Here is a 57,671-nt window from a genome sequence, read left to right on the forward strand (position 1 = left end):
GCGCGAGCGCATGCGCCGCGCGCCGCCGCACATCCTGGTGACCACGCCGGAGTCGCTGTACATCCTGCTGAGTTCCGACTCGGGCCGCGCGATGCTGAAGTCGGTCAAAAGCGTGATCGTCGACGAGCTGCACGCGGTGGCCGGCGTCAAGCGCGGCTCGCACCTGATGCTGTCGCTGGAACGGCTGGAGGCGCTGTGCGAAACACCCCCGGTGCGCATAGGCCTGTCGGCCACCGTGAAGCCGCTTGACGAGATGGCGCGCTTCCTGATCGGCCAGCGCAGTGAGCCCGTGGAAATCATTGATGCCGGCCACGTGCGCGAGCGTGACCTCGCGATCGAGATGCCACGCTCGCCGCTGACCGCGGTGATGCCGATTGAAGTCTGGGATGAGCTATACGACCGGCTCACCGAGCTGGTGGCCCAGCACCGCACGACGCTGATCTTCGTCAACCAGCGCCGCATCGCCGAACGCGTGGCGCGCCACCTGGCCGAGCGGCTGGGTGAGGAGCATGTGACCGCCCACCACGGCAGCCTGGCGCGCGAACACCGCCTGAACGCGGAGCAGCGGCTCAAGCAGGGCGAGCTCAAGGCGCTGGTGGCCACCAGCTCGCTGGAGCTGGGCATCGACATCGGCGACATCGACCTGGTGTGCCAGATCGGCTCGCCGCGCGCGATCAATGCCTTGCTGCAGCGCGTGGGCCGCGCCGGGCACGCCATAGGCGCGATTCCCAAGGGGCGGCTGTTTCCGCTGGCGCTCGACGACCTGCTGGAATGCACCGCCCTGCTGGCCGCGGTGGACCGCGGCGAGCTGGACCGCATCCGCGTGCCGGCCAAGCCGCTGGACGCGCTGGCGCAGCACGTCATCGCCGAGACCGCCTGCCGCGAATGGCCGCTGGACGCGCTCTACGACTGCCTGCGGCGCGCGCAGCCCTACCGCGAGCTCACGCTGCATGAGTTTGAGCAGGTGGTGCAGATGCTGGCCGACGGCTACAGCACGCGCCGGGGCCGGCGCGGCGCCTACCTGCACTACGACGCCGTCAACCGCATGCTGCGCGCGCGCCGCGGCGCGCGCATGGCGGCCGTCACCAATGCGGGCGTGATCCCGGACCAGTTCGACTACGAGGTGGTGCTGCTGCCGGACGGGCACCGCGTGGGCACGCTCAACGAGGACTTCGCCTTCGAGAGCCTGCCGGGCGACATCTTCCAGCTCGGCAACGCGTCTTACCGCATCGCCAAGGTGGAGACCGGCAAGGTGTTGGTGGAGGACGCCCGGGGGCAGCCGCCGTCCATGCCCTTCTGGCTCGGCGAGAGCCTGGGCCGCACCGACGAACTCAGCGAGGCGGTGTCGCGCGTCTGCGAGACCGCCGACAGGCTGCTCGACGACGGCGTGCAGGCCTGCGAGCGCTGGCTGCGCGAAGACCTGCGCCTGCCCGCCGCCGCGGCGCAGCAGCTCGCGCTCTACCTGGCGGCCTCGAAGGCCGCGCTCGGCGTGTTGCCCAGCCGGCGCCACATCGTGTTCGAGCGCTTCTTCGACGAGGTGGGCGACACCCACCTGGTGATCCATTCGCCTTACGGTTCACGCATCAACAAGGCCTGGGGCCTGGCGCTGCGCAAACGCATGTGCCGCAAGTTCAACTTCGAGCTGCAGGCCAGCGCGCTGGAGGACAGCATCGTGCTGTCGCTGGGGCCCACGCACAGCTTCGCGCTGGAAGAACTGCGGCACTACCTGAAGACGGCCAGCGCGCGCGAGGTGCTGGTGCAGGCGCTGCTGGACGCGCCCATGTTCGGCACGCGCTGGCGCTGGAATGCCACCGCCTCGCTCGCGGTGCGCCGCATGAACGGCGGCCGCAAGGTGCCGCCGCAGTTCCAGCGCTCCGACGCGGAAGACCTGCTGACGGTGGTGTTCCCGGACCAGCTCGCCTGCGCCGAGAACCTGGTCGGTGAACGCGAGATTCCCGAGCACCCGCTGGTGGCGCAGACGCTGCACGACTGCCTGAACGAGACCATGGACGCCGACGGTTTTGTGCGGCTGCTGGCCGGCATCGAGGCCGGCGAGGTGCACATCAGCACGCGCGACCTGGCCACGCCCTCCCCGCTGGCGCATGCCATCCTGAACGCCCGGCCCTATGCCTTCCTGGACGGCGGCGCGGCGGAGGAGCGGCGCACCAAGGCGGTCAGCACCCGGCCGCTGATGGACCCGCAGACGGCCGAAGACATGGGCAAGCTCGACCCGCAGGTGATCGCGCAGGTCCGCGAGGACGCCAAGCCCGACATCCGCAGCGCCGACGAGCTGCACGATGCGCTGGTGGTGCATGGCTTCCTCACCATCGATGAAGCGCCGTTTCCCGAGTTCATTGCATCACTTGCACAGCAGCAGCGCATCGGCCGGCTCGGCCTTCCGGCGGGTGGACAAATCTACGTCGCGGCGGAACGCCTGCACGAGTTCCGCGCCGTCTTCCCGGACGCGGCGCTGTCGCCAGCCATCACACCGACCTCAAGCGCGCAGCCCGAAGCCGATGCGGCGCTGCGCGAGATCCTGCGTGGACGCCTGGACCTGCTGGGCCCCGTGACGGCGCAGGCACTGGGCGCGCCGCTCGAGATGAGCGCCGACGCCGTTCTGCCGGCCTTGCTACAGCTCGAAGCCGAAGGCGCGGTGATGCGCGGCGCCTTCACCGCCGCCGGCGCGCAGGAGTGGTGCGACCGGCGCCTGCTGGCGCGCATACACCGCGGCACACGCGAGAAACTGCGCGCCGAGTTCCAGCCGGTGCCGCCGGCGCAGTTCATGCGTTTCCTGTTCCGCTGGCATCAACTGGGCAGCAGCGAGGGTGGCGGAGAAGGTGGCGAAAGCGACGAGCGCCGCGAAGGCGAAGGCGGGCTGGCCGAGGTGCTGCGCCAGCTTGAAGGTTATGCGGCGCCGGCCGCGGCCTGGGAAGAGGAACTGCTGGCGGCGCGCGTCAGCCACTACCAGCCCGCCATGCTGGACAAGCTTTGCGCCGTGGGCCGCGTGGCCTGGTGGCGGCCGGTGGACGCCGGCGATGCGGCGGGCCGCAAGACGGGGCCTGTGCGCGGCACGCCGGTGCTGCTGTGCGAGCGCGACGCCCTGCCCCACTGGCAGCAGGCGGCCGGCGCGGCGGCGGCAAGCGATGGCACGGCGGGCGCTGAGCCGGTGCTGTCCAGCGCCGCGCGCCAGGTGCTCGAAGTGTTGCGCACACACGGGGCCAGCTTTTTTGCGGACTTGCGGCATGACGCGCGATTGCTGGGCACCCAGGCCGAACAGGCACTGGCCGAGCTGGTCGCGCACGGCCTGGCCACGTCTGATTCATTCGCCGGGCTGCGCGCGCTGGTGATGCCGGAAGACAAACGCAACAAGCTGCGGCGCAGGCCCGGCGCACTGGACCCGATGGAAGATGCGGGTCGCTGGTCGCTGACGCGGCGGCCCCGGCCGGTGGAAGCCGCGCCGGGCGCGCTGGCCGAACCGCATGTGGAGCACATCGCGCGCGTGCTGCTGCGCCGCTACGGTGTGGTGTTCCGCAAGCTGCTGGAACGCGAGGACGGGCTGCCGCCGTGGCGCGAACTGTTCTACGTGCTGCGCCGGCTGGAGGCGCGCGGCGAGGTGCGCGGGGGCCGATTTGTCAGCGGCTTTTCGGGCGAGCAGTTCGCGCTGCCGGAAGCCGCCACGGCCCTGCGCAGGATTGCGAAGGAGCCGGGAGGCGAGCGCGTCGCCATCTCGGCCGTCGACCCCTTGAACCTCGCCGGCATCCTGACGCCGGGCGACAAAGTGCCACGCCTGCCCGGCAACCGCCTGCTCTTCGAAGCCGGCGTGCCGGTGGCCGTGCAGTGCGGCGGCGAGGTCCGCTACCTGCGGGAACTCGATGCGGGCGCGCAGTGGGAGATAAAGAAGCTGCTGGTTCGCCGCTAGCGCGCCACAGCTGTTGGCCCAGCGCTCAGGGCAGCTCCGCCTCAAAGCGCTCCAGCTCTTCCTCAAGCGTGCCGCGGCGGCTGAAATCCCGCCCACCCTGGCCGTACCAGTATTCGGCGTTCCCAAGGTCGCCCTCCTGGACATGCAGGATGCCGTGCAGCCAGGCGGCCGTCTGAGATTCATCACTTTGCACGAGGGTGTGCGCCTCATCCCAGCGCCCCGAGCGAATATGCAGCAGGGCTTGGCGAAGAATGTCCATCGAAAGCTCCTTGAATGAATGATTTGATTTAACGAGGTGCCCGTGTCTTGCCAACCGGCGGGCCGGCGACGGGCGCATGCCGCGCCATCAGTTCGGCCACCCACTCGATGAACACCCGCAGCTTGGCGCTGACATGCCGGTTTGGCGGGAAGGCCACATACAGGGGCATGGGATCCAGGCGCCAGTCCCCGAACAAGGGCCGCAGCTCGCCGCGAAGCACATGCTCCCTGGCCATATAGTCCGGCAGCCACAGGATGCCCAGGCCCGCCAGGCCGGCCGCGAGGTAGGCGTTGCCGTCGTCGAAGGCGAACAGGTGGCGGCCCTGCACCTTGAGGCTCTCGCCGCCCTTGTGCATGGCGTAGGGAAAGGCCTTGCCGGTGCGCGCCCACAGAAAGCCGACGATGCGGTGCTCCGTGTCCTCAAGCTCCCGCGGGTGCGCGGGCGTGCCGGCGCGCGCCAGGTAGTCCGGTGCGGCGTAAACCCCGAGCTGCAGGTCGCCCACTTTGCGGGCCACCAGCGACTGGTCACTCAGTTCGCCGCCGCGCACCACGCAGTCGACGTTGTCGGCGATCACGTCCACCATGCGGTCGCTGACGCCCATGTCGAGCTGGATCTCGGGGTAGCGCGCGTGGAAGGCCGGCAGGGCCGGCACCAGGATCAGGCGGGCCAGGGGGCTGGGCACGTCGACCCGCAGCCGGCCCCGAGGCGAGGCTGAGGCGCCGGACAGGCTGGTCTCGGCATCGTCCACGTCGGCCAGCACGCGCAACACGCGTTCATAGTAGGCCGCGCCATCGGCAGTGACCTTGACCTGGCGTGTGGTGCGGTTGAGCAGTTTCACACGCAGCCGTGCCTCCAGCTGCTGCACCAGCTGCGTCACGCTGGTCTTGCTCATGTGCAGCGTCTCGGCCGCCCGGGTGAAGCTGCCCGCTTCCACGACGCGGGCGAAGGCCTGCATGGCATCGAAACGGTCCATCTCTATCCCATAGTTGTCGATTGTTTGGATTCTACGAACAGTGATGGACAGGCTTGCCTGTTTATCTGAAAGACCCGGCGGCCTACAGTCTCTTCATCGTCAACCCCGGGCCGGCTTGGCCTGATTTTTTGCATGAAGGAGATTGAGATGGCACAACGTGACGTGGTGTTTCCGCCCGGGCGCCGGGCACTTTATGAACGCAACCGTTATTCACCGGCGCTGAAGTCCAACGGCTTCCTGTTCGTGTCGGGCCAGGTCGGTAGCCGCGAGGACGGCTCGCCCGAGCCCGACCTGCAGGCGCAGGTGCGGCTGGCGTTCGACAACTTGAACGCCATCCTGAAAGCCGCGGGATCCAGCTTCGACGACGTCGTGGATGTCACCGTGTTCATGGTGGACCCGCAATCGACCTTCGAGACTATCTGGAAGGTGGTGCCGGACTACTGGGGCCAGGCGCCGCATCCCACGCTGACCGCCGTTGGCGTGACCTGGCTTTATGGTTTCCAGTTCGAGATCAAGGTGATTGCGAAGCTGCCGGAAGGCCGGTGACGCTGCGCCGCTCAATCCCCCTTGATTCCCTGGGAGCGGATCAATTCGGCCCAGCGTTTGTACTCCACCTCGATGTGCCGGCCCAGCAGTTCGGGCGTTCCGCCGGCGGGTGTGATGCCCATGCCGCGCAGCTGCCGCACCACCTCGGCCTGTTCCAGCGCCCGGTTGAAAGCGGTGTTCAGCCGGCGTATCACCGGCTCGGGCGTTCCGGCCGGCGCGGCGAAGGCATACCAGGGCTCGATGACGAAGCCGGCGTAGCCGAGTTCTTCCATGGTGGGCACGTCCGGCAGGTTCGGGGAGCGGGCCTTGCCCGTCACGGCCAGCGCGCGCACCTTGCCCTGCTTGATGAAGGGCAGGATGGAGGGCTCGTTGTCGAAGAACATCTGCACATGGCCGCCGATCAGGTCGGTGATGGCCGGCCCGGAGCCTTTGTAGGGCACATGCGTCAAGCTGACCGCGGCCATCTTCTTGAGCAGTTCGCCGCTCAGGTGGTTGGAGGCGCCAACCCCGGATGAGGCATAGGACATCGGCTTGCGCCTGGCCTGCTCCAGAAGTTCCTTGACGGACTTGATGCCGGTGTCGTTGCCGACGGTCAGCACGTTGATGGATGCGCCGACCAGGATGACGGGCGCCATGTCCTTGAACAGGTCGTAGCCAACATTCTTGTACAGGCTGGGGTTGATGGCGCAGCTGCCGATGCTGCACTGGACCAGCGTGTAGCCGTCCGCCGGCGATTTCAGGGCCGATGCCGTGCCCACGCTGCCCGCCGCGCCGGCACGGTTGTCCACCACCACGGGCTGGCCGAGGTCCTGGGAGGCCGCGTTCGCCAGCATGCGGCCCACAAGGTCGCTGGCGCCGCCCGGCGGCACGGGCACCACGAGTTTTACCGGGTGCGACGGGAAGGCCTGCGCCGACGCCGGCGTGGCGAGAAAGGCGCCCATGCAGGCAAGAGGGAGCGCGATGAGGATGCTGCGGACGGTCATGGAAACTCCAGGAGCGGGATGCGGGTCAGGGCAGCGGCGTTCCCTCGAAAATGCGCCGCTTTGCGTTCAGGATGTGCAGGCGCGTCGTTTCGGCCGCGTCAACGGGCGAACGGCGCCTGATGGCGTCGATGATGGCTTCGTGTTCGGCCTGGAGGATGCGAACCCGTTCGATGCTTTTTTTCACCGACACGTTGCGGGCCAGTTCCATGAATTGCCGGATGGGCGCGACGCCGTTGCGGACCGCGTTCACAAAAAACGGGTTGTGCGAAGCCCGGGCGATGGCCATGTGAAAGATGACGTCTTCCTCTATCCCGGGCAGGCCCTGCTCCATGGCGGCGTTCTGGGCATCGAAGCCCGCCGCTATGGCCTGCAGGTCGTCCGCATCGCGGAACTCCRCGGCCGCCGCCGCCGCGCCGGCTTCCACACAGGTTCGGAACTCGTAGTAGCGCTCGATGTCGGCCAGGTTCCGGATGGGCGGCAGGGTCGACACCGGGGACCCGGGGGCGCGCAGCACCTGGCTGCCCGAGCCGCGCCTGGATTCGATGATGCCGTCCGCACGCAACCGCGACAGCGCCACGCGCACGGTCGGCCGGGACACGCCGAACTGCGTGGCCAGCTCGCTTTCGGCCGGCAAGCGGCGCGAATCGGCAAAGTCGCCGCGCAGGATCGCCTCCACCATGCGGGCGTAGATCTGGTCGGGCAGCGACGCGGAACTTCCGTCGTCGAGCAAGGAAGCCGCCATGAGCCTGGGCGCTGCGACGGCGCCTGGCGCCAGGGGCGCTTTTTTTTCGGTGGTGGAGGTGACCATTTAGGGCATTCCCTGGGTAAGCATGAGAGGGGCAGGAAGGGGTGCTTGCATGGTAACGCCCAGTCGGCCGGCGCTGCGGAAAATGCCGTCAGAGGACACTGCTGCGGACCGTCACGTCGGGGCGTTGCAGCAATGCCGGGGACAGCCGTGTTCCCAGGCCGGGCCTTGCGGGCAATGTGGCGAACCCGTCGCGGACAAGGGGCAGCTCGGTCACGAGGTCGCGGTACCAGCCGGACAAATAGGCGCGCACCACCTCCTGCAGGACGAYGTTGGGCGTACTCATCGCGACGTGCAGGGACGCGGCCAGCACGACGGGGCCGGTGCAGTCGTGCGGCGCCACCGGCTTGTGGAAAGCCTGGGCCAGCGCCGCGATCTTCTTGGCCTCCGAAATGCCGCCGACCCAGCTGAGGTCCAGCATCACGTAGTCCACCGCGTTGTTCTTCAGCAGCTGGATGAAAGGCTGGCGCGTGGCCAGGGTCTCGCTCGCGCAGACCGGGATGCGGGTGCGCGAACGGTACTCGGCGATGGTGTCCAGGTTGCTCATCTGGATCGGGTCTTCAGCCCAGTAGGGCTTGAACTCCTCCAGGGCATGCGCGATGCGGACCGCCATGGGCAGGTTCCACATCGAGTGGAACTCGACCATGATGTCCATTTCATCACCCACTGCGCGCCGGATCTCCCGGAACGGATGGAGCGCGGTTTCCAGGTCTTTCGCTGAAATCGCCTGCCCCCGGCTGGCCAGCGCAAAGGGGTCGAAAGGCCAGATCTTCATGGCCTTGTAGCCTTCCGAGAGCAGGCTTTCGGCCAGCTGCGCGGGGCGCTTGACGAAGGCCTCCTGGTCTTCGTAGGGCCCTTCCGCGGGAAGCTCGGCCGTCCCCCCCGTGACCACGCGGCGCTGGCTGGCCTTGTTGTAGGTGTAGCCGGCGCAGGTGTTGTAGACGGGCACCTGCTCGCGGACCACGCCGCCGAGCAATTGGTACAGGGGCTGCCCGGTTTCCTGCCCCAGYAGGTCCCAGAGGGCGATGTCGACGGCGGAGGCGGCCCGGGTTTCGACACCGCTGCCGGAAAACCCGATGTAGCCGTGCAGGAGGTGGTGGTTGTGGGCCTCGATCGCCAGCGGGTCCTTCCCCAGCAGGTAGGGCGCCGTCAGTTCGTGGATCTGCGCCTGCACCGCCTGCGCGCCGCGGAAAGTTTCTCCCAGGCCGACAAGGCCGGTGTCCGTATGGATCTGGACCCAGACGATGTTCGGGTAGCCGGCCGCCAGGATCGTGTCGACTTGTGTGATCTTCATGGGATGTGCGGGTGTTTATGTGAAGCGGATCCGGGATTGTGTTCCGATACGGGCTCAGTAGACCGGCGCGCCCTTGATGAGCGAGGGAATCCAGGTGGAGAACCACGGGACATAGGTCACAACGGCCATGACCGCGAACAGCGCTCCATAGAAAGGCAGGATGGTCTTCATGACCTGCTCGATGGAGACCCCGCCGATGGCGCAGCCGACAAACTGTGTCCCGCCCACGGGCGGCGTGTTCAGGCCCAGCGCGCAATTGAGCAGCATGACCACGCCGAACTGCACCGGCCCCATTCCCATCTGCAGCGCGATCGGCAGGAACAGGGGCGTGCAGATCAGGATGGTCGCCGCCATGTCCATGAAGGTGCCCAGCAGGAACAGCAGCAGGTTGATCAGGAAAAACATCACGTAAGGATTGGTCGTGGTGCTCAGCAGCATCTGCGCCGTCTTGTCCGGGATCTCCAGGATGACCATGATGTACTGCAGCATCGTGCTCACGCCGATCAGCAGCAGGATCACGCCGGTGGTCTTGGCCGCCTTTGCCGCCGCCTTCATCAGGGTGTGCCAGGACATCGAGCGGTAAACGAGCAGCGTCAGCAGCAGTGAATAGGTCACGGCGATTCCCGCGGCTTCCGTGGCGGTCGTGATGCCGAGCAGGATGCAGCCGAGGATGATGGCGATCACGAACATGCCGGGCATGGCGGCGACAAACGAGGTCCACACCGCCCTCCATCCGGGAAACTTGTCGAGCGCCGACGACCCATCCGCGCGAATCGGGAAACCTTTTCTGCGCGCCACCCAGTAGGCCGCCAGCAGCATGCAGGCCATGAGCACGATGACCGGCAGCAGGCCGGCGAACATCAGGTCGCCGATGGACACGCCCTTGCTCATGACATTCGGGCCGGCCAGCATGCCGGTGGTGCTGGAAGCGGCGAAGGCATAAATGATCATGTTGTGCGAGGTCGGCATCAGGGCGCCCGCCAGCGATGCGTGGGTGGTCACATTGACCGCATAGTCGGCGCTGTAGCCCTCCTTCTTCATCATGGGGATCATCACGCCGCCCATGGCGGAGACGTCGGCCGTGGGAGACCCCGAGACGCCGCCGAAGATGGTGCATGCCACGACGTTCGACATGCCGAGCCCGCCGCGCCAGTGGCCGACCATGTTGCGCGCGAAGGTCACGATCTTCTCGGCGATGCCGCCGTGGAGCATCAGTTCACCGGAGAAGATGAAGAACGGGATCGCCAGGAAGGAGAACACGTTCATGCCGGAGATCATGTTCTGGATCGCCAGTTCCAGGGGGAAGCCTTCGACCCAGAACGCCGACAGGCAGCTCAGGGCAATGGCGACCGCGACGGGCATGCCCAGCACGAGGAAGAGCACGAAGGTCACGCAAAGTACGGTCAGTGCCATGACGGGATCACCTCCTGGTGGGTCGCCGATGCCATCAGGTGCTCTATCGAGAACAGGATCACGAGCACGCCGGCGAAGACGCAGGGAATGTAGCGCCACGACTCCGTGATCCCGATCGCGGTGATCTTGTTGGGAAAGACCGATACCGCCATCTGGAAGCCTCCCCAGATCAGCGCGGTGCCGAAGGCGATGGTCAGCGCGCCGTTGAAATGGCCGACCCAGTACTGCACCGGTTTGGGCAGCAGGCCGACCAGGGACTCCATGCCGATGTGGCCCTCGTCCCGGATGCCGGCGGCGGCGCCGAACAAGGCGACGTTGATGACCAGCAGCAGGGCGATCTGCTCGGACCAGGCGGGTGCGTCGTTCAGGCCGTAACGCCAGATAACCGATCCGAGGACCGTCGCGACGATGCCGAACAGGCACGCGATCGCGAAGTACAAAGCCCAGCGTGAGAGCCTCGCGTTGACAATGGAAAGCCACTTCATAGGGAAACTTTTTGGAGATGCGCGACGGGTCGCGGGAAAGGTGCGAGGCCGGCTGCGATGCCGGGTTGCCGACCGGGCTTTACTTCGTGTTGACGATTTTCTCGAGCAGCGCCTTGAGCTCAGGGGTGTTGGCGTATTTGTCCCAGACGGCCCGCTGCGTGGCGACGAAGGCCTTGTGGTCGATGTCCGCGGGCTCCACGAAGGTGACGCCGCTCTTCTTCAGCGACTTCTTCGATTCGTCCATCTTGGCCGTCCACAGCTGCACATAAAAGGGCACCGAATCCTTGGCCGCCTTGCGGACGACGGCCTGGTCCTCTTTGGACAGCGTGTCCCAGATCTTTTTGGAGAAGATCAGCATCTCGGGAACCATGACGTGTTGCGTCTCGCTGAAAACAGGCGCGGCCTCGAAGTGCTTGGCCGTCTCATAGGACGGATAGTTGTTTTCCGCCGCGTCGACCAGCCCGGTTTTCAGTCCCGTGTAGAGCTCCGCGTAAGGCAGCGGCATGGGGCTGGCCCCCATAGCCTGCATCATCGTGAGCCACATGTCGGCCGGCTGCACGCGCACCTTCATGCCTTTCAGGTCGGCGGGCGTGCGTATCGGCTTTTTGGCGTAGAACGAGCGGGATCCCGCTTCGTAAGTGGACAGCGCGACAAATCCGACCTTTTCGAACGATGCCAGCAGCTCATCGCCCACCGGGCCGTACATCACCTTGCGGAAATGCTGGATGTCGCGAAAGACAAAGGGCAGGTTGGGGATCACGGTCTCGGGCAGCATCTGGTTCATGTCGGACGCGCTGATCCATGTCATGTCGATGGCGCCGATCTTGACCTGCTCGATCGCATCCTTCGCGGAGCCCAGCGTGCTGCTGCCGTACACCTTGACGCCGTACTTGCCCTTGGTCGCGGCGGAGATCTGCTCCCCCATGTGTTTCATGGCCAGGGAGGCCGGATAGTCGACGGGGTGGACGATCGCCCCGCGAAAATCGCGGGCCTGCACACCGGCCACCGCCAGCGCGCTTGCCACAACCAGAACTGCCTTGCCAGCCACTCTTTGCCACATGTCATGTCTCCTGTTCATTAGAAAAGCCGCGCCGGAGCCCCATCTTTTTGACGCGCAAACGACGTGGCGGGCCGGCCATGGAAGCGGATTCTGTCATACAGCATTTAAGTTGTATATCAAATTTGATCAGCGTAAACCCGAGTTTCTGGATGTTTTCAGCGAAAAACTGGCGATTCACTCGAATACATGTCATACAATTTTATATTTGCATAACAACTTTTAGCGCCATGAACATTTCGCCCATCACCTGGCATGAGTTCGCCGACTCGGTCCTCGCCGTCCCTCCCCTGGCCCGGAAAGCGGACTTGTCGCTAGACGTGGAACAGAACCGTGCGCTGATCCGGCATATTGAACATGGCGGCTTGCGCACGCTGCTGTATGGCGGCAATGCCAACCTGTACCACGTGTCCCTGCACGAATACGAAGCCTTGCTGGCGATGCTGGYCGAGTGCACATCCGATGCCACCCGGGTGATCCCGGCGATAGGGCCCGACTTCGGAAAGATGACGGACCAGGCGCGCATTCTTCGCCGCACGAACTACAGGACGGCCATGGTGCTGCCGACGGAAAACGTGGTGACGCCGGAAGGCTTCGCGGACGGCATCTCCAGGGTGGTCGACCTCCTCGGCATGCCGGTCACGCTCTATCTCAAGAACGAACGAAGCATAGGCATCGAGGCGCTGGGAAAACTCGTGGACGGCGGGCAGGTGCTGGTGGTGAAGTACGCGGTAGTCCGCCGACAGCGTTGCGGCCGGACGGATTTACGAACGCTTCATGCCGCTGGAGACACTGCGCGACGAGATTTCGCTGATCCGCGTCCTGCACGATGCCGTCAGCCTCTCGGGAATCTCGGACATGGGCCCGCATCTTCCGCTGCTGAGCGCGTCGCCGGCTTCGCGCATGGCGGAGATCGCAAGGGCCGCCAGGGATTTGCGGGCCTTTGACCGGCAGTTCAGCGCGTAGGCCAGCCCATGACGGTTGGCGCCGAGCGCTGTGAAATCCGGTCCGGGCAGTTGAGCGCGAGCTTCGACGCGGCGGCCGGCGGGCGCTTGTCGCGCCTGCAATGGCGCCGACCCTCAGGCGAGCTGTTCGACGTGGTGGTGCCCATGACCACGGGCCTGCAGGGCGTTCACTGGCCCAAGGCGGGCGCCTACCCGCTCGTCCCCTACAGCAACCGGATTGCGAATGGGCGCCTGCAGTTTCGCGGCGCCGACTACACGCTGGAGCCGCACCCCGACGCGCTGCCCCATACCTTGCACGGCGGCGCGCACCTGCTGCCGTGGCGGCAGCGCAGCGCGACCGGCTCTGAAGTTGTCCTGGAAACACTCTCCCAAGCCGGGCCCGCGTGGCCATGGACCTTCCACGCCAGGCAATGCTTTAGCGTGTCGGCCAACGAACTGAAACTTGAAATGGCCGTGCGGAACATGGGCGGCACGGCAATGCCGGCCGGCCTGGGATGGCACCCCTACTTCGGTTGCGAGGAAGCGGTTTCCCTGCACCACACGGCGCGTGAACGATGGCCGCATGACGGGCAATTCGTGACGGCCGGCCGCGCCCAGGCCCTCCCGTCCGACTGGGAGTCGCCCGTGCGGCTGGATGCGCAAGCCCGGGATGCCTACCTCGGCCGCTGGGGCCAGGCCCTCGAGCTTCGCTATCGCACGGGCGTGTGTATCCGCCTGAGTGCGGAGCCCCTCTTCGAGCACCTGGTGGTTCACCGCCCTGCCACGGGGCGCTATGTCTGTGTCGAACCCACCAGCCACGTCGCGAACGGCTTCAACCTTGCCGCGGCCGGCATCCCGGGCACCGGCCTGCGGATACTGGAGCCGGGCGAAGAACTCTGCGGCTCGCTCCGGATAACGCTTTCGGAAACCTGAAATCCGGAGACCGCCCTGAGATGGCTCAACCGGCCTTATCGGCCTCAGCCATCGCCCGGTGAACCAGCAGCGTGTCCGTGAACTGCTCGAAGGCCACGACCTTGCCGTCCCGCAGCTGCCAGACGTGGGCCACGCGGGCCTGCATGTTCTTTCCCGTGGCGCGGTAAGTGCCGTGGTAGCTGCCCACACCGATGATGTGCTCACCGGCGTCGATGAGGTTTTGCAGTTCGAAACGATAGCCGATCCAGTCCCGGCCCAGCACGGCAAAGACGTTGTCGGCCACCGCTTGCGGCCCGACCCAGGTGCCCGCGCAGGGAAAGCCCGCCATCTCGGTCCAGCGCACCTGGGGCGAGACATGGGCCATCATCTTGTCGATGTTGCCCTCAGCCGAGGCCGCGTAGTGGACGCTGACGATGTCGAGATTCGACATCATGGCTTCAGCCCCATTTCATCTCGCCCTTGGCGACCTTGGCGCCGATCTGCAACGCCACGCCCATGCCGGCGTTCGGGTAGCGCCGGGTCATGGCCGCGATGAGGGCGCCGCTGTCGGCGGACTTGGCCAGCACTTCCTCGAAAGCCACGAGGTAGTCGCGGGTGTATTGGATCGCGCTGGCATCCACCGCCGCCGTGACCGCCATGTGGCCGGGAACCACCACGGCGGGTTTGCGCGCGGCCATGGCGTCAAGCGTCTTCACCCATGCGGCGCGGGCCTCGGCGCCCTGTGTGTCGGCGGTCCACACATGGACGCCGGAGAACAGCAGCACGCCGCCGAAGATGGCGTTCAGCGAAGGCACCCAGATGTAGCGGCGGTTGGCCAGGCCGTCGGCATCGACGATCTCGATGGCCTGGCCTTCCAGGGTGAGGCTGCGGCCGTCAAAGGCTTCAGGCATCACGATGTCCGCCAGCGCCTGTGGGCCGTTCTCCTTGAGCTGCGGGCCCCAGGTCGCCAGCTTCTTTTCCACGTTGCCCTTGATGGCCGCGATCGTGGCCGGTGCCGCGATCACCTTGGCGTCGGGAAACGCCGCCTTGATGGGCGCGAGGCTGAAGTAGTAGTCAGGATCGCTCTGGCTGATGTAAATCGTCGTCAGCTTTTTGCCGGTGGCCTTGATGGCCTCGGCCAGGGCCTTGCCGTCGGGAAGCGTGAAGCCTCCGTCGATCAGGACGGCCTCGCGGTCGCCGGAGATCAGTACCGGGGCACGGAAAAATCCGTGTTCGCCGGCGGAGAAATGTTTCCAGGTCAGTTGGGTATTGGCAGCCATAGCGTCTTTCACTCCTAGGATGGCCGTCGCGACAGCCGCGCCGGCTACAGTTTTGATTGCTTCTCTTCGTGTTGTCATGGTTTTTTCCTTCTTTCTTCTCTAACAGTTAACTCAAAAGGGACTGCGGGGATGGGGCTGCCCCGGGCTCAGGCCGCCTCGAGCTCGCCGGCCAGCGCGCTCGGGTTGGAATAAAAATCGCCGTGGTTCACAACCCAGCGCTTCGCGCCGGATTCGGCCACCAGGGTGGGCACGCCACGCGCGCCGAACTCCCACATCAAGGCCTGCCCACGATCCATGCGGGACTGGTTGGCCGAGAGAAGATCCTCATCGGGTCGCGCCACCAGTACGGCGGCCTGTTCAAGGCCGAGCCCGCGCAGAACGCCGGCCAGCGTTTCCAGCGAGGTCGTGTCCTGGCCATCCACGTAGCGCGCAGTCTGGATCGCCTTGAGGGCTTCCAGCTCCCGGGCCGGTGCCGTCAAAAACACGGCCGTCAGCGCCAGCGTGGCGGGGCCGCTGTCAAACAGCCGCTGGCGGTCACCGAGAACCCGCTCGCGATACTGCTCGCTGAAGCGTTGGCCCGTCAGGCGCTCGATGCGCTGGTCGTTGGACCAGGCATAGGCGGCGAAGTCGGCATTCATAGGCCTTGCGCCCTCGCCGGCGAAAAGCCCGGTGGGCAGCAGTTCGATATTGACAGAGGGAACTTCGCTCAAGGCCGAGAGCGCCGGTATGGCGCCGTAGCACCAGCCGCACAGCGGATCGAACAGGTAATAGAGGGTTTTGGTCATGGGTTCTTTGGAGTTTTTTGCCGGGTGTTCTTTGCGTTCTTTGCTCACTGGCTGTGATCGTAGGCACTATGCATTGACTGTTAAAGACATCTCTGATAAACACAATGTATGTTTAAAGCAAACAATCAAGACGAAGGCGGCCTTGGCGGGCTGGGCAACCTGAGGCGCCTGGCCTACTTCGCGGCGGTGGTGGAAACCGGCTCCTTCACGGCGGCGGCGGACCGCCTGGGGATTACCAAGGCGGTGGTCAGCCAGCAGGTGGCCCGGCTGGAGCGTGAGTTCCGGACGTCGCTGCTGGTGCGGACCACACGCAAGGTGCAGACCACCGAACTGGGCCAGGCTTTTTACCTGCGCTGCGCGCTGATCCTGCGCGAGGCCGGCGATGCCTTCGACGACCTGGCCGAAACCTCGGCGGAGCCGTCCGGCATGCTGCGGCTCACCGCCCCCTTTGACTATGGCGTCGGCATCGTGGTGCCCGCCATCGCCGCCTTTACCCAGCGCTATCCCGCGTGCAAGGTCGATGCCGTCCTGAGCGACCAGACGCTGGACCTGATGTCGGGCAACTTCGAACTGGCGATCCGTGTCGGCTGGCTGGCCGAGACCAGCCTGCAGGCGCGAAAAATCGGCTCCTTCCGGCAATTGCTTGTCGCGTCACCAGCCATGAAGCCGCAAGTGGCGCGGCTCACCGCTCCGCAAGACATCGCCGGCCTGCCCTTCATCGCCAACACCGCCTTGCGCGACCACCTGACCTGGAATTTTTCGCGCAACGAGACCGAGCGCCAGGCCGTGCACGTGCAGGCCTCGATTTTTCTGGACGCCACACTCGCCGTGCGCGAAGCCGTGTGCCAGGGTGCGGGGCTTTCAGTGCTGCCGGACTATGCGGTGGCAAACGACCTGGCGGCCGGCCGCCTCATCCAGGTGCTGCCGCAGTGGCTTCTGCCTTCGGGCGGCATCCATGCGGTGTTTCCGGCCGCGCGCTTTCGCCCCGCGAAGGTCCGTGCTTTTGTCGACCTGCTGGCGGAGAGGGAGCAGCAGCGGCAAGGCGGTTGACGTGTGAATGCGGGCGCCCTTCAAGGCATCAAGCCTGCGGACCGGTAAGCGTCGATGGTTCTGTCGTAGACGCGCACATCACCGCAACCACGGGCGACCAGTTGGGCACCCTCCACCGCGGACAAGATGGCAAACGCCCGACGCTCAATCGCGTCGGGGCTCTGTAGCGAATCGTGGGCCGCCAGTACCTCGGAAAGCCAGGCGACATTGGCCGCGTTGAACTTCTCGACCTCCGCTTGTACTTCAGGCGAGAGGTCATCACGCTCGGCGGCCAGCATCCCGCACAAACACATCCGGTTGCTTTTAAGCAGGGCGCCCCGAAAAACTTCGGCGTATCCCGTCATCCGCTCGTGGGTGTCCTTGCTCTTGCTCACCAGGCTCTGCAGGTGCAGGACGAGGTCTTCGGTGTAACGCCGAGCGAGGGCCACGGCCAGGTCGTCCTTGGTCGGAAAGTGGTAGTGAATGCTGGCGCTCTTGATGCCGACCTCTTTGGCCAGTTCACGGAAGCTCAGGGCGTTGTATCCCCTGGCTTGCACCATCAGGCGGGCGGCCRCCATGATGCCTTCCTTGGTATCGATCGCTGAAGAAGCCATGTCCCGTTCCTTTTAAAAAAAGCTTGACGCCAAAGACGGCGAGATCCTAAAATTCTACCTATCGATAGGTAGATAACACCTCGTTCAAGATTATCCCTATCGGTAAATCCGTCATTTTAACCTATCTACCACTTGGTAGTTATTGAAAGCTCACATGAAATTATTCGACAACCCTGGCACCCCAAATCCCGCGCGCATCCGCATCGTTCTGGCCGAAAAGCATCTGGACGGCCAGCTTGAATTTGAAAAAGTCAGCCTCATCAGCGCCGAACACAAGCAGGAAAGTTTTCTGGCCAAAAATCCGCTCGGCGTTCTCCCGGTACTCCAGCTCGATGACGGCCTGTACCTGTCCGAAAGCACCGCGATCACGGAGTACCTCGACAACCTGGATGGCGCCCCGACGCTCACGGGCAGGACGCCCCGGGAAAAGGGCGTGATCCACATGATGCAACGGCGCGCGGAGGCCATGGTGCTCGATCCGATCGGCATCTACTTCCACCATGGGACGCCCGGCCTTGGCGCCGGCCTCCTTCCGTTCAAGAGCCCGGACTGGGCGCATCGCGGCGAATGGGCCGGGCGCGAGCGCGCCAAAGCGGAGTCGGGCCTGGCGTATTTCGACCAGGTGCTCGCGGCCACACCCTATGTCGCCGGCGAGGACTTTTCGATGGCCGACATCACGCTGTTCGCGGGCCTGCTTTTTGCCGATGTCGCCGGGATTCCCGTTTCCAGGGACCACACAGCACTCCAGGCATGGCGCGCCAGGGTGGCGGACCGCCCCAGCGTCAGGAACCGCAGCGGCCAGTCGCTTGACGCGGACGACCTTCGCCGCCTTGGCTTTTAAGCGCCACGCCTTTTCCCTTCCATCCCAATCTCACAGAACGAAAAAATGACCCGCAACTTTCCTCATCAAAACCAGGCCGCGGAGCCCACACGTGTTGCGCGCCGCAGTCTCATGCTCGGTGCAGCCGGCGTAGCCGCCGCCGGCCTGGCCGCTGTGCCGACCCTGGCTGAAGCCAAGGCCAAAGCTCAAGCTCAAGCTCAAGCTCAAGCTCAAGCTCAAGCTCAAGCTCGCACCGCCGGAGCAAAGCTCGGCTCCAACACCTTCACCACCCAGGACGGCACGATCCTCTATTACAAGGACTGGGGCAGCGGCCCACCCGTGGTTTTCAGCCACGGCTATCCGCTGTCCTCGGATGCCTGGGAAAACCAGATGATGTTCCTGCTGCACAAGGGATTTCGCGTCATCGCGCTGGACCGGCGGGGTTTCGGCCGTTCGGGCCAGCCCGGCACGGGCTACGACTTCAACACATTTGCCGACGACCTGGCGACCCTGGTTGAACTGCTGGACCTCCGGCAGGCGACCTTCGTCGGACATTCCATGGGCGGCGGCGAAGTCGCCCGCTACATCGGCCGCCATGGCGAGAAGCGTGTCGCGAAAGCGGCGCTGATCGCCGCGGTCACGCCCTTCCTGCTGAGAACGCAGACCAATCCCCACGGCGCACCGGTGGAGGTCTTCGACGGCTTCCGCGCCGCTGTCCAGGCAGACCGCTCCCAGTGGAACAAGGACGTGTCCATGCCCTACTACAGCTACAACCGCCCGGGCGCAAAGGTATCGGAGGGCGTGAGGGAAGAGTACTGGCGCCAGGGACAGGCCACGGGAATGCTCGCCGCCTATCATGCGATCGGTGCATTTTCCGAGACCGACTTCCGGGAGGACCTGAAGAAGATCAGCGTTCCGACGCTGATCGTGCACGGCAGCGACGACCAGATCGTGCCGCTCGAAATTTCAGGCGCGCTGTCGAAGGCCCTGGTCAAAAATTCCGAGCTGATCGTCTACGAAGGCGGCTCGCACGGCCTGATCGTCACGCAAAAAGACAGGCTCAACGCGGACCTGCTGGCCTTCCTGAAAGCGTAGCGCCGGCGTGGCGACCCCATCGCACCGGTTGCAGTGCAAGGCGCTTTTTTTCTGAGTATCGGACACGCAGTCCGGGCATCGCACAGGCGTGCTGATGCCCGGATTGCCCGACGGCTATACCCTTTCAAGCGGGCCGGATATATCGGTGCGGCAAGCCGCCGGCGATCGGCGCCTGCTCAGGCCGCAAAGCTCCTCTATTTGGCAAGGTGTTGATCCAAGACAAGCTTTGTGTGGAATACCGCCCGCATAGTCAGAACTGCCGAACCGGCACAAAAGACCAAGGAAAGCCACATGAGACGGACCCTCCCCCCAGGCGCCATCGCCGCCGCCATCTGCATCCTCGCCACGGCTTTGTCCGCGCAGGCGCAGCCCGCCGCGCACCCGGCGCATGCCGCTGCCGCAGCCGGCGCCATTTCAAGCGCGGCGACACCCGCCGCGACCAGGCGCTACGAACTGCACACCAACATCGTCGACGGCAAGATGGTGTTCGTCGGCGACAAGGGACAGGTGAACCCGACCCTCACGGCCAACGCGGGCGACACGATCGAGATCGTGCTGGAAAGCGGGGAAGGCGCGGAGCACGACCTGGTGATCCCCGAACTGAACGTCGCCTCGCCGAAGTTCAACGGCAGTAGCGGCAAGGCCACGCTGCGCTTCAAGGTTCCGCGCTCCGRCACTTTCACCTACTACTGCTCCATCCCCGGCCACCGGCAGATCGGCATGGAAGGCCGGCTGCAGGTCAGCGGTCCCGCCGTCGCCCAAGGCGCCGCGCTGGCCGGCAGCGACTCCAGCCAGGCCGCGCTTGCGCTCTACACCCCGGCCCCCGTGCCGCAGCGCGCGGCCGATCCGTCCGCGGTCAGCGTGGCCGCCAACCCGGCCGCGGTGCCTCCCGCCGTAGGGTCCCGGGCGCCCAGGACCCTGAAGTACCGCATGGAAACGCGACAGCAAGATGATCCATTCGATCGACCTGCATGCGGTGACGGGCGGCCACGGCGGCGGCGAGCACACGCAGGTCGCTCCGGGCCAGGAGAAGGCCTTCACCTTCAAGGCGCTCAACCCAGGCCTGTACGTGTACCACTGCGCCACGCCTTTGGTGCCGCAGCACATCGCGGCCGGCATGTACGGAATGATCCTGGTCGAGCCCGTGGACGGCTTGCCCAAAGTGGACCGCGAGTACTACGTGATGCAGGGCGAGATGTACACGGGCCGCCCGCACGGCGCCAAGGGGCACCAGGAGGCCGACCTCGAGAAGATGGCCAATGAGCTGCCCGACTACTACGTCTTCAACGGCGAAGTCGGCGCGCTGAACAAGACCCACAAGCTGCAGGCCAGGGTGGGTGAAACCGTGCGCATCTACTTCGGCGTCGGCGGCCCCAACAAGATCTCGTCTTTCCACGTCATCGGCGAGATCTTCGACACCGTGTACAGCGAAGGATCTTTCACGGGCCTCAAGCACGACGTGCAGACCACGCTGGTGGCGCCCGGCGGCGCGACCATCGTGGAGATCAAGGTCCAGCACCCTGGAAGCTATTTGCTGGTGGACCACGCCTTGTCGCGCGCCGGCAAGGGCGCGGTGGGCGTGCTCGAAGTCACCGGCGAGCCGGTTCCCGGCGTCTACAAGGCCGGCGTGCTGTAAGCACGTCCCCTCACTTTTGACCTAGGAGAACCCCATGGGCTCATACAAAAAACTCTGGTTCACGCTGATCGGCGTGCTGATCGTCACCTTCTCGCTGCTGGGCTATTACGGCACCGAGGTCTACCGCCAGGCGCCGCCCATCCCCGCGCAGGTGACCGCCCCGGACGGCAAGGTCCTGTTCGACCGTGAGGGCATCCTCGACGGCCAGACGGCCTGGCAGTCGGTGGGCGGCATGCAGCTGGGCTCCATCTGGGGCCACGGTGCCTACCAGGCGCCGGACTGGACCGCCGACTGGCTGCACCGCGAACTGACCTCATGGCTGGAGCTGGCCGCGCAGCAGCTGCACGGCAAGGCCTACGCCGCGCTCGACGGGCCGGCGCAAGCCGCGCTGCGCGAGCAGCTCAAGGCCGAGTACCGCGGCAACCGTGTCGACCAGGCGGAGGTGCTGAAGCTGTCGGAGCGCCGCGTCCAGGCCATCGCCCAGACCGCCGGCTACTACGACAAGTTGTTCTCCGACGCGCCCTCGCTGCAGAAAAGCCGCGAGCACTTCGCGATGAAGGAGAACACGCTGCCGAGCGCCGAGCGGCGCCGGCAGATGACGCAATTTTTCTTCTGGACCGCCTGGGCCGCCGCGACCGAGCGTCCCGGCCAGAAAGTCACCTACACCAACAACTGGCCTCACGAGCCCTTGATCGGCAACCGGCCGAGCAGCGAGAACATTGTCTGGTCGGTCGCCAGCATCGTGGTGCTGCTGGCCGGCGTGGGATTTCTGGTCTGGGCCTGGGCCTTCCTGCGCGACCATGACGAGCCGCTGCCGGCACCGGCCGCGCGCGATCCCCTGACCACCTTTGCGCTCACGCCCTCGCAGCGAGGCCTGGGCAAGTACCTGTTCCTGGTCGTGGCATTGTTCATCTTCCAGGTGTTCGTCGGCGGGTTCACCGCGCACTACACCGTCGAAGGGCAACAGTTCTACGGCATCGACGTCTCGCAGTGGTTTCCGTATTCGCTGACCCGCACCTGGCACATCCAGGCCGCCTTGTTCTGGATCGCCACCGGCTTCCTGGCCGCGGGCCTGTTCCTCGCGCCGCTGATCAACGGCGGCAAGGATCCGAAGTTCCAGAAGGCCGGCGTGGATGTGCTGTTCTGGGCACTGGTCGTCGTCGTGGTGGGCTCCTTCACCGGCAATTACCTGGCGATCGCGCAGGTGATGCCGCCCGAATGGAATTTCTGGCTCGGGCACCAGGGCTACGAGTACGTGGACCTGGGACGCCTGTGGCAGATCGGCAAGTTCACCGGCATCCTGCTGTGGCTGGTGCTGATGCTGCGCGGCGTCATCCCGGCGCTTCTGAAGAAGGGCGGCGACAAGAACCTGCTCGCGCTGCTCACCGCCTCGGTGGGCGCCATCGGCCTGTTCTACGGTGCCGGCCTTTTCTACGGCGAGCGCACCCACCTGTCGGTCATGGAATACTGGCGCTGGTGGGTGGTCCATCTCTGGGTGGAAGGCTTCTTCGAGGTCTTCGCCACCACGGCGCTGGCTTTCATCTTCTCCACGCTCGGCCTGGTCTCGATACGCATGGCCACGGCCGCGAGCCTGGCATCGGCGTCCCTGTTCATGCTGGGCGGCATTCCCGGAACCTTCCACCACATGTACTTCGCCGGCACCACCACGCCGGTGATGGCGGTCGGCGCGAGCTTCAGCGCTCTCGAAGTGGTGCCGCTGATCGTGCTGGGCCACGAAGCCTGGGAGAACTGGCGGCTCAAGGCGCGCGCCGCCTGGATGGAAAACCTCAAGTGGCCGATGATGTGCTTCGTCGCCGTCGCCTTCTGGAACATGCTGGGCGCCGGTGTCTTCGGCTTCATGATCAACCCGCCGATGTCGCTGTACTACATCCAGGGGCTGAACACCACGCCGGTGCACGCGCATGCCGCGCTGTTCGGGGTCTACGGATTCCTGGCGCTCGGCTTCACGCTGCTGGTGCTGCGCTACCTGCGTCCGGACTACCGGTTCAGCGCGCCATTGATGAAAACCGCGTTCTGGGGCCTCAACGCCGGCCTGGTGCTGATGATCTTCACGAGCCTGCTGCCCATCGGGATCATCCAGTTCCACGCCAGCGTCAGCGAAGGCCTGTGGTATGCGCGCAGCGAGGAATTCATGCAGCAGCCCCTGCTGCAGAACCTGCGCTGGGCGCGCACCTTCGGCGACGTCGTGTTCATCGTCGGCGCGATGGCGATGGCGCTGCAAGTGGTGCTGGGCTTGCTGGACAAGGCGCCCAAGCTGCCGCTGCCCGAGCGGCACCTGGGCGAGGTGCGCGGTTGAGCATGCGCATCCGGTGGCCACGCGCTTGCAGGATTAAGGAAGGCCGGCAGCCGCGAGGGCGGCTCGCACGAGCCACGCGTCACTTCACCGCGGCGCGGGCGGCTTCGGCCTTGCGTTTGGCTTCGTCGGCCTTGTGTTGCAGCTCCTGGGCTTCTTTCTCCGCGTCCCTGGCCTTGGCTTCCTTGTCGGAGGCGGGGCTGCCGGCCAGCGCATTGCCGGCGAGGGTGCCGGCAGCCGCGCCCACGGCGACCGCGCCCATGGTGCCCATCAAGCCAGGCCCGCGGGCTGCGGGGGCGGCCGCTGCGGCCGGCGCTGCGGTGGCGGCGGGAGCGGCGACGGGTGCCGGGGCCTTGGCCGCTACTGGAGCAGATGGGGCGGTTGGGGCATTGCCGGCCCGGGCGGCCGGCATCGATCGGCCCCCGCTGCCGATGCGCTTGGCGAATGCCAGCGAGGGAACGGTCATTGAAGCGATGGTCACGGCGATCACGGTCGCGGCGGTGCTACGAAAAGAAGTGTTCATGGTGTTCCTGAAATAAAAATGGATGAGAAAGCGCGGGCTGCCTGCCTCAGTCGAATATTTCGCTGAGCCATGACTTGGGCTTGCGCCTGCCATAGCCGCTGTGGTGGCGGTAGTCGGAATCCTCGAAGTCGGGACGGCGGGCCGCTTGTTGATAGGCCGGCTGCGGCGCCGGTGCGGCGGCCGTGTCGCGCGCGATGAGCTTGTCGAGCTCACCACGGTCCAGCCATACGCCGCGGCATTGAGGGCAGTAGTCGATCTCGACGCCTCGGCGCTCCGTCATGACCAGGGTGACGTCATTGCAATGAGGGCATTTCATAAGTTTCTCCATGACCTTGAATTAGTCGTTGCTGCCGCCGAAGCCGAAGAGGCTCAGCAGGCTGGTGAAAAGGTTGAACAGCGAAACGAAGAGGCTGACGGTGGCCAGCACGTAGTTGGTCTCGCCGCCGTTCACGATGCGGCTGGTTTCAAACAGGATCATTCCCGCCGAAAGCAAGGCCACCACGGCCGACACGGCCAGCGCCAGCRCGGGCAGTTGCAGGAACATCGCGGCCAGGCCGGCCAGGATCGCGATCACCATGCCGGCGAACAGGAAGCCGCCCATAAAGCTGAAGTCGCGCCGTGTGGCCAGCACCCAGCCGGACAAGGCCAGGAAGGTCACGCCCGTCGTGCCAAGCGCCAGCGTCATCGCCTGCGCGCCACCCGGCAGGGCCAGGTGCATGGCCAGCACAGGGCCCAGCGTATAGCCCATGAAGCCGGTGAGGGCGAACACCGCCGGGATGGCCCAGCCGCTGTTCTGCACCTTGTGGATGAGGAACAGCAAGCCGAAATACCCGGCCAGCGTGATGATCAGCCCCGGGGCCGGCAACTTGAAGACGACGCCCAGCGCGGCCATGGCGGCGCTGAACAGCAGCGTCATGGACAACAAGGCATAGGTGTTGCGCAGCACCTTGTGCTTCGCGATGCCGGCGACCCAGCCGGGGCTTGCGGTTTGAGTTGGGAAAGCTAATGGTCGGTTCATGGTTTTCCTTTCGTGGAGGTGGAAGATCTGCAGTGACAAGACCGGAGACCTGCAGTGGTGAATACAGAATAGGACCGCCATGCAGAAAGAAAAAGCAGAGAATGCTTGAATAACAATCCCGTAAAACCTGAAGATGAGCCTCGCATTCAACTACCGGCACCTGTATTACTTCTGGGTGGTTGCCAAGGAAGGCGGCATGTCGCACGCCGCGGCGCGGCTGAACATGGCGGTCCAGACCATCAGCGCGCAGGTGCGCGAACTGGAACGCGACCTGGGATGCCAGTTGCTCAAACCCGCGGGGCGGGGCCTGGCGCTGACCGAAGCCGGAGACCTTGCGCTGCGCCAGGCTGAGCAGATTTTTCAGCTGGGCGAAGCGCTACCCGAACTGGTCCGCAGCGCCGCCCAGGCCAAATCGGTCCGGCTGACGGTGGGCATTGCGGACGGCCTGCCCAAACTGGTGGTCCAGCGCCTGCTCCAGCCGGTGCTGGGCACACCCGACCTGCGGCTCGTGTGCCACGAAGGTGAAATGGCCGACCTCCTGGCCGACCTCGCCATGCACCGGCTGGACGTGGTGCTGTCCGACCATCCCGCACCGTCCAATCCCCACCTGAAGGTGCACAACCACTCTCTGGGCATTTCAGGGATGGGCTGGTATGCGTCGCAGCATTGGTGGAAGCTGGCCCGGAAAGATYTCCCCGCGTCGCTGGGCAAGGTGCCCGTCCTGCTGCCCACTTCGCATTCCATCGTTCGCGGGCCGCTGGACCAGTGGCTGCTACAGCACGGGCTGCGGCCGCGCGTGGTCGGTGAGTTTGAGGACAGCGCCCTGCTGGAGACCTTCGGCGGCAGCGGCCTGGGCGTTTTCCCCGCGGCGCTGTCGGTAGAGGATGACCTCATGAAGCGTCACCAGGTCCGCTTGCTGGGTGCTTGCGAAGGGGTGCATGAGCACTACTACGCCATCAGCACCGAGCGCAAGGTGAAGCACATCCTGGTCCAGCACCTGTTCACCCGCGCCTGATCTGCAATGCGCGCTGCGCCTCGTTTTCAAGCGCGATGGCATCGTCGAAACGGCGAAGGCCGATGTCGTTGAGAACCCGTTTGAAGCTGGCCGCAACCGCGGGTTGAAGCGACGCCAGCCTGGCGCCGATTTGTCGGGATGCCGATTCGAGTTCCGCGTCGGGGACCACTTTCCAGACCAGCCCCCAGGCCAGCGCCTGCGCGGGCGAAAACTCCTCGCCCAGCAGCATCAGCGCCTTGGCGCGTGCAAGGCCTGCATAGGCGGGCAGTGTCGCGCTTAATCCGCCCGTCACGAATACCCCGATGGAAGCCTCCGGCAGCTTGAAGCGGCTGCTTTCCCCCGCGACCACGATGTCCGCATTGAGCATCCACTCGAAGCCGGCGCCGACAGTCCAGCCATGGACCGAAGCAAGCACCGGCTTGGGCAGAGACACCAGCGCCTTGGAAACGGCCTGCACCAGGACCAGGTCCTCTTCCGTGGGTGGCGCACCGACGTCCCTCCCCGCACAAAAAGCCCGGCCCTTGCCGCGCAACACCAGCACCCGGACGCTATCGTCGCGCGAGGCCTGGTCAATGGCGGCAAGAAGCGCGCGGGCCAGCTCGTTGTCAATCGCATTGAGTTTGTCGGGGCGGTTCAGGGACACGGTCATGATGCCGTCCACGGACTCGACCAGCAGCTTGGGAGTTGTTGTCATGGGTGTGATTCTGAACCGGGAAGCCATTAGTGAACCGATAAATTTCCGGCTCAATGGTTTTCTCCCAGGCCGTACACACACCGGCCGAGGGAGCGGCGGCTTTACCGTGTCGGCTTCAGGTCCGCAGGCCGGGTTCGGTCAGGGGGTCGGTCGATGGCCGCGGTTTGGCCTGCGTATAGCGCTCTACCGACAGGTCGTCGGCGCGGATCTCGGGTGCGCGGCCGCTCATGACGTCGGCCAGCACACGCGCCGAGCCGCAGGCCATGGTCCAGCCCAGCGTGCCGTGGCCGGTGTTCAGGTAGAGATTGGGCAACGGCGTGCGGCCCACCAGCGGCGTGCCGTCCGGGGTCATGGGCCGCAGGCCGGTCCAGAAGGTCGCGGCCTCGGCGTGGCCGGCACCGGGGAACAGCTCGTTCAGGCACAGCTCCAGCGTTTCGCGGCGCCGCGGGTTCAGGCGCAGGTCAAAGCCGCGCAGCTCCGCCATGCCGCCCACGCGGATGCGGCGGTCAAAGCGCGTAATGGCGATCTTGTAGCTCTCGTCCAGCACGGTCGACACCGGCGCGCGGCCCGCGTCGGCAATGGGTACGGTGATCGAATAGCCCTTGACCGGATAGACGGGGATCTTCACCGCTTCGGGCAGCATGGCCGTGGAATACGAACCCAGCGCCATCACGTAGGCGTCGGCCGTGCGCAGGCGGCCGCCCTGCCGCACGCCGGCCACGCGGCCGGCGCAGACTTCCACGCCGTCGATGGTCTCGCCGAAGCAAAAGCGCACGCCCAGGGACTGGGCCAGGTGGCCGATCCCGGTGGTGAACAGGTGGCAGTCGCCGGTCTCGTCGCCGGGCAGGCGCAGGCCGCCGACCAGCGGTCCCGTGGCGATGGCTGGTTCGGCGCGCGCCAGATCCTCGGGGCCCAGCAGTTCGTAAGGCACGTCCGCGGCGCGCAACACGGCCACATCCTTGCCGACGGCGTCGAGCTGCGCCTGCGTGCGGAACACCTGCAGCGTGCCGCCCTCGCGGCCTTCGTAGCGCAGGCCGGTGTCTTGGCGCAGCCGCGCCAGGCAGTCGCGGCTGTATTCAGCCAGCCGCAGCATGCGCTCTTTGTTGACCGCATAGCGCCGCGGGCTGCAGTTGCGCAGCATCTGCCACATCCAGCGCAGCTGGTCCACGCTGCCGTCCAGGCCGATGGCCAGCGGCGCATGCTTCTGGAACATCCAGCGCAGCGCCTTGAGCGGCACGCCGGGTGCGGCCCACGGCGCCGCGTAGCCCGRCGACACCTGGCCGGCGTTGGCGTAGCTGGTCTCCAACGCCGGGCCGGGCTGGCGGTCGACCACCGTCACTTCGTGGCCCGCCTTGGCCAGGTAGTAGGCCGTGGTGGTGCCGATGACGCCGGCACCCAGGACCAGCACCTTCATGTCAAATTGCCTTGGCAAACGTATTTTGTGTGCAGGTATTCGTCCAGGCCCCAGTGCGAACCTTCGCGGCCGTAACCCGATTCCTTGACGCCGCCGAAGGGCGCGGCCTGCGCCGCGATGGCGCCTTCGTTGATGCCGACCAGGCCGGTCTCCAGCGCGGAGGCGACGCGCCAAACGCGCTTGATGTTGTTGGAGAAGAAGTAGCCGGCCAGGCCGAAAGGCGTGTCGTTCGCCTGCGCGATCACCTCGTCTTCAGTGCTGAAGCGGAATATGGGCACCACCGGGCCGAAAGTCTCCTCGCAGGACAACTCCATGTCGGTTGTCGCGCCGGTCAGCACCGTGGGCGCATAGTAGTTCGGGCCGTTGGCGACTTCCGTGCGCACACGGCTTCCGCCCACGACCGCCTTCGCGCCTTTGGCCACGGCGTCGTTCACGTGGCGTTCGATCTTGTCGACCGCCCGCCCGTTGATCATCGGACCGATCTCGGCCTCCGCCCAGCTGGCCGGGCCGACCCGCAAGGCGCCCACGCGGGCCGCCAGCTTGTCGACGAAGCGGTCATGCACGGCCTCGTGGGCGAAGACGCGATTCGGGCTCACGCAGGTCTGGCCGCCGTTGCGGAACTTGGCGGCCATCAGGCCCTCGACAGCGGCGTCCAGGTCGGCATCCTCGAACACGATGAAGGGCGCGTTGCCGCCGAGCTCAAGCGACAGCTTCTTGACCGTGCCGGCCGACTCGCGCGCCAGCACCTTGCCCACCGCCGTGCTGCCGGTGAAGCTGACCTTGCGCACGCGGCCGTCGCGCAGCCACTCGCCCACCACCTCCGGCGTGCGCTCGCGCGAGGCGGGCACGATGTTCAGCACACCGGCAGGCACGCCCGCTTCCTCGGCCAGCTTCACGAGGGCCAGGGACGTGAGGGGCGTGTCTTCAGCGGGCTTGGCCACCACCGTGCAACCCGCCGCCAGCGCGGGGGCGATCTTGCGCGCGATCATCGCGGCCGGAAAATTCCAGGGCGTGACCACGGCGACGACGCCCACGGCCTCCCGCAACACCAGGAAGCGCTTGCTGGACACCGGCGCGGCGATGATCTCGCCGTGGGCGCGCACGCCCTCTTCGGCGAACCACTCCACATAACCGGCGCTGTAGGCGATTTCGCCGCGCGACTCCGCGAGCGGCTTGCCCTGCTCGCGCGAAATCAGTTCGGCCAGCGGCTCCACGTCGCGCTCGATCAGCGCCTGCCATTTCTTCAGGATCAGGCAGCGCTCGCGCGGCGGGCGCGCCTTCCAGGCGGGCAGCGCCTGTGCCGCCGCGTCGGCGGCCAGCCGTGCGTCCGCCGCGCCGCCGTCGGCCGCCAGGGTGATCAGGCTGTCGTCGGCGGGATTGCGCACCTCGAATTGGCGGCCGTCCTGGGCCGCCTGCCAGCGGCCCGCGATGTAGTTCAGTGTTTGCATGTCAGTTCAATCTGTTCAGTTAAGTTAAGTTAAGTTAAGTTCAGTTCAGTTCAGTTCAGTTCGGTTCAATTCGACAAAAGAATTCCCGATGGCACCCGGGGCGCCAATCTTTATTGCGCACGCGGCGCTCCCGAGGTAGGCCGTCCGGATGGATCAGGCCGTGCACTCGCGCGGCGGCGCCGGGGTCTGCTGCAGCTTCAGCAATTCGTCGGCGCTGCGGTGGCAGAAGACTTCCACGCCGCCTTCAAGCTCATGCCGCGGCGGCGTCTTGCTGTCGCACAGGCCCGCCACGCGCAGGGGGCAACGGTCCAGGAAGCTGCAGATGCCCGCGCGGTCGACGGGCGCCTGCACCAGCGGCAGGGCCGCGCGCTGCGCCGCCCCGACCTCGTCCAGCCATCCCGGGCGCAACTCCGGAACGGAATTGGCCAGCAGGTGGAAGTAGGGATGGCGCGGCGCATGCGCGAAAGCCGAGCGCGTGAGCGACTCCACCTTCTGGCCGGCGTACAGCACCACGATCTCGTCGCACACCGCGCGCACGGTGTTCATGTCGTGGCTGATGAACATGTACGACACCCCGAGCTCCTTGCGCAGCTGCGCCAGCAGGTCCAGGATGGCGGCGCCCACCACCGTGTCCAGCGCGGACGTGACTTCGTCGCAGAGGATCAGGTCGGGATCGGCGGCCAGTGCGCGCGCCAGGTTGACGCGCTGCTTCTGCCCGCCGGAGAGCCCGGCAGGCAGGCGCCTGGCACAGGCCTGCGGCAACTGCACGAGGTCGAGCAGCTGCGCGATGCGCTTGTCCAGCGCCTCGCCCTTCAGGCCGCGGTACAGCTGCAGCGGCCGCGCCAGGATGTCGGAAATGGTGTGCGAAGGATTGAGCGCCGTGTCCGCCATCTGGAACACGATCTGGATGCGGCGCAGTTCCTCGGGCGAACGCTGCGACACCAGGCGCGGCAGCGGTTTGCCGTCGAACATGATCTGGCCGCCGGCGGGGCCGATCAGGCCGGCGACGGCACGGGCCAGCGTGGTCTTGCCGGAGCCGGACTCGCCGATGACGCCGATCGCCTGGCCGCGGTACAGGGTCAGGCTCACATCGTCGAGCACCGGCGAGGCGGGCCGGCCGTGCTTGTCCAGGGGCCCATAGCCGGCGACCAGGTTGCGCACCTGCAGCAACGGCGTGGCGCCCTCGGCCACCGTCTCGCCGCTGCGCGCCTTGGGATTCGCCGCGGCGATCAGGCTGCGCGTGTAGTCGTCCTTCGGCGTGTTGATGATCTGCGCCGTGGTGCCGATCTCGCGCTCGGCGCCGTCGCGCAGCACCAGGATGCGGCCGGCCATCTGGGCCACCACCGCCAGGTCGTGCGTGACATAGACCGCCGTGGTCTGGCGCTCGCGCACCACGCGGCRGAAGGCGTGCAGCACCTCGATCTGGGTGGTGACGTCSAGCGCMGTGGTGGGCTCGTCGAAAATCACCAGGTCCGGGTCGCTCATCAATGCCATCGCGGCCATCAGGCGCTGCAGCTGCCCGCCCGAAACCTGGTGCGGATAACGCTGGCCGATGCTGTCGGGCTGCGGCAATGCCAGCTCGCGGAACAGCGTCACGGCTTTTTTCTCGGCCTCGGCGCGCGGCATCAGCGAATGGATGTGGGCGGTTTCCACCACCTGGTCCATGATGGTGCGCGACGGGTTGAAGGAAGCGGCGGCGCTCTGCGCGATATAGGAGACGCGGCGGCCGCGCAGGCGGCGCCGTTCGGATTCGGTGAGGCCCAGCACATCGGTGTCGCCGATGCGCACGCTGCCGCCGGCGATGCGGCAGCCGTGCCGCGCATAGCCCATGAGCGCCAGGCCTATGGTGGTCTTGCCGGAACCGGATTCGCCGATCAGCGCCAGCACCTCGCCGGGCTCGATGCGGAAAGAAACGCCTTTGACGATCTCTGTTTCGCCGCCGGCGGCTTGCGCCACGACGCGCAAGTCGTTTACGAGGACAGTGGCACCCATTAATGTTTCTCCCGGTCTGCGTCGGTATGTCCCGGCAGGTTGTCGATCACCAGGTTGACCGCGATGGTCAGCACGGCGATGGCGAAGGCCGGGGCGAGCACGGAGACGCCGCCCACCGGCAAGGCGCCGAGGTTCTCGCGCACCAGGGAGCCCCAGTCGGCCATCGGCGGCTGCACGCCCAGGCCCAGGAAGCTCAGGCTCGCCAGCAGGCGCAGGGCGTAGACGAAGCGCAGGCCCATGTCGGCCAGCAGTGGGCCGGTGATGTTGGGCAGGATCTCGCGGCGCATGATGTAGGCCCGGCGTTCGCCGCGGGCACGCGCCACCAGCACGTAGTCCATGGCGTTGATGTTCACGGCCAGCGATCGGATGATGCGGTAAGCGCCCGGCGCGTAGACGACGGCCGTCACCGCGATCAGAAGCGGGACCGAGGAGCCGAAACCGGCGATCACCACCAGCGCGAACATCTTGCTCGGGATGGACACCAGCGTGTCCAGCACGCGGCTGAGCACCGCGTCGACCGCGCCGCCCGCCACGGCGGCCAGCAGGCCGAGCACCGCGCCCACGCCGCAGGCGATCAGCGTGGCGACAAAGGCCACACCGATGGTGTAGGGTGTGCCGACCACGATGCGCGTGAGCATGTCGCGGCCCAGGTAGTCGGTGCCCAGCCAGTGCTGCGCGCTCATGCCCTGGAACACGCCGGCGTCGGACATCTCGCCAAGCGCGCTGTCAGGCACGAAGCAGGCGAAGATCCCCACAGCCACCCAGAAGGCCAGCACGGCCAGCCCGAGTTTGCCGGCACGCGACCAGCCCGCGAGCCAGGCGCGGCGCCGGGTGGCGGCCGCCGAAGGAACAAGTGTTGCAATATTCATAGGAAAACCTTCGCGCTGCACTCTGCGGTGCGCCCCCCTTCGGGCGGCCGTGCGGTGCTCATTGGTGCCTCAATCGCGGGTTGGCGACGATGCCGCACACGTCGGCGAGCATCACCAGGACCAGATAGGCCGAGCAGAAGATCATGGCGCAGGCCTGCACCAGCGGCATGTCCCGCTGCGCGACGCCGTCCACCATGAGCTTGGCGATGCCCGGGTAATTGAAGATCACCTCGACGATGATCACGCCGCCCAGCAGGTAGGACAGGCTCAGCGCCACCGCGTTGGCGATGGGGCCGATGGCGTTGGGCAGCGCGTGGAACAGCACGGTGCGCGCGGCGCTCGCGCCTTTGAGCCGCACCATCTCGATATAGGCCGCGGCCAGCTGGTCGATGACGGCCGCGCGCGTCATGCGCAGCATCTGCGCCACGATCACGCTGCCCAGGCTGAGCACCGGCAACGCGAAGGAACGCAGCATCTCGCCCGGCGACGAAACGTCGACCGCGTACGAGAGCGCGGGCAGCCATTTCAGCTGCACCGCGAATACCAGCACGGCCAGCGTGGCCACCAGGAATTCCGGCACCGACACAACGGCCACCGTCGCCATGCTGGTGAAACGGTCGAAAGCCGAGCCGCGCCGCAAGGCGCACAAAATACCCAGGCCGAGGGCCAGCGGGACGGAAAACACCGTCGTCACCGCGGCCAGCTGCAGCGAAGCCGGCAGGCGGCTGGCGACAGCCTCACCCACAGGCAGGCCGGTGACCACAGACTTGCCCATGTCGCCCTTGGCCATGCCGCCCAGCCAGTCGAAGTAGCGCAGCATCGCGCTGCGGTCCAGTCCCATCTCCTTGCGCAGCGCCGCCACCGCCTGGGGCGTGGCGTCCTGCCCCAGCGTCTCTTCGGCCGCGTCGCCGGGCAGCACGGAGGTGATGGCGAACACCACCGCCGACACCGCCAGCAGCGAGCCGAGCCCGGCGAGGATGCGGCCCGCCACCAATTTAACGACGGTTAAGTTCATGGCGTTTTCTTCCATTCAAGTGCCATCGCGGAACCGGCTCTGCCGGGCCGCAGGTGGCGCCCCCCTAGGGGGGAGGCGCCGAAGGCGCTTCGGGGGGGAGTCATCCTTCCAACCACACGTGTTCGGCGAAGCTCGAGCCCATCATGCCGCCCAGCGGGATGGGGCTGAGGCCCTTGAGTTTCTTGTTGTGGCCGTCCAGGCTGGAGAGGAACATCGGAATGCCGATGCCGCCTTCGCTGTGGATCATGACCTGCATGTCGGCGTACATCTGGGCGCGCTTGGCCTGGTCGGTTTCGCCGCGCGCGGCCACCAGCAACTGGTCGAACTTCTCGTTCTTCCAGCCGGACTCGTTGGTGGGGGAGTCGGACTTGAAGAACAGGGTCAGGGCCAGGTCGGCCGTGGGGCGCGTGTTGATGTTGCCGAAATTGACCGGGTGCTTCATCCAGTGCTGCGACCAGTAGCCGTCGGCCGGCATGTTGCGCACGTCCAGGTTCAGGCCGGCCTGCCGCGCCGCATGCTGCAGCACCAGGGCCATCTCCACCGAGCTGGTGGCGGCCGTCGAGGCCACCACGGGGATCGCGGCGCTGCCCAGATTGGCCTTTTTCAAGTGCCACTTCGCCTTCTCGGGATCGTAGGGGCGCTGCTTCAGGCCTTTGAAGAAGAAGCGGTTGCCCGGATCGAGGGGCTGGTCGTTTGCCACGACGCCACGGCCCAGCTGGATGGACTTGAGCATCTGCTCGCGGTTGAACAGCAGTTTCATGGCCTGCACGAAGTCCGGGTTGGCGCCTGGGCCGCTGTCGCGCCGCATGATCAGATCGGTATACGAAACGCCCTTGGTCTCGAAGATGGCTGCCTTGCCGCTGGCGTTGACGCGGTCGATCGAGCGCGGGTTGACCCGGCCGATCAGATCAAGTTCGCCCGCCAGCAGCGCGTTCACGCGTGCCGTTTCGTCGCTGATGCCCACGTGCTCGATCTCATCCAGGTAAGGCCGGTTGGACTTCCAGTAGTTGTCGTTGCGCACGGCGATCGCGCGCACGCCGGGTTTGAACTCCTTGACCTTGTACGGCCCCGTGCCGATGCCCGCGTTGAAGTCGGTCGTGCCATCCTTGACGATGTGGAAGTGGTAGGTGCCCAGGATGGCCGGCAGGTCGGCGTTGGAGGCCACCAGGCGGATGGTGACTTCATTGGGGCCGGTGGCCGTCACGTCCTCGATCTGGTCAGCCAGCACCTTGGCCTTGGAGCCGATGGCCGGGTTCTTGTGGCGCATGATGGAGAACACCACGTCGGCCGGCGTGAGCGGCTTGCCGTCGTGGAAGGTCACGCCCTTGCGCAGCTTGAATATCCAGGTCTTGGCGTCCTTGGTGCTGAACTCCTCGGCCAGCTGGGGCTGCGGTGTCAGGCTCGCGTCCAGGTAGGTCAATCCGTTGTAGAACATGAAGCCGCGGGAATAGTCGGTGCCGTTGCCCTGCTTGGCCGGGTCCAGGGTGTCGCTCACCCCGGAAGTGGCTTCGGCGACCCTGATGCGGCCGCCCTTGCGCGGCGTTGGCGTTTGCGCCTGTGCATTCGCGGCAAGGCCGGCGATGCTGCCGGCCAGGGCCGCCTGCATGCCACCGGCCGTCAACATGGCCAATACATCGCGCCGGCTCGCGCCGCGTTGCAACGCACCCAGGATGCGTGTGCTCTCTTCGGGGCCGATCAGGCCGTTCAGCTGCTTGTTATCTGCCATGGTTTTCTCCTAGTCATCTCGTGGGTGGGGTAAAGGCATTGGAGCACCTGCCGACCGGGGATATACCTCGATCACGCTGGGGCGCTTGGTTAAAACTGCGGTTTTGCGGATAGCCGGCGGCATGGTGTGCGGCGCGCCCCCGACGGCTTGCCGCCCGGCCGGGGCCGGCCGCCCTTGCGATGCCGCGGCGCATACAGGCCATCCGGCGCATGGCGAAACCAGTCGGCGTGCCGCGGCAATCGAAGCCGGTGGACTTGGGACGAAAGCTCATGAAAAGCGTCCTCCTGGAAGGGGTGGTGCAAAGCCTGTGCCGGTTTGCCGGCGCCATGCAATGAATGCTATTGAACCATCGCCGCAGATGCTGCGGTTGTGCGCCGCTTGCGCACCGTTCATGCCGAATGCCCACGCTGAAACGGCAGATCAATTCCAGGCAAGGGCGTACCATGAATCCGATTCTTTTGAGAGGGCAAGCATGGAATATGACGACACACTGCGCGGGTTGCACAAGGGTAATTTCCCCGCGGGGCAGCGCGGAATTCACCGCACTGCGGCAAAGGATGTGCGCCCATGAACGTCTCCCTTGTCGAACGCCTCAAAGCCGCCGGCCGCCTGGATCGCCTGTTCATAGACGGTGAGTGGGTCCTGCCCGCAGGGCAAGCCCGGGCCAGCGTTATCAACCCGTCGACCGAAGAGCCCATCGCGCAGATCGCCTTGGGAAGCACTGAAGACGTCGCGGCGGCGGTGGCCGCAGCCCGCAGTGCCTTTGCCACCTGGTCCACCAGTTCTCCCGAAAGCCGGGCCTTGCTGCTAGGCCGCATCCACACCCTGATCCTCGAACGCGCAGAACTGTTCGCCCACGCGATCTCACTGGAGATGGGCGCCGCCATCGGGTTTGCGCGCAGCACCCAGGTGCCGGTCGCGGCCGAGCACATCCGCGTGGCCCGGGACAACCTGGCCAGCTATCCCTTTCTCTCCCACCGAGGCGACGTGACTATCCAGCGCGAGGCCATCGGCGTGTGCGGCCTGATCACGCCCTGGAACTGGCCGCTCTACCAAATCACGGCCAAGGTCGGCCCCGCCCTGGCGGCCGGATGCACCGTTGTCCTCAAACCCAGCGAGCTGTCGCCCCTGAGCGCCCTGCTGTTTGCCGAGGTGGTGCATGACGCCGGCATTCCGCTGGGCGTGTTCAACCTGGTGAGCGGCAATGGGCCGGAAGTCGGCGCCGCGCTGTCGGCGCATCCGGACGTGGACATGATCTCGATCACCGGCTCGACCCGGGCCGGTGTGCTGGTGGCCCAGGCGGCGGCCCCGACGGTCAAACGCGTGGCCCAGGAACTCGGCGGCAAATCGCCCAACGTGATCCTGCCGGACGCGGACCTGGCGCGCGCCGTGCCCGCCGGCGTGGGGGCAGCATTTCGCAACGTCGGCCAGTCCTGCAGCGCGCCAACCCGCATGATCGTGCCGCGCGAGCGCCTGCAGGAGGTTGAACGGATCGCGCTTGAAGCGGCCTTGAGCTTTGTTGTGGGCGAYCCRCGYTCGCCGCAGACSACGCACGGCCCGGTGGCCAACCGYGCCCAGTTCAACCGSGTGCAGGAAATGATAGACACCGGGATYGCCGAAGGTGCGCGCATTGTCTGCGGCGGCCCCGGCCGGCCTGAGGGCCTGGAGCGCGGCTTTTACTGCCGGCCAACCATCTTCTCTGGCGTGAACTCCCAAATGCAGGTCGCGCAGGAAGAAATCTTCGGGCCGGTGCTGGTGATCATCGCCTACGACAGCGTGGACGAGGCGGTGGAGATCGCCAACGACACGGTCTATGGCCTGGGCGCGCACGTGCAGGGCCAGGACCTTGCCGCGGCGCGCGCGGTCGCGGCGCGCATCCGTTCCGGGCAGGTGCACATCAACTACCCGGCCTGGAGCCCCCATGCCCCCTTCGGCGGCTACAAGCGCTCGGGCAACGGCCGCGAATACGGCATCGAAGGCCTTGAGGAGTACCTGGAAACCAAGGCCATCCTGGGCTTCGGGCAGGAGCAGACAGCATGAGCACAACCTTGGTACAAACTGCAAAAAAAGCACAGACAGTGCAGACACCCAACAACGACCGAAACCCATCCATGTCCCAGCCCCTGCGCCTCCTCGAGACTTCCAGCACCCCGCCGGCCAGCGCCGACGTCGTCGTGATCGGCGGCGGCATCATCGGTGTCTTTACCGCTTATTACCTCGCCAAGCGCGGGCTTTCGGTCGCCCTGGTCGAAAAAGGCCACATCGGCGCAGAGCAATCGAGCCGGAACTGGGGCTGGTGCCGCCAGCAGAACCGCGACGCGCGTGAACTGCCCATGGCCACCMRGAGCCTCGAACTCTGGGACCAGTTTGCCRYCGACAGCGGCGAAGACACGGGCTTTACGCGCTGCGGATTGTTGTACCTCAGTGATGACGAGGCCCAGATTGCCGGCTGGGCCAAGTGGCGCGAATTCGCGACGACCGCCGGCGTGACCACACACATGCTGAGCGGCCGCGAGGCCTCGGAGCGCGGCCAGGCGACCGGCCGCGCGTGGAAAGGCGGCGTCTTCTCACCCAGCGACGGGACGGCCGACCCGGCCAAGGCAGCGCCCGCGGTGGCGGCCGCGCTCATGAAACTCGGCGGCACCGTCCACCAGAACTGCGCCGCGCGCGGCATCGAGATGGAGGGCGGCCGGCTCAGCGGCGTCGTCACCGAAGCGGGGACCATCAAGACCCGCACCGCGGTTCTTGCGGGCGGTGCGTGGGCCTCCTCGTTCTGCAACCAGCTCGGCGTGCAGTTTCCGCTCGCCACGATACGCCAGTCCATCGTGCGCCTGTCACCAGTGGCGCAGCAACTGCCGGCGGCGCTGACCAGCCCGCGCGTCGCCGTCACCCGGCGCCCCGACGGCCATTACGTCCTGGCCATCAGCGGCCGTGGGCGCGCCGACCCCACGCCGCAGCTGCTGCGCTTCGCGCCGCAGTTCATCCCGATGTTCGCCAAGCGCTGGCGCAACGTGTTYCCCGGCGGCCTGGAAGGCATACGCTGGGGCCACGAAACCCGCGCGCGATGGAAGCTGGACGCGCCCACCCCCATGGAACGGGCGCGCATCCTCAACCCGAAGCCCGACCCCGCCGGTGTCCGCGAAATCCACCGCCGTGCCGTCGACCTGTTGCCCGTGCTGCGCGAAGCCCGCATCGCCAACACCTGGGCGGGCTACATCGACAGCACGCCCGACGGCGTGCCGGGCATCGGGGAACTGCCGCAGGTGCCCGGCCTCATCCTGGCCGCGGGTTTTTCGGGGCACGGTTTCGGCATCGGCCCCGGCGCGGGCCACCTGATCGCCGACATCGTGTCGGGGGCTCAACCGATCTTCGACCCGAAGCCTTTCGACCCCGCCCGGTTCAAAGAGTCGATGTGGGGCAAGGTGGCTGATTTTTAGGCTTGCCCGTCTTGCTTCACCCCAGCCCGCCCTGGCACAGGTACTTGGTGTGCAAATACTCGTCGAGGCCCCAATGCGAACCCTCGCGCCCGTAGCCCGACTCCTTCACGCCACCAAAGGGCGCGGCCTGCGCGGCGATGGCGCCTTCGTTGATGCCAACCATTCCGGTCTCCAGGGCCGAGGCCACGCGCCAGATGCGCTTGACGTCGTTTGAATAGAAGTAGCCGGCCAGCCCGTAGGGCGTGTCGTTGGCCTGCTCCATCACCTCCGCTTCATTCGCGAAGCGGAAGACCGGCACCACCGGGCCAAAAGTTTCCTCGCACGACAGTTCCATCTCGCGCGTGGCGTTGATGAGCACCGTGGGCGCGTAGTAATTAGGGCCGCGGGCCGTTTCATTGCGCACCCGTTGGCCGCCCACGATCACCTTGGCACCCTTGGCCACGGCATCATTCACGTGCCGCTCGATCTTGTCCACCGCACGGGCGTTGATCATCGGGCCGATCTCGGCCTCGGCCCAGTCGGCCGGCCCCACCCGCAGGGCGCCCACGCGCGCGGCCAGCTTGTCGACGAAGCGATCATGTACAGCGGTATGGACGTAGACGCGGTTCGGGCTCACGCAAGTCTGCCCGGCGTTGCGGAACTTGGCGGCCATCAGGCCCTCCACGGCGGCGTCCAGGTCCGCGTCCTCGAACACGATGAAGGGCGCGTTTCCGCCCAGCTCCAGAGACAGCTTCTTCAGCGTCGCGGCGGAATCGCGCGCCAGCAACTTGCCCACCGGGGTGCTGCCCGTGAAGCTGATTTTTCGCACCCGGGGATCGGCCAGCCACTCGCCCACCACTTGCGGGGTACGTTCGCGCGAAGCCGACACGATATTGAGCACGCCCGGCGGCACGCCGGCTTCCTCGGCCAGCTTGACCAGGGCCAGCGCCGTGAGCGGCGTGTCCTCGGCCGGCTTGGCCAGCACCGTGCAGCCCGCGGCCAGCGCGGGCGCGATCTTGCGTGCAATCATCGCGGCCGGGAAGTTCCAGGGCGTGACCACCGCCACGACGCCGACGGCTTCCTTCAGCACGATGAAGCGCTTGGAGTTGACGGGCGCCGCAATCACTTCGCCATTGGCGCGCACGCCCTCCTCGGCAAACCATTCCACGTAGCCGGCGCTATAGGCGATCTCGCCGCGTGCCTCGGCCAGCGGCTTGCCCTGTTCGCGCGAAATCAATTGGGCGAGCGGCTCCACGTCGCGCTCGATCAGCGCCTGCCATTTCTTGAGGATCAGGCAACGCTCACGCGGCGGGCGCGCCTTCCAGGCCGGCAGCGCCAGGACGGCGGCATCCGCGGCCAGCCGCGCGTCGGCGGCACCGCCTTCGCTCACTTGCGCAACCAGGCTGTCGTCGGCCGGATTGCGGACCTCGAAGCAGCGCTCGTCATGGGCTGGCTGCCAGCGGCCCGCGATGTAGTGTTGTGTGTTCATATTTAACCTCTTCTCAATAGATCAATAAACCAATAAAGCCACCGCCGTCGGCCTCGCGCCATCACGGTGGAACGCGGTTTCACCCGGTCACAAGTTCTTCAACATGTCGCGAACAGTCGCCGCAAGGTCATGCCTCGGAACCCAACCCCATGGGGCTGGTCAGGGCCCAGGTCAGCCCAAGGTCCTTCCTGGAAGATAGAAAATTCCCGCGCCGGCGGCATCGCTTACGCGCTGGCGCAGAACACGCTCGAAGTGGCTGGGGTCATGAATCTTCAGGACGGCGGCTTCGCGGGGGCTGTGGCAATCCCAGAGCCGCGATACCCAGAAGCGCAAAGCCGCGGCCCGCTCAAGGGCCGGCAGCAGGCGCTGCTCTTCAGTCACAAGCGGGCGCACCGACTGGTAGGCGGCCAGGAATGCAGCCCTTCGCACCGGGTCAATGCGTCCGTTCCCCAGATCCACGCACCAGTCGTTGAGACAGACACCGATGTCGAACAGAAAGGTGTCGCAACCCGCAAAGTAAAAATCGAGGAGGCCGCTCAGGCAGCCGCCCTCGAACATCACGTTGTCGCGAAACAGGTCGGCATGTACCGGGCCGCGTGGCAGTGCTGCGTAGTCGGGGGATGCGGCAATTCCCGTCTGGAAGTCCAGTTCGTCCAGCAGCAGCTTGCACTGGGCCTGGCCCACGTGTGGCAGCAGAGCCGGCACAGTTTCAGTCCACCACGGCAGGCCGCGCAGGTTGGGCTGGTGCCGGGAATAGTCCTTGCCGGCCAGGTGCATTCGCGCCAGCATTTCGCCCACCGCGGCGCAGTGCCGGGCGTCTGGCGACAGTTCACTCTTTCCTCGCAACCTTCCCACCACTGTCGCCGGCTTGCCCTTGAGGCGGTGCAAGATGCGGCCTTCCGCGTCTGGCGCCGGCCTGGGTACCGGAAGGCCGCGGCTGGCCAGATGCTGCATCAAGTGGAGGTAGAACGGCAGCTGTTCCCACGCCAGGCGCTCGAACAGCGTCAACACGTACTCGCCGCGATCCGTGTCCACGAAGTAGTTGGTGTTCTCAATACCGCCACTGCAGACCGCCATGGCCTGCAGATTGCCGACACCCACCCGCCGCAAGAAGGCGGCAGCCTCGTCGTAGGGCACTTCGGTGAAGACAGCCATGCTTCGATCAGGAAACGTGTGCGGCAACGAATGCCTTGACCCGTGCCGCGTCGGCCGGCAGAACCGTCACGCGCTTGGGCAGGTCTTCGATACCCTGAAACCGCGCGGGCCGGTCCGGCTCATGACCCAGGGCTTCGACGATGGTTGCCGCGAACTTGATCGGCAGCGCCGTCTCCAGCACGATCATCGGCACACCTGGCTGCACGAAGTGGCGCGCGACTTTCAGGCCGTCGGCCGTGTGGGTGTCTATGGTCAAGCCAAAGCGCCGGTGCGTGTCGCGGATCGTCATCAGGCGGTCGGCGTGCGTGCTTTTTCCGCTGAGGAAGCCGTAGTGCGCGTGGGCCTGCTCGAAGGCCGGGTCGGCACTCAGATCGAAATAGCCATTCTTCGCGAGCTCTTCGCCGAACAAGCGCTTGACCCTGCCCGCATCGCGGCCCAGCAGGTCAAAAACAAACCGCTCGAAGTTGCTGGCCTTGGAAATGTCCATCGACGGACTGGAGGTCTCATAGGTGTCGGCGCCGCCGCGCACCCGATAAACGCCGGTGCGGAAGAATTCGTCCAGCACGTCGTTCTCGTTGGTGGCGAGCACGAGCTTGTCAATGGGCAGGCCCATCATGCGCGCCACATGGCCGGCGCAGATGTTGCCGAAGTTGCCCGACGGCACGGTGAAGCTGACTTTCTTCATCCCCTCTCCCTCTGGGAGAGGGTTAGGGTGAGGGCTCGTAGACTGGAAGTAGCCGGCGAAGTAATACACCACCTGCGCCATGAGGCGCGCCCAATTGATCGAGTTGACCGTGCCAATCTTGTATTTGCGCTTGAAAGCCAGGTCGTTGGACACGGCCTTGACGATATCCTGGCAGTCGTCGAACACGCCCTCGAGCGCGAGGTTGTGGTTGTCAGCGGCGCTGCCGGTGTCGCCGGAAGTGGCACCCAGGATGTTCAGCTCCTCGCCGCGCCGGCCCAGCTCATACTCAAACAGGTTGCCCAGCAGCTGCATGGCCATGTCTTTGAAGGCCACCGTTGGGCCGTTGGAAAGGGCTTGCAGGTAGACGCCCTCCTCCAGCTGCTTGAGAGGCACGATCTCCTTTGTGCCAAAGACCTCTTCGGTATAGGTCTTGCGGCAGATTGCGCGCAGGTCCTCGGCCGGGATGTCGTCGACGTAGAGCGAGAGGACTTCAAAGGCGAGTTCCGCATACGGCAAGCCGCGCCACCTGGACAGCTGCCCGGGCGTGACCTGTGGATAGTGCTCCGGCAGGTACAAACCTCCGTCGGGCGCCAGGCCCTCCAGCAGGATTTCGCAAAAAAGTTTGCGGTCGGGGTGGCCGCGGGTGGATAAGTAGAGCATCGTGGGTTCCGTTGCTTGAAGTAGGTCCCGTTCAGCGCAGGGCCATTTGCGCGACGGCAGTGAACCAACGCACGCCGCAGGCCAGAACGTCGTCGTTGAAGTCGTACGAAGGGTGGTGCAGCGGGGCAGCATGGTCCGCGCCTCGCTGGCCGAGCCACAGGTAGGCCCCGGGCCGCTGCTGGAGCATGAAGGCAAAGTCTTCCGACGTGAAAGCCGGCGTTTCCGCCACCTGTGCTTGCAGGCCGACGCCGCGAGCCGCCTCGAGTGCGAGTTGGGCGTGCTCAGGGCTGTTGATCGTTGCCGGGTAGTAGCGCGTGTACTCGACCTCTATCGCGGTGCCGCTTGCGCGCGCGACACCCGCCGCGACGTCGCGGATCGCCTGCTCTATCGTGTCCTGCACGCCGGCGTCGAAACTGCGCACGGTGCCGGTCAGCTCCACGGCCGCCGGCAGGACGTTGTGCGACTGGCCTCCGCTGATACGCGTCACCGACAAGACGGCGTTCTGCGTGGGAGGGATTCGCCGCGACACGATGGTATGCATCTGCGCAACGAGCTGGCTCGCGGCAAGCACCACGTCGGGTGTCCGGTGCGGCTGCGCCGCGTGGCCGCCCTGGCCGCGCACGACGATGTCGAAGCGATCCGCCGCGGCCATGATAGGCCCCGGCCTTGTGGCCACCGTGCCCGCGGGCAGGTCGGGCCAGTTGTGCAGGGCGAACACGGATTCGCACGGAAAGCGGTCGAACAAACCTTGCCGCACCATCTCGCGTGCGCCTCCCCGCCCCTCTTCGGCGGGCTGGAAGATAAAGGCAATGCTGCCATCAAAGCTGCCGGCCCGCGCCAACTGCTGGGCGGCTCCCAGCAGCATGGCCGTGTGGCCGTCGTGGCCGCAGCCGTGGTGAACGCCGGGGTGGCGGCTGACGTAAGGTCGCCCGGTGTCCTCCCGCATGGGAAGCGCATCCATGTCTGCGCGCAGGCCCACCATGCGCGTCGAATCGCCCTTGCGCAGAACGCCCACCACGCCGGTCCCGCCGATTCCCTCGTGCACCTCGAGGCCGCAGTCGCGCAGCGCGGCAGCGACCACGCCGGCAGTGCGGCGCTCTTCGAACGCCAGCTCGGGGTGTGCGTGCAGGTCACGCCGCAGCGCGACCAGGGCCRGCAGCAAATCCTCTATGTGTTCGATGCCTTTGTTCATGATTTTCAATACCCCCGCGAACCGCGCCGCGCGGCAGGTGCTGAAACAGGGTCGAATCGAGAATGCCACGCGTCTCTGGGGTAAGGGGTAGCAGGCATACCAGGATGTCGGTGCCGGCCAGCATCGCCGGCAGTTCCTCCTGGCCCGCGTAGCAGGCCACGCCGTCAAGCTGGCGGCGAGTGCGGCTCCAGCCGGCGAGCTGGAAGCCGAGTGTGCGCAGCTGGCCCAGCACAGCGCATCCGAGCACGCCCAGGCCGAGGACTCCCACACGGCGCTTCGACGCGGGATAAACGCGGTGCGCGGCCCAAAGGCCCTCGCGCTGCTGCCGTATATAGGCCGGCAGGTCGCGGTGAAGCGCGAGAACCGCCATCGTGGCGTACTCCACCATACCGGCGACAACGCCGGGCTCGGCCATGCGCACCACCGGCAATTCCGGCGGCAACGTGGCGAGGTCGAACTGGTCGATTCCCGCGCCCGTGGAGAAGAAGAGCTCCAGGTTGGGAAACTGCCGCGCGATGTCCGGCGGCGGCACCCACGCGGCAAGATAGCGCACGCGGTCCGCCTGCCCGATGTCGGGCCAGATATGAAACGGGATGCCGGGTGCCCTGGCGGCGAACAGGCGTGCCCATTCCGCCCCGCGCACGGGGTCGGCCTTGTACAGGAAAGACATGCGGCTTACTCGTACACGACCCAGATCTTGCGGGTAGTTTCGATGCAGCGCCAAACACCGATGAAGTCGGGCTTCATCACGAAGGCGTCGCCGGCCTGGACCCGCACCGGCGGCTTTCCGTCCTCAGTTAGTTCCGACACGCCCGAGAGGATGTAGCAGAACTCCAGGGTGCCGCCCTTGATCGATCGGAAGGTGCCCGGTGTCGTCTCCCAGATACCGGTGAGCACCTTGTTGTCGGAAGATCGTTCGACTTCCCAACTCCTGAACTGCGGGTTGCCTTCCATGAGGCGTTCCGGCAACGGTGCCCTGTCGCGCGAGGGGCCCAGGTCGTCAAACTTGAAGAAGGTGAGATTGCTCATGAGAGGTGGTCCTTTTGTGAAGAGAGAAATTGATGGACAGGCCGCGGCGGGGAAGTCGTCAGAAAGCACCGACGGTGACTTTCGAGCCGTCGGCAAAGCGCGAGAAGCGGAAGGGTGTCGGATCGACGGGTGGCTGCTCGCCTGTGACCAGGCTCGCGGCCAGCAACCCCGTGGCGGGGCCGGTGCCGAAACCATGGCCGCTGAACCCGGCTGCGAGTACGAAGCCCTTGACGGCATCGACCGGTGAAATGACCGGCACGCCGTCCGGCGTGCTGTCGATGTAGGAAGCCCAGGCCTGGTCCACCGCCACGTCCTTCAAGGCGGGGTACAGGTTCTGGAAGCAGCCGAGCAGGTTGAGGATGGCCCGCGGATCCGGCGCGGGATCAAGGACGCGGATCTGCTCGAACGGCGACACCTCGTCGAAGCGCCAGTTGCCCAGCGCTTCGGGGCCGCGGAAGAAGGAGCGGCCAATGCCGAACTCCACGGCCTTGATGCGCTTCATGAACATCGGCATGAATTCGCGTGCATAGCGCAGCCCCTGCGGTGTGATTTCGAGTTTCGCCTTGCCGCTGATCGCCAGGTTGTAGCCGCCTCCCAGGCGGCGCGTCAGCGAGCACTCCGGCGCGGAGAGCGCCGCCGGCAGGCCCTCGATGGGGCGGGTGCGCAGGACGCTCGCGCGCACGCTCGCCTGCGGGAAGGAGATGCCGTGCCGGCGGCAGAAAGCGGACGCCCAGGCGCCACCGGAACACACGACGGCGCTGGTCTTGATCAGGCCGCGTTCCGTGATCACGCCGCTCACGGTGCCATTGGTGATGTCAAGGCCGCGGGCCGCGCAATCCTGGTGGACGGTCGCGCCCAGCGCCCGTGCGCCTTCGGCAATGCCCGGCGCGGCAAGGGCGGGCTCGGCCGTGCCGTCGYCCATCGAATGCACGCCTCCCAGCCACCGGCGGTTGCCGCTGCCTTTCWTGACGCTCGCGGCCTCAGCTGCGCCGAGCATGCGGGTGCGAACGCCGCCGGGTCGTCCGACCTGTTGGCCCCACGCCTCCCAGGTGGAGAGTTGCTGCGGCTTGTCGGTGGCGTAGTACAGGCCGCAGCGGCGGAAACCGAGGTCCCGCCCGATGTCGCGCGAGAGTTCCTCCCAGAGCCGCAGCGCCAGCGTGGCGAGCGGCAGGTCGCGCGCGTCGCGGTTCTGCTGGCGGCACCAGCCCCAGTTGCGGCTGGACTGCTCCYCGCCGATGTAGCCTTTTTCGAGAAGCGCGACCGAGAGGCCGCGCCTGGCCAGGAAATAGGCCGTGGAAACGCCGACAATGCCGCCGCCGATCACCACGGCATCGGCTCGTTCGGGCAGCTTGTCGTCGCTGCGTATGCGAAGAATGGGTGGAGACATAAGTTCTGTTTTAGATATCGTCCCGGATGCACGCGGTCGCATGATCCCGGTCGACGAACCTGAGTTCGGGAACCCCGTTGGCGCACGCCGACTGGGCGTGTGGGCAGCGCGTACGGAACGCGCAGCCGGAGGGCGGAGACAAGGGGCTGGGAATGTCGCCCTTGAGCAGTTCGCGCGGGCGCCGCTGCCGCGGATCAAGGTTAGGCACGGCGGCCATCAGGGCGCGCGTATAGGGGTGCCGCGGGTTTTTCAGCAAGGATTCGGCGTCGGCGATCTCCACCAGGCGGCCCAGGTACATCACGGCGATGCGGTCCGAAATATGGCCCACCACCGCAAGGTCGTGGCTGATAAACAGCATCGTCAGGCCGAGGCGCTGCTTCAGCTCAAGCAGCAGGTTGATCACCTGGGCCTGCACGGACACGTCGAGGGACGACACCGGTTCGTCGGCCACCAGCAGTTGCGGATCGGTCATGAGCGCGCGGGCGATGCCGACCCGCTGGCGCTGCCCGCCCGAGAACTCGTGCGGATAGCGCGAGCGGTGCGCCGGGTTCAGCCCGACCGTCTTCAGCACGGCGTCGATGCGGTCCCGGCGCTCCTGCAAGCTCAGCTCGGGCATGTGGATTTCCAGCGGCGCCGAGAGCAGTTCCTCGACCGTGTGTTTCGGGTTCAGSGACGAGWACGGGTCCTGGAACACCATCTGCATCGCACGCCGCAGCGGCCGCATCTGGCGCCGCGTGAGGCCCACCAGGGGCTCTCCGTCGAAGTGCACCTCCCCAGCGGTAGGCGGGTCCAGGTTCAGGATGGCGCGGCCGACCGTGCTTTTGCCCGAGCCGCTTTCGCCCACAAGGCTCAGGACCTCGCCCCGGCGAATCTCGAAACTAACGCCGTCGACCGCCTTGACGTTCTGCGCCGCCTTGCCGAGCCAGCCGCCACCCAGCGGGTACCACTTGCGCAATCCCTCGACTTGCAACAAGGGGGGAGTAAGGGACGTAAGGGACGTAAGGGACGTAAGAGGAGCAAGGGGAGTAAGAGGAGTAAGAGGAGTAAGAGGTTTTTGCTGCATCACACGGCTCCTTCAATTTCCGGCCAACGGACGCATCGCACCAGATGGCCCGGCTGTGCGTTCTCCAGGACCGGCACTGCGGCATCGCAGCGGCCCGGCTCGAAATGGCCGCAGCGTGGCCCGAAGGTGCAGCCGGGCGGGTGCGCGGCGGGATCGGGCACGTTCCCCGGAATCGCGAACAGCGGGGTTTTTCGGGCACGGTTCGAATGCAAGCGCGGCACCGAGTGGATCAGGCCGCGGCTGTAGGGATGCCGCGGCTGCGTGAACAGCTCCACAACATCGGCCTGCTCGACGATGCGGCCCGCATACATCACCATCACACGGTCGGCAATCTCGGCGACGGTGCCCAGGTTGTGCGTGATGTAGATCATGGCCATCTTGGTCTCGGACTGCAGCTTTTCCAGCAACTCGAGGATCTGCGCCTGGATGGTGACATCGAGCGCGGTGGTCGGCTCGTCGGCGATCAGCAGCGAAGGTTCACACGCAATCGCCATGGCGATCATCACGCGCTGCCGCATGCCGCCGGACAGTTCGTGCGGGTAGTTGGTCAAGCGGCGTTTCGGGTCCGAGATGCCGACCTGGTTCAAGAGTTCGGCGGCACGGTCCGTGGCGGCACGCGCGCTCATCCCCAGATGGATCCGCAAGCTCTCGCAGATCTGCGCGCCGACGGTGTGCACCGGATTCAGCGAGGTCATCGGCTCCTGGAAGATCACCGAGGCGACCCCTCCCCGCACCCGCCGCATCACGCGCTCGGGCGTTCCGACCAGTTCATACGAGTTGCCATCGCGAGCCATCAGGCGCGCGGAACCGGTGATGGTGCAATACGGCGCGGGCGGCGTGAGGCCGAGCAGGCCCAGGCAGGTCACGCTCTTGCCGGAACTGGTTTCCCCCACCAGCGCCAGTGTCTCGCCGCGGCGCACCGAGAAGCTGACGTCGCGCACGGCGTGCACCGTTCCGGCTGCCGTGCGAAAGGCGACGTTCAGGTCGCGTACATCCAGGATGTTCTCCGCTTGCGCGTCGGCTTGGGCAGCAGGGGTGTGGATGGGTTCGTAAAGATTCATGTCCATCACCTCAACGATCCAGTTTGGCGTCCAGCGCATCGCGCAGGCCGTCACCAATGAAATTGAAGCTGGTGACCGTGAGCGTGATGGCCAGCCCCGGCACGATGGCGAGCCAGGGCGCGTTGGTCAGGTAGCTTTGCGCGTTCTCCAGCATGTTTCCCCAGCTCGGTGTCGGCGGCTGGATGCCGAAGCCCAGGAAACTGATGTAGGACTCGGCCAGGATGGCGTGCGCGATGTTCAGCGTTGCGGCGACCACGATGGGCGCGACGGCATTAGGCAAGAGCTCGCGGAACATGATGCGGCTGTCGCTGGCGCCCAGCGATTCTGCGGCGAGCGCGAAATCGCGTTCGCGCAGCGACCGTATCTGCCCTTCCACCACGCGCGCCACCTCCATCCAGCTCGCCAGGGCGATCAGCAACACAATGGATCAGCCAGGGGCCCACGAAGCTGAAGAGCGTCATGAACAGCACGACGCCCACGCCCAAAAGCGCAGCCCGGTGGCGCAAAAAACGCCTCAAAGCCGGATAGCGCTCGGCGAGCGTGCGGCGCGGCAGAACCAGCGACGCGGTCTGGACGGTGCTCATTTCGACGCTCCTTTGATGCGCGGGTCCGCGACAGAGTAGAGAAGGTCCGCGAGCAGGCTGCCCAGCAGGACCATGCACGCCGTGAACATCAACATCCCCATCACCACGGGGTAGTCGCGGTTGCTGACGCTGTCGAGGAACAGCCGGCCCATGCCCGGCCAGGTGAAGACGGTTTCCGTCACCAGCGCGCCGCTCAACAACGTGGACACGTGCAGGCCGGTGATCGTGATCATCGGCAGCAGCGCGTTGCGCAGCGCGTGGTGCAGCAGGATCCGCATGGCCGGCACGCCCTTGGACTTGGCGGTGCGGATGTAATCCTGGTTCACCACGTCAAGCATCGAAGAACGCATGTAGCGGCTCCACACCGCCGTGGACACCAGCGCCAGCACGATGCAAGGCAGCAGCAGATGCTGCAGCCTGTCGACGAAGGAGCCGTCTCCGATGTTCTCGCGGTTGCCTGCCGGAAGCCAGCCCAGGTTCACCGAGAACACATAGATGACGGCCAGGCCGAACCAGAAGGTGGGGATCGACAGGGCGACCATCGCCCCCACCGTGGCCAGGTGGTCGAAGAACGAGTAGCGCCGCACCGCTCCCAGGATGCCGATCATGCCGCCGATGAACATCGCAAGCAGCGTCGAGCTCACCATGAGTTCGAGCGTCGGCCCGATGTGCATGCCGATCTTCTTGAGCACCGGCAACTGGTCGCGATAGGAGCTTCCCCAGTCGCCGGTGACCAGGCTTGCCGCCCAGTCCAGGTACTGGATCGGCAGCGGCCGGTTCAAGCCGTACTGGGCCATCAGGCGATCGACGTCTTCCTGGCCGAGATTACCGGTGGCCACGAATTGCGCCAGCGGCCCCCCCGGTGCGAGATGCAGGATCGCGAAGGCGATCATCGAGACCAGCACGAGCAGCAGCAGCGACTGCAGCAAGCGGCGCAGGAGATAGCGTCCCATGATGCGTCAGGCCGTCCAGCGCCAGCCGGCCGCGTTCCAGGTATTCGTCCGCGCGTTCACGTTGTTCACGTAGCCCGTCAGTCCGGCCTTCGTGCCCTCGATGAACACCTCGCCGAAGATCGGCAGGAATGGCAGGTCGTCGTTGATGAGCTCCTGGACCTTGGCGTAGATTTCCTTGCGCTTGACGATGTTGTATTCCTGGCGCCCCCGGGCGAGCAGCGTATCCACCCCGCCGTTTTTGTACTGGCTCACGTTCGCACCCGATCCACTCTGCTTCGGAATACGGCCGGAGCCGAAGCGGTTGGTGACATCCGGGTCCGAGGCGATGGTGTAGGTCGTCCCGGTCATCAGGCTGTCGAACTCGGAGTTCCTCCAGAAGTCGGCCCACAGCACCGCAGCCACCAGGTTCTTGATCAACATCTCGACGCCGATCTTCTTGAAATCATCGGCGATGAGCTGCTGCGTCTGCGCCCGCAGGGAGTTGCCGGTGGTCGTGGAGTTGGTGAAGGACAGCCGCACGCCGTTCTTGACACGGATGCCATCCGGACCCCGCACCCAGCCGGCCTGGTCCAGCATCGCACCGGCCTTTTTCAGGTCGTACTCGGGCTTCGGCAGGTTGGGGTTGGCGGCCCAGTGCGTCGGGGTCATGTAGTTGTTCGCTGGCTTGGGTACGCCGTAATACACAAGATCGCAAATCGACTGCCGGTCGATCGCGATGTTCAGCGCCTTGCGCACCGCCTTGTCCGCGAGAACAGGATGCGCAAGGTTGAGCGTCAGGTTCTCTACCCCGGCGCGAGGCACGGCTTGAACGCGGCGGCCGCCCAAGGCAATCGCCTCCTTGTAGAAGTTGGCGGGGATGCCTTGCAGGCCGATGTAGTCGATCTCCCCGGTCTTGAACTGGGTGTACATCGCGTTCAGGTCCGGCACGTACTTGAAGATGAGCCGGTTCWGGGACGGCCCCTTGCCGAAGTAGTTCGGGCTGGCTTCGAGGATCATGTGGTCGCCGGTCTTGCGGCTGACGAAGCGGAACGGCCCGGTGCCGACGGGCGCGACGGCGAATTTCGATGAGTTCGGATCCGCATCCTGGGAAAGAACGTGCGCGGGGACGATGAAAGTCCAGCTCAGCACAGACGCAAGCGGAGCGTGCGGCTCCTTCAGTTTCCAGGTGACCACCTGGTTGCTTTCGACAGCCACGGACGTGATGAGCTCGAAGCCGCCGCGGCTGGCGGCGCGAAAGCCCGGGTTCTTCATCAGGTTGATCGAATACCTGATGTCCTCGGCCGTCATCGGCTTGCCGTCATGCCATTTCACGTCGTTGCGCAACTCGACACGCCAGGTCAGGCCGTCGGCCGAAATGCCGCCGTTCTCGACGGTGGGCACCGCCTTCGCCAGCACCGGAACGAACTTGCCCTCCGCGTCCAACATCCACAGCGGGCTGAAGAGGTTCCACCAGACGCCCTGGTCCACCTCGTTGGCGGCCATCAGCGGATGCAGGACGGTCACTTCCTGGGCGAAGCCGAGGATGGCCTGGCCCGTCGGCTTCGCGGCTGGCGTGGAGGCATGGGCACTCTCCGCCACACCCAGGGAAGCCAGGGCAAAGCTTGCCGCCCCGGCAAATACGGCGTCGCGCCGCGTCAGTTTGCCCATGAGGGCATCGCCAGTGTTGTGGGTCTGTTTCATGTGGGTACCTTTCAGTTCGCTGTTCAGTTCGCTATCGTGGTGGTCGTTCATGGTTTTCTCCTGGGGGGGGCTACGGGATTGCTGGGTGGATGGATGGGCAGGGGGAGGCCTAGAATTCCGCGACCTTGCCCCACGCGGAGCTGCTGAATCGGCCGGGCCGAAAGGGTGTGGGATCCACGATCGGTTCGGCGCCGGTGGCCAGGTCCGCAATCAGATGACCTGCGCCGGGGCCGATGCCAAAGCCGTGTCCTGAAAAGCCGGCGGCCAGAATGAATCCCGGCATGCCCGGCACTTCACCAATGCCGGGAACACCGTCCGGTGTGCTGTCAACGAAGCCGGCCCAGGCGTGCGTGATCTTTGCGCCCTGAAGTTGGGGCAGCAGTTCGACGGCGCGGCGATGCGTCTCTTTGATCGTGCTCAGGCAGGGCTTCGGATCAAGGATGCGCATCCGCTCCATGGGCGTCGGCGCATCGAGCCGCCACCGCCTCAGCGTTTCGTGGCCACCCCGAATGCCTTGCAGGCCCCCCGGCAGAAGGCTGCGCCAGCGCTTGGCGAACATCGGCACGAATTGCGGAGCGAAGCGCATGAACTGCGGCGTAATGTCCACGCGCGCCCGGCCGCTGATGGCCAGTGCGTAGCGCCCGTCGCCGCGGCGCGTGGCCGACACGCCCTGCATCACCAGGGCATCGGGCAAATGGTGCGCCACGGGGGACACGCTGAGGATGGATTGGCGGATAGACGCTTGCGGGAAACGGATGCCCAGCTGGCGGCAGAACGCGGATGCCCACGCGCCGCCGGCGAGCACGGCCGTCCTGGTCTTGATGACGCCGGCTTCCGTGATGACACCGCTGACGCGCCCGCCTTCCGTCTCGATGCCGCGGGCGGCACAACTCTGGTGGACGCTGCCGCCGAGCTTCATGAGCGCAGCCGCCACGGCCGGCGCGGCCTTGGCCCTGGTCCCAGAGTTCGAGGCTCTTGGTGGCCATGGGCAGCTCACGTTCATCGCGGTTCTGCTGGCGGCACCAGCCCCAGTTGCGACTGGACTGCTCGGCGCCGATGCGGCCCTTTTCGACCAGGGCGACCGAAACGCCGCGCTGTGCCAGGTAGTAGGCGGCAAAGACACCGACGATGCCGCCGCCGATCACGACGACGTCAGCGGAGGCCGGCAGCTTGGGGGAGGTGTTGAGGTGGACCAAGGGAGGGGACATGATGGATTTCGCTCGCCCGTTCAAGCCTGGACGGCCTGCACCACAAAGAACTTCGCCACGCGATCGCTGCTTTCCCATCCGACCGAGACGCCTTTCGGCACGAAAAGCGCATCGCCGGTGTCTGCCGACAGCACGCTGCCGTCGGGTGCGGCAAATCGCACGCTGCCGGCCACGAGGTGCATGAACTCGTTCTGGCGATGCGGACGGACGATGCGGTGGTAGGGGGTTGAATCCCAGGTACCCGCGCGGTACTCCACGCTTTCCTCAGTAAAGACGTTGTCGCTGCGGCATTCCGGGGCTGGGCCCAGCAGCGCCTCCGGCGGCAGCGTTGCGGACGGCTTGAAGTCGGCGTCGACGCGCAAGGGGACAAGGCTTTGTTTCGTCGGCTTGTCGCAAGCGGCCGCGCAAAACGAAAACTGCACGCGGGATGCGGCGTGGATGCGAAGCGCGGTGCCGCATCCGATGACGGCACCCGCTTGGGGGCCGAGCACCAGCGGGGCCGCTCCGGCCGCCGTCAGCGTCAGCTCTCCTTCGGACACCACGATGGTTTCGATGTGGGGATAACTTGCGACTTGGAACTCACCAATGAAGCTGGTTCGGCCCACGGCTATCGCGTCGGGTCCTTCCCAGGCGATTTCGCGATTTCGCGCAAAGGGATCATCCTTGCCGAACGCCGCCCGGCGAAAAGAGGTTGAAACGGATGCGCCGTTGGCACGGTGCAGCATTAAGGCCACTGTCATGATTGCTCCTGCGCATTGCGCGATGGTTTCACTGTCGTACTGGGCATCGAGGCGTCCTGAAAACCCAGGATCGCCTTGGTCTCCAGGTACTCCTCAAGGCCCTCGATGCCGTATTCGCGGCCGTTGCCCGAGCGCTTGTAGCCGCCAAAGGGGGCATGGGGGCTCCAGGCCGGGTAGTTGATGTGCACCTGCCCCGAGCGGATGCGCGCCGCAACCGCCCGCGCCCCAGCGAGGTCCTGGCCCTGCACATGCGCGCCCAGGCCGTAGACCGTGTCGTTGGCGATCTCCACCGCCTCGTCCACGCTGTCGTAGGCAATGATCACCAGCACCGGCCCGAAGATCTCTTCCTGCGCGATCTGCATTTGGGAGTTCACGCCCGAGAAGATGGTCGGGCGGCAGTAAAAGCCGCGCTCCAGGCCCTCAGGCCGGCCGGGGCCGCCACACACCAGGCGCGCACCCTCGGCGACTCAACTTCCTCAAGGCGCTCGCGCGGCACGATCATGCGGGTCGGCGCACTGCACGATTGGCCGACATTGCGAAAGGCTGCTGCCACGCCAGCCGGCACGGCACGCGCCAGGTCCGCGTCCGGCAGGATCACGTTGGGTGATTTGCCGCCGAGCTCCTGGGCCACGCGTTTCACGGTCGGGGCCGCCGCCTGGGCGACGAGCACGCCGGCCCGGGTTGAACCGGTGATCGAGATCATGTCCACGTCCGGATGCGCCGACAGCGCGGCGCCGACCTCCGGCCCATTGCCGTTCACCAGGTTGAACACGCCCGGCGGCATGCCGGCGTCGTGCACCACCTCGGCAAACAGCAGGGCGCTCAAGGGAGACAGCTCGCTGGGCTTGAGGACAACGGTGCATCCGGCTGCCAGGGCGGGGCCGACCTTGGCGGTGATCTGGTACAGCGGCCAGTTCCAGGGGGTGATCAGGCCGCACACGCCAATGGCTTCGCGCAGGATGGCCACCTCCCCGCGGTGGGTGAGGAAGGGATAGCCGGCCAGGTTGTCACGGGCCACGCGGATGTGCTCGGCCGCGACCGGCACCTGGGTGCTGCGCGCAAAGCCGATGGCGGCGCCCATCTCCAGCGAGATCGCCTGGGCGAAGAGTTCTGCGCGTTCGAGGATCAGGGCGTGGATGCGGCCGAGCAGCAAGGCCCGGCCTTCGGCGGAACTGGTGGACCAGGTGGCAAAGGCGGAGCGGGCTGCGGCCACAGCTGTTGCGACGTCCTCGGCGCTTCCCAAGGCGATTTGCGCGATGGGTTCCTCGGTCGACGGGTTGATGACGCTGGCCCGGGCTTGCCCTGCGGGCAGGACCCACTCGCCGTCTATGAACAGGCGATCCAGGCGGCCGGCGGCTTTGAGACGTTCGACGATCACGCCCACATGCACTGGGGCCAGGGGCGCGGGCAATTGTGTGGTCATGGTCAGGGGCCTCGGGTTGGTGAGAGTCATCGGAATGACTTGATGTCCCGGAGTATCGGAATGCCGATTCATGCGGTCAAATATAAGTTTTGGCTATATTCATACAATATTGATATGTACTGATCGGGTAGGCCAAAAGGATGCGGGTAACCCCTGATGGGAGTCCGTCGACTGGGGGGCTGGCATATCAAATCGGAATGAATGGCATGGGAATTTTTATTGGACTGCATGAGCCTGCATACCGATACTCGACCGCATGACATCCGCCTCCACCACCCTCACAGTCAAGCACTCCGAAGCCGCCGCCACAACCGATGCCACCCGCCTGCGCCCATTCGAGCCAGGCGACCTGCCGGCCGCGCACGCCTTATCCAGCACCTTCAATTGGCCGCATCGGATCGAGGACTGGCAATTTGCGTTGTCGCTGGGGCAAGGCGTGGCCGCCGAACGCGGCGGGAAAGTATTGGGCACCGCGCTGTCCTGGCAATTTGGGAACTACGCCACCATCGGCTTGGTGATCGTCGCGCCCGAGCTGCAGGGCCAGCGCATCGGCAATCGCATGATGGAGACCTTGCTAGATCAGCTGTCCCCACGAGACGTGCTGCTGCACGCGACCGTGGCAGGCCGCGGCCTGTATGAGCGCCTGGGATTCGTCTCTACAGGCGAAATCGACCAGCACCAGGGCGTGCTTGCGGCCGTGCCGGCGCTGGCGGTACGTGAGGGGGACCGCCTGCGGCCGCTGGCGGATGCCGACGTCGAATTCCTGATCGCGATGGACGCCCGTGGCGCGGGCATGCCGCGCGGCGAATTGCTTCGCCGCTTGTTCGCCCAGGAAAGGACGGTTGTTCTAGAGCGCGGCGGCCAAGCCGCCGGCTTCGCCGTACTTCGCCGCTTTGGCCGCGGGCATCTCGTCGGGCCGGTGGCGGCGCCGGATTTCGATGCCGCACGCGTGTTGATCTCCGATTGCTGCCGTCACATCGAGGGTTTTGTGCGCGTCGACGTATACGCCATGAGCGGTTTGTCGGCCTGGCTGGAGAGCCTGGGGCTGCCGCGCGTCGGCGGCGGGACCATCATGGTCCGTGGCCGCGTGCCGGGGCGGGGGCCTGCCCAGGGCGGCTGGGCCCTGGTCACCCAGGCGATCGGCTGACCTTCTTGCTCTTGCGGGCGGTGTTTTCSGGGCCGCCCACCACAATGCGCACAGCCTCGAGGAAATCCGCGACGAGCGCCTGCGCCGGCTGCTGGGGGGCGCGCACCACGTGGCAGTTGAAGTGGATGGCCGGCTCGAACTCCAGCGCATGCACGCCCGTGAGCGCCAGCTCGCTGAGCATCGCCGGATCCACGATGCTGACGCCCAGGCCCCGCGCCACCATCGCGCAGGCCGCCGTCGCCAGCGAAGTTTCGATCTCCAGCCTGCGCACCTCGGGATTGAAGACTTTGTCGATGGCCGCGCGCATCACGTCCGGGGACGCAAACGATATGAAGGACTCGCCGGCCAGATCCGCAGGACCGACCTTGCGCTTGCGCCCCAGCCGGTGCCCCCGCGGCACGACGCACACGGCACGCTCCGAATACACGAGCTCGGTGTCGACCTCCTGCGGCAGCGCGACGTAGCCGACCAGGCCGAGCTCGTAATAGCCGGACGACACCCACTTGCAGATCGTCGCGGAGTCGGCCGTGTGAACCACGACCGGCACGCGCGGGCGCAGTCCGCGAAAAACCTGCAGGATGCGCGGCACCGGACTGATGCTGATGCTGGGTGATACGGCGATTCGCAAGCCTTCGACGCCCAGCGTGCGAATGCGGTCCGCCGCCGCACCGATGGACTGCAGTCCCACGTAAACGCGGTCTACCTCTTTTAGCAGCGCTTGCGCTTCAGGCGTGGGGACCACGCGCTGCCCGACACGTTCGAACAGATTCAGTTGCGTCTCGCGCTGCAGCAGCGCAATGGCCCGGCTGACGTTCGGCTGCGACGTGTGCAGCTGCGCAGCGGCAAGCGTCATCGAGCCTGTGTGCATGACGGCGCGAAAGCACTCGATCTGGCGGTAATTCATGTCGGCCTTGTATTAATAACGGCGAAACATGTATTTAACTGCATAAATCCGCAGTCCGATACCGCGGGCGCGCGATCAGCGCCTGGCGGGAGCCAGGCTAAGCCGTCGTCGTTGCCAGCAACACTTCTGACGCCTCCCCGTCCAAAGCCACCGCACAATGCTCAACACCATGCGGCACGACGATGAACTCCCCCGGCTCCACAATCTCTTCACGGTCGYGAAACCTCATGAGCAGGCGTCCACGATGGACAAAGAACAGTTCATCGCCGTGCTGCCGAAATGACCAGGGAGAGCTTCCCTCGAACTTCGCAACCCTGAATTTCAGGTTATTCACCTGGCCCCCGGCTTTGCCGGCAGACGCAGTTGACAGGTTCTTCTTGCGAATCGGCGAAAGGTGTTTGTTCAGGACAGCGACGTCGCGAATGATGGCGCTGAGCTGGCTCGGCACGTCCTTCCCGCTGGCCGGGTATTTGCCGTCCAAAGCGGCGGTCCCGATCGTAAAACCCGCCGCGCCGGCATTCTGGACGACGGCAATACGTTCAGGGGTATCGATCGAACCCGCCATGAAGACAGGTTTGGAGACTGCCGCGCAAACGGCCTTCATCAACTCGGGCACGTTTTCCGCCGAGCGGTAGGCCAGCAGGTCCAGGCCATGCACGCCGTCTCTGGCTGTGATCGCCTTGGCACTTTCAACAATTTCCTCAATGCTGCCTTCCAGCACGCTGGGGTGGCCGGTGATCCGGCCGGCGAACGGGAAGTATTGGATGCCCGTGCCCTTGAGGATCGGCAACACGTCGTCGACGCGCGTGCCACCCAGAAGAACGTCAACACCGATTTCGGCGGCCGCCTTTGCCGACACAATTTCGCTTTCGCGGTCCAGCGACACGACTTCCAGATAGGAGGTTGCCCCGCCCGCCTTGATGGCCGCATTGAGGCCCTTCAGCTGCTCGATTGGCAAGCCGATGTCCTTGAATCCCATGTGCCGCACGCCGAGGCTGAGCGCAGTCTGAAGTTGCTG

Annotated in this window: 49 protein-coding genes and 4 pseudogenes (1 of these 53 running past the window's edge); 13 read left to right on the forward strand and 40 right to left on the reverse strand. The window is 66.0% G+C overall.

Annotated elements, in window-relative coordinates:
* Positions 1-3,919: Lhr family helicase (locus tag AC1D0P_RS01605; protein WP_477675072.1), on the forward strand; the 3,919-nt coding region annotated here is incomplete at its 5' end.
* A gap of 25 nt (positions 3,920-3,944) precedes the next feature.
* On the opposite strand, the gene AC1D0P_RS01610 is transcribed toward AC1D0P_RS01605, so the two are convergent.
* A complete protein-coding gene (locus AC1D0P_RS01610) occupies positions 3,945-4,178 on the reverse strand; it encodes a hypothetical protein (protein ID WP_477675073.1) in 234 nt (77 codons plus the stop codon).
* Between the two features lie 28 nt (positions 4,179-4,206).
* Positions 4,207-5,151, reverse strand: coding sequence for a LysR family transcriptional regulator (locus AC1D0P_RS01615; RefSeq protein WP_477675074.1), 945 nt, complete (start codon positions 5,149-5,151; stop codon positions 4,207-4,209).
* Between the two features lie 147 nt (positions 5,152-5,298).
* Between AC1D0P_RS01615 and AC1D0P_RS01620 the strand changes: the two genes are divergently transcribed.
* Positions 5,299-5,697, forward strand: coding sequence for a RidA family protein (locus tag AC1D0P_RS01620; protein WP_477675075.1), 399 nt, complete (start codon positions 5,299-5,301; stop codon positions 5,695-5,697).
* An 11-nt stretch (positions 5,698-5,708) separates the two neighbouring features.
* Here AC1D0P_RS01620 and AC1D0P_RS01625 read toward each other — a convergent pair whose 3' ends face one another.
* From AC1D0P_RS01625 to AC1D0P_RS01650, 6 genes are all read right to left on the reverse strand, one after another.
* A complete protein-coding gene (locus AC1D0P_RS01625) occupies positions 5,709-6,680 on the reverse strand; it encodes a Bug family tripartite tricarboxylate transporter substrate binding protein (protein WP_477675076.1) in 972 nt (323 codons plus the stop codon).
* A 25-nt stretch (positions 6,681-6,705) separates the two neighbouring features.
* Positions 6,706-7,488: a FadR/GntR family transcriptional regulator gene (locus AC1D0P_RS01630; RefSeq protein ID WP_477675077.1), complete on the reverse strand. Its 783-nt coding sequence runs from the start codon at positions 7,486-7,488 to the stop codon at positions 6,706-6,708.
* 88 nt (positions 7,489-7,576) lie between these two features.
* Positions 7,577-8,779, reverse strand: a complete 1,203-nt coding sequence (locus AC1D0P_RS01635; RefSeq protein ID WP_477675078.1) for a mandelate racemase/muconate lactonizing enzyme family protein — start codon at positions 8,777-8,779, stop codon at positions 7,577-7,579.
* Positions 8,780-8,833: 54 nt separating this feature from the next.
* Positions 8,834-10,192, reverse strand: a complete 1,359-nt coding sequence (locus tag AC1D0P_RS01640) for a TRAP transporter large permease (RefSeq protein ID WP_477675079.1) — start codon at positions 10,190-10,192, stop codon at positions 8,834-8,836.
* Positions 10,183-10,677: a TRAP transporter small permease gene (locus AC1D0P_RS01645; protein WP_477675080.1), complete on the reverse strand. Its 495-nt coding sequence runs from the start codon at positions 10,675-10,677 to the stop codon at positions 10,183-10,185. The genes AC1D0P_RS01640 and AC1D0P_RS01645 overlap by 10 nt, the downstream gene beginning before the upstream one ends.
* A gap of 79 nt (positions 10,678-10,756) precedes the next feature.
* The gene (locus AC1D0P_RS01650; RefSeq protein WP_477675081.1) at positions 10,757-11,737 is read right to left on the reverse strand and encodes a TRAP transporter substrate-binding protein; all 981 of its coding nucleotides are present in this window, start codon (positions 11,735-11,737) and stop codon (positions 10,757-10,759) included.
* A 227-nt stretch (positions 11,738-11,964) separates the two neighbouring features.
* Between AC1D0P_RS01650 and AC1D0P_RS01655 the strand changes: the two genes are divergently transcribed.
* Positions 11,965-12,681 carry a beta/alpha barrel domain-containing protein gene (locus AC1D0P_RS01655; RefSeq protein WP_477675082.1) on the forward strand — a complete coding sequence of 239 codons (717 nt, stop codon included), beginning with the start codon at positions 11,965-11,967 and terminating at the stop codon, positions 12,679-12,681.
* Between the two features lie 69 nt (positions 12,682-12,750).
* Positions 12,751-13,611: an aldose epimerase family protein gene (locus tag AC1D0P_RS01660; RefSeq protein ID WP_477675083.1), complete on the forward strand. Its 861-nt coding sequence runs from the start codon at positions 12,751-12,753 to the stop codon at positions 13,609-13,611.
* 25 nt (positions 13,612-13,636) lie between these two features.
* Here the strand turns inward: AC1D0P_RS01660 and AC1D0P_RS01665 are convergent, their stop codons facing one another.
* The 3 genes from AC1D0P_RS01665 to AC1D0P_RS01675 all read right to left on the reverse strand — a co-directional run bounded on the left by AC1D0P_RS01665 (position 13,637) and on the right by AC1D0P_RS01675 (position 15,655).
* Complete coding sequence (locus AC1D0P_RS01665; protein ID WP_477675084.1) at positions 13,637-14,044, reverse strand: nuclear transport factor 2 family protein; 408 nt, start codon at positions 14,042-14,044, stop codon at positions 13,637-13,639.
* Positions 14,045-14,048: 4 nt separating this feature from the next.
* Positions 14,049-14,948: an MBL fold metallo-hydrolase gene (locus tag AC1D0P_RS01670; RefSeq protein WP_477675085.1), complete on the reverse strand. Its 900-nt coding sequence runs from the start codon at positions 14,946-14,948 to the stop codon at positions 14,049-14,051.
* 68 nt (positions 14,949-15,016) lie between these two features.
* Positions 15,017-15,655, reverse strand: a complete 639-nt coding sequence (locus tag AC1D0P_RS01675) for a DsbA family protein (RefSeq protein ID WP_477675086.1) — start codon at positions 15,653-15,655, stop codon at positions 15,017-15,019.
* A gap of 108 nt (positions 15,656-15,763) precedes the next feature.
* Here AC1D0P_RS01675 and AC1D0P_RS01680 point away from each other — a divergent pair, with 108 nt between their 5' ends.
* Positions 15,764-16,705: a LysR family transcriptional regulator gene (locus AC1D0P_RS01680; protein ID WP_477675087.1), complete on the forward strand. Its 942-nt coding sequence runs from the start codon at positions 15,764-15,766 to the stop codon at positions 16,703-16,705.
* A gap of 20 nt (positions 16,706-16,725) precedes the next feature.
* Here the strand turns inward: AC1D0P_RS01680 and AC1D0P_RS01685 are convergent, their stop codons facing one another.
* Positions 16,726-17,298, reverse strand: coding sequence for a TetR/AcrR family transcriptional regulator (locus tag AC1D0P_RS01685; protein ID WP_477675088.1), 573 nt, complete (start codon positions 17,296-17,298; stop codon positions 16,726-16,728).
* Positions 17,299-17,452: 154 nt separating this feature from the next.
* Between AC1D0P_RS01685 and AC1D0P_RS01690 the strand changes: the two genes are divergently transcribed.
* From AC1D0P_RS01690 to AC1D0P_RS01705, 4 genes are all read left to right on the forward strand, one after another.
* Positions 17,453-18,139: a glutathione S-transferase family protein gene (locus AC1D0P_RS01690; protein WP_477675089.1), complete on the forward strand. Its 687-nt coding sequence runs from the start codon at positions 17,453-17,455 to the stop codon at positions 18,137-18,139.
* A 45-nt stretch (positions 18,140-18,184) separates the two neighbouring features.
* Entirely contained in the window at positions 18,185-19,213 is a 1,029-nt protein-coding gene (locus AC1D0P_RS01695) for an alpha/beta fold hydrolase (RefSeq protein ID WP_477675090.1), read from the forward strand.
* Between the two features lie 949 nt (positions 19,214-20,162).
* Positions 20,163-20,849, forward strand: coding sequence for a multicopper oxidase domain-containing protein (locus AC1D0P_RS01700; RefSeq protein ID WP_477675091.1), 687 nt, complete (start codon positions 20,163-20,165; stop codon positions 20,847-20,849).
* A gap of 34 nt (positions 20,850-20,883) precedes the next feature.
* Entirely contained in the window at positions 20,884-23,166 is a 2,283-nt protein-coding gene (locus tag AC1D0P_RS01705) for a nitric-oxide reductase large subunit (RefSeq protein WP_477675092.1), read from the forward strand.
* Positions 23,167-23,245: 79 nt separating this feature from the next.
* Here the strand turns inward: AC1D0P_RS01705 and AC1D0P_RS01710 are convergent, their stop codons facing one another.
* From AC1D0P_RS01710 to AC1D0P_RS01720, 3 genes are read right to left on the reverse strand one after another with little or no spacing between them, the layout of a single operon-like run.
* A complete protein-coding gene (locus AC1D0P_RS01710; RefSeq protein WP_477675093.1) occupies positions 23,246-23,686 on the reverse strand; it encodes an ABC transporter substrate-binding protein in 441 nt (146 codons plus the stop codon).
* A 46-nt stretch (positions 23,687-23,732) separates the two neighbouring features.
* Positions 23,733-24,002, reverse strand: coding sequence for a TFIIB-type zinc ribbon-containing protein (locus AC1D0P_RS01715; protein ID WP_477675094.1), 270 nt, complete (start codon positions 24,000-24,002; stop codon positions 23,733-23,735).
* 21 nt (positions 24,003-24,023) lie between these two features.
* Positions 24,024-24,704, reverse strand: coding sequence for a Bax inhibitor-1/YccA family protein (locus AC1D0P_RS01720; protein ID WP_477675095.1), 681 nt, complete (start codon positions 24,702-24,704; stop codon positions 24,024-24,026).
* Positions 24,705-24,837: 133 nt separating this feature from the next.
* Here AC1D0P_RS01720 and AC1D0P_RS01725 point away from each other — a divergent pair, with 133 nt between their 5' ends.
* Positions 24,838-25,719 carry a LysR family transcriptional regulator gene (locus tag AC1D0P_RS01725; protein WP_477675096.1) on the forward strand — a complete coding sequence of 294 codons (882 nt, stop codon included), beginning with the start codon at positions 24,838-24,840 and terminating at the stop codon, positions 25,717-25,719.
* Here AC1D0P_RS01725 and AC1D0P_RS01730 read toward each other — a convergent pair.
* The 7 genes from AC1D0P_RS01730 to AC1D0P_RS01760 all read right to left on the reverse strand — a co-directional run bounded on the left by AC1D0P_RS01730 (position 25,706) and on the right by AC1D0P_RS01760 (position 34,877).
* Positions 25,706-26,413, reverse strand: a complete 708-nt coding sequence (locus AC1D0P_RS01730) for an enoyl-CoA hydratase/isomerase family protein (RefSeq protein ID WP_477675097.1) — start codon at positions 26,411-26,413, stop codon at positions 25,706-25,708. The genes AC1D0P_RS01725 and AC1D0P_RS01730 overlap by 14 nt on opposite strands.
* Before the next feature lie 115 nt (positions 26,414-26,528).
* Positions 26,529-27,827, reverse strand: a complete 1,299-nt coding sequence (locus AC1D0P_RS01735) for a D-amino acid dehydrogenase (RefSeq protein WP_477675098.1) — start codon at positions 27,825-27,827, stop codon at positions 26,529-26,531.
* Positions 27,824-29,275, reverse strand: a complete 1,452-nt coding sequence (locus tag AC1D0P_RS01740) for an NAD-dependent succinate-semialdehyde dehydrogenase (protein WP_477675099.1) — start codon at positions 29,273-29,275, stop codon at positions 27,824-27,826. Before AC1D0P_RS01740 ends, AC1D0P_RS01735 begins: the two co-directional genes overlap by 4 nt.
* 153 nt (positions 29,276-29,428) lie before the next feature.
* The gene (locus tag AC1D0P_RS01745; protein ID WP_477675100.1) at positions 29,429-31,267 is read right to left on the reverse strand and encodes an ABC transporter ATP-binding protein; all 1,839 of its coding nucleotides are present in this window, start codon (positions 31,265-31,267) and stop codon (positions 29,429-29,431) included.
* Entirely contained in the window at positions 31,267-32,136 is an 870-nt protein-coding gene (locus AC1D0P_RS01750; RefSeq protein WP_477656079.1) for an ABC transporter permease, read from the reverse strand. Before AC1D0P_RS01750 ends, AC1D0P_RS01745 begins: the two co-directional genes overlap by 1 nt.
* 58 nt (positions 32,137-32,194) lie before the next feature.
* Positions 32,195-33,151: an ABC transporter permease gene (locus tag AC1D0P_RS01755; protein ID WP_477675101.1), complete on the reverse strand. Its 957-nt coding sequence runs from the start codon at positions 33,149-33,151 to the stop codon at positions 32,195-32,197.
* A gap of 100 nt (positions 33,152-33,251) precedes the next feature.
* On the reverse strand, positions 33,252-34,877 hold the full coding sequence (locus AC1D0P_RS01760) for an ABC transporter substrate-binding protein (RefSeq protein ID WP_477675102.1): 1,626 nt from the start codon (positions 34,875-34,877) through the stop codon (positions 33,252-33,254).
* 567 nt (positions 34,878-35,444) lie between these two features.
* On the opposite strand from AC1D0P_RS01760, the gene AC1D0P_RS01765 reads away from it, so the two are divergent.
* Positions 35,445-36,917 (forward strand): aldehyde dehydrogenase family protein, encoded by a 1,473-nt coding sequence (locus AC1D0P_RS01765; RefSeq protein ID WP_477675103.1) that lies wholly within the window; start codon positions 35,445-35,447, stop codon positions 36,915-36,917.
* Positions 36,918-36,988: 71 nt separating this feature from the next.
* The gene (locus AC1D0P_RS01770) at positions 36,989-38,314 is read left to right on the forward strand and encodes an NAD(P)/FAD-dependent oxidoreductase (RefSeq protein WP_477675104.1); all 1,326 of its coding nucleotides are present in this window, start codon (positions 36,989-36,991) and stop codon (positions 38,312-38,314) included.
* 16 nt (positions 38,315-38,330) lie between these two features.
* Here AC1D0P_RS01770 and AC1D0P_RS01775 read toward each other — a convergent pair whose 3' ends face one another.
* The 16 genes and pseudogenes from AC1D0P_RS01775 to AC1D0P_RS01850 all read right to left on the reverse strand — a co-directional run bounded on the left by AC1D0P_RS01775 (position 38,331) and on the right by AC1D0P_RS01850 (position 54,602).
* Positions 38,331-39,782 (reverse strand): NAD-dependent succinate-semialdehyde dehydrogenase, encoded by a 1,452-nt coding sequence (locus AC1D0P_RS01775; protein ID WP_477675105.1) that lies wholly within the window; start codon positions 39,780-39,782, stop codon positions 38,331-38,333.
* A gap of 171 nt (positions 39,783-39,953) precedes the next feature.
* The gene (locus AC1D0P_RS01780) at positions 39,954-40,937 is read right to left on the reverse strand and encodes a homoserine kinase (protein ID WP_477675106.1); all 984 of its coding nucleotides are present in this window, start codon (positions 40,935-40,937) and stop codon (positions 39,954-39,956) included.
* A 7-nt stretch (positions 40,938-40,944) separates the two neighbouring features.
* A complete protein-coding gene (locus tag AC1D0P_RS01785; RefSeq protein ID WP_477675107.1) occupies positions 40,945-42,282 on the reverse strand; it encodes a threonine synthase in 1,338 nt (445 codons plus the stop codon).
* A 31-nt stretch (positions 42,283-42,313) separates the two neighbouring features.
* Entirely contained in the window at positions 42,314-43,474 is a 1,161-nt protein-coding gene (locus tag AC1D0P_RS01790) for a M20 aminoacylase family protein (protein ID WP_477675151.1), read from the reverse strand.
* 22 nt (positions 43,475-43,496) lie between these two features.
* Positions 43,497-44,144: pseudogene (locus AC1D0P_RS01795) on the reverse strand (NAD(P)-dependent oxidoreductase); the annotation flags it as partial.
* A gap of 5 nt (positions 44,145-44,149) precedes the next feature.
* Positions 44,150-44,503 (reverse strand): cupin domain-containing protein, encoded by a 354-nt coding sequence (locus AC1D0P_RS01800; protein WP_477675108.1) that lies wholly within the window; start codon positions 44,501-44,503, stop codon positions 44,150-44,152.
* 58 nt (positions 44,504-44,561) lie between these two features.
* The gene (locus tag AC1D0P_RS01805) at positions 44,562-45,890 is read right to left on the reverse strand and encodes an NAD(P)/FAD-dependent oxidoreductase (RefSeq protein WP_477675109.1); all 1,329 of its coding nucleotides are present in this window, start codon (positions 45,888-45,890) and stop codon (positions 44,562-44,564) included.
* Between the two features lie 10 nt (positions 45,891-45,900).
* On the reverse strand, positions 45,901-46,863 hold the full coding sequence (locus tag AC1D0P_RS01810; protein ID WP_477675110.1) for an ABC transporter ATP-binding protein: 963 nt from the start codon (positions 46,861-46,863) through the stop codon (positions 45,901-45,903).
* An 89-nt stretch (positions 46,864-46,952) separates the two neighbouring features.
* A complete protein-coding gene (locus tag AC1D0P_RS01815; RefSeq protein WP_477675111.1) occupies positions 46,953-48,014 on the reverse strand; it encodes an ABC transporter ATP-binding protein in 1,062 nt (353 codons plus the stop codon).
* Between the two features lie 10 nt (positions 48,015-48,024).
* On the reverse strand, positions 48,025-48,435 hold the full coding sequence (locus AC1D0P_RS01820; RefSeq protein WP_477675112.1) for an ABC transporter permease: 411 nt from the start codon (positions 48,433-48,435) through the stop codon (positions 48,025-48,027).
* 19 nt (positions 48,436-48,454) lie between these two features.
* A pseudogene (locus AC1D0P_RS01825) lies at positions 48,455-48,598 on the reverse strand (hypothetical protein); the annotation flags it as partial.
* Complete coding sequence (locus tag AC1D0P_RS01830; RefSeq protein ID WP_477675113.1) at positions 48,595-49,551, reverse strand: ABC transporter permease; 957 nt, start codon at positions 49,549-49,551, stop codon at positions 48,595-48,597. The gene AC1D0P_RS01830 and the pseudogene AC1D0P_RS01825, both read right to left, overlap by 4 nt.
* Positions 49,552-49,557: 6 nt before the next feature.
* A complete protein-coding gene (locus tag AC1D0P_RS01835) occupies positions 49,558-51,282 on the reverse strand; it encodes a peptide ABC transporter substrate-binding protein (RefSeq protein ID WP_477675114.1) in 1,725 nt (574 codons plus the stop codon).
* A gap of 58 nt (positions 51,283-51,340) precedes the next feature.
* Positions 51,341-52,439 (reverse strand): annotated as a pseudogene (locus tag AC1D0P_RS01840) (NAD(P)/FAD-dependent oxidoreductase).
* Between the two features lie 20 nt (positions 52,440-52,459).
* The gene (locus AC1D0P_RS01845; protein ID WP_477675115.1) at positions 52,460-53,179 is read right to left on the reverse strand and encodes a cupin domain-containing protein; all 720 of its coding nucleotides are present in this window, start codon (positions 53,177-53,179) and stop codon (positions 52,460-52,462) included.
* A pseudogene (locus tag AC1D0P_RS01850) lies at positions 53,176-54,602 on the reverse strand (aldehyde dehydrogenase family protein). Before AC1D0P_RS01850 ends, AC1D0P_RS01845 begins: the two are co-directional and overlap by 4 nt.
* A gap of 256 nt (positions 54,603-54,858) precedes the next feature.
* On the opposite strand from AC1D0P_RS01850, the gene AC1D0P_RS01855 reads away from it, so the two are divergent.
* On the forward strand, positions 54,859-55,749 hold the full coding sequence (locus tag AC1D0P_RS01855; RefSeq protein WP_477675116.1) for a GNAT family N-acetyltransferase: 891 nt from the start codon (positions 54,859-54,861) through the stop codon (positions 55,747-55,749).
* Here AC1D0P_RS01855 and AC1D0P_RS01860 read toward each other — a convergent pair.
* Together AC1D0P_RS01860 and AC1D0P_RS01865 are read right to left on the reverse strand one after the other, a co-directional pair.
* Positions 55,730-56,653 (reverse strand): LysR substrate-binding domain-containing protein, encoded by a 924-nt coding sequence (locus tag AC1D0P_RS01860; RefSeq protein ID WP_477675117.1) that lies wholly within the window; start codon positions 56,651-56,653, stop codon positions 55,730-55,732. The genes AC1D0P_RS01855 and AC1D0P_RS01860 overlap by 20 nt on opposite strands.
* Before the next feature lie 97 nt (positions 56,654-56,750).
* Positions 56,751-57,671, reverse strand: partial view of a cupin domain-containing protein gene (locus tag AC1D0P_RS01865; RefSeq protein ID WP_477675118.1) — the 3' portion only. The gene runs 60 nt beyond the window's last position; the window shows 921 of its 981 coding nt (coding positions 61-981); its start codon lies off the right edge, out of view — the gene reads right to left on this strand; it ends in the stop codon at positions 56,751-56,753.

Source organism: Polaromonas sp. P1_G2, assembly GCF_056405515.1.

Coding starts and splice junctions, on each gene's coding strand:
- AC1D0P_RS01665 (WP_477675084.1), bottom strand. CDS start 14,044: ATGATGTCGAATCTCGACATCGTCAGCGTCCACTACGCGGCCTCGGCT.
- AC1D0P_RS01830 (WP_477675113.1), bottom strand. CDS start 49,551: ATGGGACGCTATCTCCTGCGCCGCTTGCTGCAGTCGCTGCTGCTGCTC.
- AC1D0P_RS01620 (WP_477675075.1), top strand. CDS start 5,299: ATGGCACAACGTGACGTGGTGTTTCCGCCCGGGCGCCGGGCACTTTAT.
- AC1D0P_RS01800 (WP_477675108.1), bottom strand. CDS start 44,503: ATGAGCAATCTCACCTTCTTCAAGTTTGACGACCTGGGCCCCTCGCGC.
- AC1D0P_RS01845 (WP_477675115.1), bottom strand. CDS start 53,179: ATGACAGTGGCCTTAATGCTGCACCGTGCCAACGGCGCATCCGTTTCA.
- AC1D0P_RS01670 (WP_477675085.1), bottom strand. CDS start 14,948: ATGACAACACGAAGAGAAGCAATCAAAACTGTAGCCGGCGCGGCTGTC.
- AC1D0P_RS01750 (WP_477656079.1), bottom strand. CDS start 32,136: ATGAATATTGCAACACTTGTTCCTTCGGCGGCCGCCACCCGGCGCCGC.
- AC1D0P_RS01640 (WP_477675079.1), bottom strand. CDS start 10,192: ATGGCACTGACCGTACTTTGCGTGACCTTCGTGCTCTTCCTCGTGCTG.
- AC1D0P_RS01645 (WP_477675080.1), bottom strand. CDS start 10,677: ATGAAGTGGCTTTCCATTGTCAACGCGAGGCTCTCACGCTGGGCTTTG.
- AC1D0P_RS01785 (WP_477675107.1), bottom strand. CDS start 42,282: ATGCTCTACTTATCCACCCGCGGCCACCCCGACCGCAAACTTTTTTGC.
- AC1D0P_RS01675 (WP_477675086.1), bottom strand. CDS start 15,655: ATGACCAAAACCCTCTATTACCTGTTCGATCCGCTGTGCGGCTGGTGC.
- AC1D0P_RS01730 (WP_477675097.1), bottom strand. CDS start 26,413: ATGACAACAACTCCCAAGCTGCTGGTCGAGTCCGTGGACGGCATCATG.
- AC1D0P_RS01780 (WP_477675106.1), bottom strand. CDS start 40,937: ATGGCTGTCTTCACCGAAGTGCCCTACGACGAGGCTGCCGCCTTCTTG.
- AC1D0P_RS01695 (WP_477675090.1), top strand. CDS start 18,185: ATGACCCGCAACTTTCCTCATCAAAACCAGGCCGCGGAGCCCACACGT.
- AC1D0P_RS01815 (WP_477675111.1), bottom strand. CDS start 48,014: ATGAATCTTTACGAACCCATCCACACCCCTGCTGCCCAAGCCGACGCG.
- AC1D0P_RS01715 (WP_477675094.1), bottom strand. CDS start 24,002: ATGAAATGCCCTCATTGCAATGACGTCACCCTGGTCATGACGGAGCGC.
- AC1D0P_RS01740 (WP_477675099.1), bottom strand. CDS start 29,275: ATGCAAACACTGAACTACATCGCGGGCCGCTGGCAGGCGGCCCAGGAC.
- AC1D0P_RS01680 (WP_477675087.1), top strand. CDS start 15,764: ATGTTTAAAGCAAACAATCAAGACGAAGGCGGCCTTGGCGGGCTGGGC.
- AC1D0P_RS01690 (WP_477675089.1), top strand. CDS start 17,453: ATGAAATTATTCGACAACCCTGGCACCCCAAATCCCGCGCGCATCCGC.
- AC1D0P_RS01775 (WP_477675105.1), bottom strand. CDS start 39,782: ATGAACACACAACACTACATCGCGGGCCGCTGGCAGCCAGCCCATGAC.
- AC1D0P_RS01625 (WP_477675076.1), bottom strand. CDS start 6,680: ATGACCGTCCGCAGCATCCTCATCGCGCTCCCTCTTGCCTGCATGGGC.
- AC1D0P_RS01755 (WP_477675101.1), bottom strand. CDS start 33,151: ATGAACTTAACCGTCGTTAAATTGGTGGCGGGCCGCATCCTCGCCGGG.
- AC1D0P_RS01650 (WP_477675081.1), bottom strand. CDS start 11,737: ATGTGGCAAAGAGTGGCTGGCAAGGCAGTTCTGGTTGTGGCAAGCGCG.
- AC1D0P_RS01615 (WP_477675074.1), bottom strand. CDS start 5,151: ATGGACCGTTTCGATGCCATGCAGGCCTTCGCCCGCGTCGTGGAAGCG.
- AC1D0P_RS01855 (WP_477675116.1), top strand. CDS start 54,859: ATGACATCCGCCTCCACCACCCTCACAGTCAAGCACTCCGAAGCCGCC.
- AC1D0P_RS01760 (WP_477675102.1), bottom strand. CDS start 34,877: ATGGCAGATAACAAGCAGCTGAACGGCCTGATCGGCCCCGAAGAGAGC.
- AC1D0P_RS01610 (WP_477675073.1), bottom strand. CDS start 4,178: ATGGACATTCTTCGCCAAGCCCTGCTGCATATTCGCTCGGGGCGCTGG.
- AC1D0P_RS01705 (WP_477675092.1), top strand. CDS start 20,884: ATGGGCTCATACAAAAAACTCTGGTTCACGCTGATCGGCGTGCTGATC.
- AC1D0P_RS01700 (WP_477675091.1), top strand. CDS start 20,163: ATGATCCATTCGATCGACCTGCATGCGGTGACGGGCGGCCACGGCGGC.
- AC1D0P_RS01710 (WP_477675093.1), bottom strand. CDS start 23,686: ATGAACACTTCTTTTCGTAGCACCGCCGCGACCGTGATCGCCGTGACC.